This is a genomic window from Pirellulales bacterium, assembly GCA_036267355.1.
Taxonomy (GTDB): Bacteria; Planctomycetota; Planctomycetia; order Pirellulales; family DATAWG01; genus DATAWG01.
This window is the reverse complement of record DATAWG010000012.1, coordinates 1-40,987: the sequence shown is the minus strand read 5'-3', so window position 1 is coordinate 40,987 and position 40,987 is coordinate 1. Positions and strand designations below refer to the sequence as shown.

Annotated in this window: 29 protein-coding genes; 12 read left to right on the top strand and 17 right to left on the bottom strand. The window is 61.2% G+C overall.

Features of this window, described 5'->3' with window-relative positions; genetic code table 11:
• The 3 genes from VHX65_02640 to VHX65_02630 all read left to right on the top strand — a co-directional run.
• Positions 1-204: hypothetical protein (locus VHX65_02640; GenBank protein ID HEX3997427.1), on the top strand; the 204-nt coding region annotated here is incomplete at its 5' end.
• 98 nt (positions 205-302) lie between these two features.
• Positions 303-470 (top strand): hypothetical protein, encoded by a 168-nt coding sequence (locus VHX65_02635; GenBank protein HEX3997426.1) that lies wholly within the window; start codon positions 303-305, stop codon positions 468-470.
• A 111-nt stretch (positions 471-581) separates the two neighbouring features.
• Entirely contained in the window at positions 582-1,724 is a 1,143-nt protein-coding gene (locus tag VHX65_02630; GenBank protein HEX3997425.1) for a putative sulfate exporter family transporter, read from the top strand.
• A 44-nt stretch (positions 1,725-1,768) separates the two neighbouring features.
• Here VHX65_02630 and VHX65_02625 read toward each other — a convergent pair whose 3' ends face one another.
• The 12 genes from VHX65_02625 to VHX65_02570 all read right to left on the bottom strand — a co-directional run bounded on the left by VHX65_02625 (position 1,769) and on the right by VHX65_02570 (position 23,279).
• Entirely contained in the window at positions 1,769-3,427 is a 1,659-nt protein-coding gene (locus VHX65_02625) for a hypothetical protein (GenBank protein ID HEX3997424.1), read from the bottom strand.
• Positions 3,428-3,547: 120 nt separating this feature from the next.
• Positions 3,548-4,054: a hypothetical protein gene (locus tag VHX65_02620; protein HEX3997423.1), complete on the bottom strand. Its 507-nt coding sequence runs from the start codon at positions 4,052-4,054 to the stop codon at positions 3,548-3,550.
• A gap of 208 nt (positions 4,055-4,262) precedes the next feature.
• Positions 4,263-5,240, bottom strand: a complete 978-nt coding sequence (locus VHX65_02615) for a type I phosphomannose isomerase catalytic subunit (protein ID HEX3997422.1) — start codon at positions 5,238-5,240, stop codon at positions 4,263-4,265.
• Positions 5,241-5,716: 476 nt separating this feature from the next.
• Positions 5,717-8,659: a hypothetical protein gene (locus tag VHX65_02610; GenBank protein ID HEX3997421.1), complete on the bottom strand. Its 2,943-nt coding sequence runs from the start codon at positions 8,657-8,659 to the stop codon at positions 5,717-5,719.
• 346 nt (positions 8,660-9,005) lie between these two features.
• Entirely contained in the window at positions 9,006-9,932 is a 927-nt protein-coding gene (locus tag VHX65_02605) for a site-specific DNA-methyltransferase (GenBank protein ID HEX3997420.1), read from the bottom strand.
• A gap of 37 nt (positions 9,933-9,969) precedes the next feature.
• Complete coding sequence (locus VHX65_02600) at positions 9,970-10,737, bottom strand: PHB depolymerase family esterase (GenBank protein HEX3997419.1); 768 nt, start codon at positions 10,735-10,737, stop codon at positions 9,970-9,972.
• Positions 10,738-10,932: 195 nt separating this feature from the next.
• Entirely contained in the window at positions 10,933-12,180 is a 1,248-nt protein-coding gene (locus tag VHX65_02595; GenBank protein ID HEX3997418.1) for a hypothetical protein, read from the bottom strand.
• A 100-nt stretch (positions 12,181-12,280) separates the two neighbouring features.
• Positions 12,281-13,651 (bottom strand): Gfo/Idh/MocA family oxidoreductase, encoded by a 1,371-nt coding sequence (locus VHX65_02590; protein ID HEX3997417.1) that lies wholly within the window; start codon positions 13,649-13,651, stop codon positions 12,281-12,283.
• A gap of 241 nt (positions 13,652-13,892) precedes the next feature.
• The gene (locus tag VHX65_02585; protein ID HEX3997416.1) at positions 13,893-14,978 is read right to left on the bottom strand and encodes a hypothetical protein; all 1,086 of its coding nucleotides are present in this window, start codon (positions 14,976-14,978) and stop codon (positions 13,893-13,895) included.
• Between the two features lie 314 nt (positions 14,979-15,292).
• Complete coding sequence (locus tag VHX65_02580) at positions 15,293-18,007, bottom strand: hypothetical protein (GenBank protein ID HEX3997415.1); 2,715 nt, start codon at positions 18,005-18,007, stop codon at positions 15,293-15,295.
• The gene (locus VHX65_02575) at positions 18,004-19,422 is read right to left on the bottom strand and encodes a MotA/TolQ/ExbB proton channel family protein (GenBank protein ID HEX3997414.1); all 1,419 of its coding nucleotides are present in this window, start codon (positions 19,420-19,422) and stop codon (positions 18,004-18,006) included. The genes VHX65_02580 and VHX65_02575 overlap by 4 nt, the downstream gene beginning before the upstream one ends.
• Before the next feature lie 713 nt (positions 19,423-20,135).
• Positions 20,136-23,279, bottom strand: a complete 3,144-nt coding sequence (locus tag VHX65_02570; GenBank protein HEX3997413.1) for a vitamin B12-dependent ribonucleotide reductase — start codon at positions 23,277-23,279, stop codon at positions 20,136-20,138.
• Positions 23,280-23,947: 668 nt separating this feature from the next.
• On the opposite strand from VHX65_02570, the gene VHX65_02565 reads away from it, so the two are divergent.
• The 3 genes from VHX65_02565 to VHX65_02555 all read left to right on the top strand — a co-directional run bounded on the left by VHX65_02565 (position 23,948) and on the right by VHX65_02555 (position 26,665).
• Positions 23,948-24,781, top strand: coding sequence for a hypothetical protein (locus VHX65_02565; protein HEX3997412.1), 834 nt, complete (start codon positions 23,948-23,950; stop codon positions 24,779-24,781).
• Between the two features lie 365 nt (positions 24,782-25,146).
• Positions 25,147-26,022 carry a hypothetical protein gene (locus VHX65_02560; GenBank protein ID HEX3997411.1) on the top strand — a complete coding sequence of 292 codons (876 nt, stop codon included), beginning with the start codon at positions 25,147-25,149 and terminating at the stop codon, positions 26,020-26,022.
• Between the two features lie 241 nt (positions 26,023-26,263).
• On the top strand, positions 26,264-26,665 hold the full coding sequence (locus VHX65_02555; GenBank protein ID HEX3997410.1) for a response regulator transcription factor: 402 nt from the start codon (positions 26,264-26,266) through the stop codon (positions 26,663-26,665).
• Positions 26,666-26,746: 81 nt separating this feature from the next.
• On the opposite strand, the gene VHX65_02550 is transcribed toward VHX65_02555, so the two are convergent.
• From VHX65_02550 to lpxA, 4 genes are all read right to left on the bottom strand, one after another.
• The gene (locus tag VHX65_02550) at positions 26,747-27,181 is read right to left on the bottom strand and encodes a hypothetical protein (GenBank protein ID HEX3997409.1); all 435 of its coding nucleotides are present in this window, start codon (positions 27,179-27,181) and stop codon (positions 26,747-26,749) included.
• A gap of 26 nt (positions 27,182-27,207) precedes the next feature.
• Positions 27,208-28,239: a sialate O-acetylesterase gene (locus tag VHX65_02545; protein HEX3997408.1), complete on the bottom strand. Its 1,032-nt coding sequence runs from the start codon at positions 28,237-28,239 to the stop codon at positions 27,208-27,210.
• A 128-nt stretch (positions 28,240-28,367) separates the two neighbouring features.
• Positions 28,368-28,664, bottom strand: a complete 297-nt coding sequence (locus tag VHX65_02540) for a hypothetical protein (protein ID HEX3997407.1) — start codon at positions 28,662-28,664, stop codon at positions 28,368-28,370.
• Between the two features lie 689 nt (positions 28,665-29,353).
• Positions 29,354-30,226 carry an acyl-ACP--UDP-N-acetylglucosamine O-acyltransferase gene (lpxA, locus tag VHX65_02535; GenBank protein HEX3997406.1) on the bottom strand — a complete coding sequence of 291 codons (873 nt, stop codon included), beginning with the start codon at positions 30,224-30,226 and terminating at the stop codon, positions 29,354-29,356.
• Positions 30,227-30,655: 429 nt separating this feature from the next.
• Between lpxA and VHX65_02530 the strand changes: the two genes are divergently transcribed.
• The 3 genes from VHX65_02530 (at position 30,656) to VHX65_02520 (ending at position 35,955) form a co-directional block, all read left to right on the top strand.
• The gene (locus VHX65_02530; protein HEX3997405.1) at positions 30,656-30,976 is read left to right on the top strand and encodes a tetratricopeptide repeat protein; all 321 of its coding nucleotides are present in this window, start codon (positions 30,656-30,658) and stop codon (positions 30,974-30,976) included.
• Between the two features lie 1,056 nt (positions 30,977-32,032).
• Complete coding sequence (locus VHX65_02525) at positions 32,033-34,435, top strand: DUF1592 domain-containing protein (protein ID HEX3997404.1); 2,403 nt, start codon at positions 32,033-32,035, stop codon at positions 34,433-34,435.
• Between the two features lie 131 nt (positions 34,436-34,566).
• Positions 34,567-35,955, top strand: a complete 1,389-nt coding sequence (locus VHX65_02520; GenBank protein ID HEX3997403.1) for a DUF1552 domain-containing protein — start codon at positions 34,567-34,569, stop codon at positions 35,953-35,955.
• 20 nt (positions 35,956-35,975) lie between these two features.
• On the opposite strand, the gene VHX65_02515 is transcribed toward VHX65_02520, so the two are convergent.
• Entirely contained in the window at positions 35,976-36,911 is a 936-nt protein-coding gene (locus VHX65_02515; GenBank protein HEX3997402.1) for a hypothetical protein, read from the bottom strand.
• Between the two features lie 33 nt (positions 36,912-36,944).
• Here VHX65_02515 and VHX65_02510 point away from each other — a divergent pair, with 33 nt between their 5' ends.
• The 3 genes from VHX65_02510 (at position 36,945) to VHX65_02500 (ending at position 40,925) form a co-directional block, all read left to right on the top strand.
• On the top strand, positions 36,945-38,105 hold the full coding sequence (locus VHX65_02510) for a hypothetical protein (protein ID HEX3997401.1): 1,161 nt from the start codon (positions 36,945-36,947) through the stop codon (positions 38,103-38,105).
• A gap of 454 nt (positions 38,106-38,559) precedes the next feature.
• Positions 38,560-39,060 (top strand): translation initiation factor IF-3, encoded by a 501-nt coding sequence (gene infC, locus VHX65_02505; GenBank protein ID HEX3997400.1) that lies wholly within the window; start codon positions 38,560-38,562, stop codon positions 39,058-39,060.
• Positions 39,061-39,275: 215 nt separating this feature from the next.
• Positions 39,276-40,925, top strand: a complete 1,650-nt coding sequence (locus VHX65_02500) for a serine/threonine-protein kinase (protein HEX3997399.1) — start codon at positions 39,276-39,278, stop codon at positions 40,923-40,925.
• The last annotated feature ends 62 nt before the right edge of the window (positions 40,926-40,987 follow it).

Sequence of the window (40,987 nt, the reverse complement as noted above, 5' to 3'; positions counted from 1 at the left end):
GCGGTCGGCTTGCGGCGGCTGCAAGCCGGCGGCGGGGTCGATCACGAAGAGATCGTCGTCCACGAAATTCCGCTTGTGGAACTCAATTCGTGGCTCGATAATCGCACGGCCGAGGGCCTGATGATTGACCCCAAGATCTTCGCCGGACTGTGGATGGCCCGGAGTGGAATGACGAACGACCAAGCACGAACGTCTAAAGAATGACGAAGCACGAATGACGAATCGCCGAGCACGCTTGCGTCCATGTCGTAGTGACTTTGTATTTCAATCGTTTTAGCCCAAATTGTGTGAGGGAACCGCGTATGGCCGAGCGGAATGCGTCACCGTTTTCCGAGAGGTTCGATGCGGAAGAGCTCGAAAGCGTGAAGGCGACGCGAATGGGGATTTCGCTCGACTGGTGGTCCGTCATCATCGCGGTGGCGCTTGCCGCGTTGCTTCGGGCAAATATCTTGCCGCCAATCCCTTGGTAGCGCGCTAAACTCCGCCGCCAGCCAAAGTCGTCCTCCGCTTATGGGGACAAGGCCTCGGCAATTCCGTTTTCAAATTGTTTCAGTTCAGTTCCACGCACCCGGCGGAAATCGATGAACGATCCTAACGCGGCGGCACATGGAAATTCTGCAACGACATTCTCCTCGCGGCCCAATAGCCCGCTGCCGAGCCTCATCGCCGTAATCCCGGGCCTGGTGCTGCTGTTTGCGATCGGCTACGCGGGCAAATGGATCGAAGGGGCAATCAAGCAATACGGCGTCGCACACAAGATCGCCTTGCCAAATATCGAATACGTGCTGTGGGCGATCCTGATCGGAGTCGTCATCGGCAACACCCTCGGCGTCATGCGATGGTTCCGGGTTTTCGCGCCCGGCATCGAAACCTACGAATTCTGGTTGAAACTTGGCATCGTCTTGCTGGGCGTGCGATTCTTGCTGCGCGATGTCGCGAAGCTCGGCGGGCTGAGCTTGGGGTTGGTGGCGATCGAGATTCTTCTTTCGATCGCCATGATGATTTTGATCGGACGATTCTTTAAACTCACGCCGAAGCTGACCGCCTTGCTGGCGGTCGGTTCTTCGGTGTGCGGCGTATCGGCGATCATCGCCACGCAAGGGGCCATCGATGCCGACGAACGCGAAACATCGTATGCCATCGCCGCGATCTTAGCGCTCGGGGCGATCAGCCTGTTCACCTACCCGCTGATCTCGCGGCAACTGGGCATGACCGATCAGGCCTATGGCCTATGGGCCGGCTTGTCGGTCGACAACACCGCGGAAGCCACTGCCGCTGGCGCGCTGCGCAGCGAAGCATCGAAGCGGATCGCCGTGCTCACCAAGACCACGCGCAATGCCATGATCGGCTTCGTCGTGCTGGGAGCGGCCCTTTATTTCGCCAGCCGCGGCGGCCATCGCGTCGAAGGCTCGAAAGTGCTTTTCGTATGGCGGGCCTTTCCAAAATTCGTGCTCGGCTTCTTGCTATTCTCCGCCGCGGCAAGTCTCACGGGCGGCTGGACGATCTTCGAAGCGTCGCAGGTGAAAAGCCTGGAGAACCTGAGCCGCTGGGCGTTTCTGCTCACCTTTGCCGGAGTCGGCCTGCGGACGAACTTTCGCGAGCTAGGGCATCAAGGCTGGCGCCCCCTCATCGTCGGCGCACTCGGCGAAATTTTTATTGCAGCCCTGACCCTCGGCTTGGTGATGGCCGCCGACGCATGGTTCGGCCTGACATTCGCCGTTTGACGGATCGCGAATTCGTCATTCGAGCATTCGTCATTTGCCGCCGGTCATTCTTCCGTCCAGGCCCAGCCGGGGAGCATTTCGAGTTCGCGGCGGGCCATTTCGGCCCACGGCGTGCCTGGATGCTCGTTGATCACGCGATTCAAATACATCTGCGATTGCTTCGCCATCTTGTCGAGCGCGCTGCCGGCGGAGATCGAGTCGGATGGGTGCAGCACCCAGGTGTCGTGCTCCTTCGGGTCCTTAAACGCTTTGCCTTGCTTGATGACGGCAAGTTGCGCGTTGTAGCCATCGATGCGGGCCTTGGCGGCCAGAATGCGGCCCATGGCCAGGTCGAATTCGGCCTGCCAGCGCGGGCTGGTGATTTTCGCGCGATCGGCTTGCCCGCCAACCAGCGCTTCGTAAATGCGATCGACCTCGGGGCTCTTTTCCGCCGCCTTCATCTGTGCCTGGCTCACCTTTTTGGATAGCGCCGCTTCGCCTCCTTGCTTTTCGGTCGGACGGGTGAATCGCGAGGTCAGATAGGCGACCACTTGCTCGGCCCGGGGCAATTGGGCCGCATTGTGCAACGCCTGATAGGCCCGATTGCTGGAAAGCAGCGATTGATATTCCTGCGGCGAAACATAATCGGGAGCGTAGCGGTGGCGCATTTCCTGGCTGATCGTTCCGTCTCCTTCCAAAGCCCAGCCGGCGCTGGTCGAACCGTTGCGGAAGCGGAGATACGCGCCTTGCGTCTGGCGGCACAATCGCTCCAGTCCCCACGGACCGTAGCCCGAATCGTTCAAATCAGAGTCGCCTTGTCCTTCGGGCAAGGCCATATCGATCGATTCCAAGCCGCCCGATGCGAGGATCAGATTCGCCGGCGGCCCGCCGCCAAGCGGTTCGGCGTGCCACTGGCGATAGAACGGAACGGCATTGCCGATCCCGAACACGGGCACGGCTTTTCGGCGCAGTTTGGGAATCGCCGCATCCAGCCGTGCCCAATCCTTGCCCGTGCTGTTGGCGACGACTACGAACATCATTTCGTAGCCTTGGCTGCGGTAGGGCAAGAATTTGTCGGCCGCTTCATCGACCGCGGCAAACGTCTGCGGAAACGCTTCCGATTCCGAGGGGAGCGCGCCGGCCAGGCTTTCCGCTTGGGCCGGGTCGATGGGCTCGTTGTTCAAGAAATTGACGTTGCTGCCATAGGCCACGATGGCCATTGCCAGCGGGGCGGCTTTGCCGCTTTCGCTCGCCAATTTCGTCGCTTCGGCCGTGATCCGCGAGATTCTTCCGACCGCCCAATTCCGCACGTCGGCCGACATGTTCGTCTTGTCGATGATCCACACCACCAGCGTCTTGCGAAGCTTCAGCGCCTCCGCGATCTCGCCGGCAATCCGCTTGCGAGCGCGATACATGTCCGGATTCACCTGCGCGTCGGGATCATCGGCATCGGCGGCCGAGATGCCGGCAGACGTGTCGGCCGATGGCCGAAGGTTGTCGCTCGGCACGCCGACCGGCTTCGACGGTTCGACGCCATTGTTCATCACGACGGTTTTAGGCGGCGTGTGATTCTTGACCAAGGCCTGCAGCGACGGTTCGACATGGTTGTGTTGCACCGGTGGCCGCTTCACGACGGGCTGGCCTGACGACGATGTATCCGAGCAGCCGCAAACAAACATTAAAGCGACGCCGAGCAACGAGGCGCCGTAGCGAATCCGAGACATAGCACCACCCCGAGAGAAAGAAGAGCCTGGGAAAAGGATACCGGGTCATTTCATTCTAGCCATTTCCCGCGGAGCAAGAAACAACTCCGCGCGAAAACCAGCATCGAGCCCGGCAAGCCGCTACGGAATCACGTAGGGCGCCGGGGCCGGCCCCGGCACCGGCGATAGGCTCGGCGTCGCTCCGGGAGTCGGCATTGCGCCGGGATACGGCGCTGGCGACGCCGCCGGAAACGGGCTTGGCGAGAGTGCCGGATAGGGCGCATTCGACGGATAGGGAGCCGTCACGGTCGCCGGACCTGGGACCGGCGTCAATCCGGCCGAACCGGGTGCCGGCGTTACAATCACCGGAGCCGGCATCGGGCGAATCGGATATGGCTCTCTCGGCTGCTCGTAGCCAATCGGCCGTTCGCCCGGATCGACGTGCGACAAGGTCGGATCGGGGTACGGATCGAACCGCAGGGCCTCGTTCTGCTCGTAGGCCGTCTTTTCCTGGGGCGTCGCCCCCGGAACGAACAGATGTGGATAGGCGAAATGGGGATCGCTATAGCAGCCGGCAAACAATCCCGCGCAAACAACGCTGCACAGCCCGATCCACAAGAGCCACGCAATGGCGGTGTAGAGGCGCATCTGTGGAAAGGTGGGAGTGAGGGTTTGGTTGCCGCGGTCGAAAAGCGGTTCTGTTGGCGAATGCCGAAGGCGGTCGGAAAAAAACGGCCGACGAGCGCGGATTATACGGGCGATCGGCCCAGCGAAGAATATGAATTGCTAGGCCGAGCGATGCCCGAACTGCGCCTATCCCGCCAGACCACGCGGTTTTCCGCGCAATCGCCGAAATTTACGGCAGATAGACATCCAAGACCGATGCTTGCGGCGATAGCGGCGTAAGTTCGACGGCTCCGGTCGCGGCCGGCAGCAGGATCGTTTCGCCCCGCTTTAAGGGCTGGCTGCTCGGATCGCCTGCCAAAATGATTTCCCCATCCAGCAACAGCAGAATATGGCAGCGGCCTGCTTCGCCGACCGTGCGGCTTGCCGAAATTTCCAAACGATCGAGCACGAACTTGTCGCACGCCACGAGGCGCGTCGCCTCGGCCTCGTCCGCCGCCGCCGGGCGCACCGGTTCGACCGGGCCACGGTCAAAATCGATCACGTCGAGGGCCTGCTCGATATGCAGCCCGCGCGGACGGCCATCGGGGCCGACCCGATTCCAATCGAACAGGCGATAGGTCGTGTCGCTCGATTGCTGCACCTCGGCGATCAGCAATCCGGCCCCCAAAGCGTGAACGGTGCCGGCGGGAAGAAAAATGCAGTCGCCGACCTTCGGCTCAAACTGGTGCAGGCAAAGTTCGCAGGTGCCGCGGTTCAGTTCGCGCTCGAGCGCTCGGCGATCGAAGCCCTGCTTGAGGCCCGCGAATATGCGGCTCCCCCGTTCCGCCCCCAATACGATCCAGGCTTCGGTCTTGCCGAGATCGGGCACATCGAGCCGGGCGGCTTGCTCATCGTTCGGATGGACCTGTACCGACAGTTTTTGCTGCGCATCGAGCAGCTTCACCAACAGCGGGAACTGCGGCTGCGGATGATGCCGGCCCAAGAGCGCTTCGCCGCGCTGGCGAACCAGTTCGCCGAGCGTCGTTCCGGCGAGCGGCCCGAAGGCGACGCGGCTTTGGTCGGCCCCATGATCGACCACTTCCCAACTTTCCGCGTAGTCGGCCCCTTCGCCAATCGGCTTGCCGAGCACGCTTTTCAACCGCCGCCCGCCCCAAAGGTAGCGGCGAAACAGCGGCTCGAAGCGAAGTGGATAAAGCGGCTCAGCCATTCGACACCGCGAGAAGTCCCTGAAATTATTCCCTTAGGCCGCAATCCAGACGAACCGGCGTTTCCCTGCGAACCCGGCCGCGAAAGTATTCCGGGCACAACCTCGTCGGGCCAAATCTTGGCAGCCCCCAGCACCATTCCATCAGAAACCGCTGCACAAGAAAAGGTCTTGCGAACAGGTCGGCGACGAGCGACGTGTCGCAATCGAGACGGCAACAATCGCATTAAGCGTTAGCGAGGATGAGTATCGGTGGCTCCCTCGCTTGCGCTTCGGGCTCGTGTGGCGATAGGAATAATCCGGACTCGTGGCGCCAGGAGTTAGCAACAGGCCGCGAACTATTAACTACTAGCCCGAAGCGTTAGCGAGGATGAGTGTCGGGGGCTCCCTCGCTTGCGCTTCGGGCTCGTGTGGCGATAGGAATAATCCGGGCCGCTTGAGCCCTTCTCGCATCCTGCGGGGAAGTTCGGGGGAAGAAACTAATCGACCAGCGTCCAGCGGGCGCCGGCGCTGGGCTTTCGCTCCCAATAAGGGTGAAGCGAGAGGCCGTTGGTTTTGGTCACGGCCTTGTCGGCCCCAAAATCGACGTTAGGGCCATCGTTGTTCCCGGCGCGCAGCACGATCCCGACGGTCGTGCCGGCCTCGAGCTTCAAGTCGCCCAATTCCTCACGCGGGATCGCGGCTTCGTAGATGTACACATTGCCTTCGCGCTTGACGACATGCTTCGCTCCGGCAACCGGGCCGGTCGTTTTCCGGCCGCGGGGCTGGCGGGGCCAATCGTGCATCCTCGGAACGCCCGGCGCCAACATTCGCCACAACTCGCTCTTGCCATCGGTGGTCGCATACAAGGCGTATTCATAATCGGTGTCCGGCACCGCGTGGAAGCCTGCGGTCACCCGATCGGTATCCGGTTTCAGGTCATGCCATCCCGGCGTCACATCCAGTCCGATTTGGAGCCGGTCGCGGCGGAAGGGGATCGCCGGCAGCGAAGGATCGGCGGGCTTTTCTGGATTATTGCAATAGACGTACGGTACTTCGGAAAAACTCTTCCCGGGATATGCTTTGAGAAATTCTTTGTACGGAGAGCGCCGATCGGAGGCGGATGTGTGGAAGTATTTGTTCTCGTCGCGCGTGGCCATCGGCGCCAGCCCGCTGATTTGCGGGGACGGGTCATTGACGCGCGCGGCGATGTAGAGAAACTTCTCGTCCCAGGCCAGCTTGAATTCCGCATAGTTGCCATTCGGTTTCTGGGCCTTCAGATCAAGCCACGGACGGCGCATCATCTCGGCAACCTCGGCCTCCTGTTTGCCGGCGACGACCGTCACACCGGGAACATCCTTCCAATCGTCCAGGTTGCCGTCGATGATGCGCGTGCCTTTCTTCACGACGAGCACGTTCATCGTTTGAGCATACGACGCGGCGCCGGCATCGCTGCGGAAGTCGAACGCGCAGGGATAGGCGTTTGCCGCGGAAATCGTGGCTGCCGCAATCTCGAATGCCACCGGCGCCGTCTCGCCGGCTTTGAGTTGCACGCGTTGCGCGGCGTTTTTGAGCGTGAGCCCGGGAGGTGTCTTCACCGCCAATACGCCGGCGATGGCGCGGTTCAAGCAATTGTGCAATTCGACCGTGAGCGGCACGCCGGCCGCAAGCTGCTTGGAAAAATCGTGCGGAAGGATTTCGACCGGCCGTTTCCCGTCGATCTGGGCAGTTCGGATTCGTTCGGCGGCAACCAGCGGACCCTTTTCGCAGGTGATGTAGCTGGGGAAGATATTCATCGGCAATCGCACCGACGCCTGGCCGACATACGCCGGATTGCCCGCGAGATCGAAGAATTTCAGTAGTCCATCGGCATTGTCGATCGTCATGGTGCCGCCGGCGGCGGAATCGACTTGCGCCCAGGGCCGATCGCGAGGGTTTTCGCCGGCCACGGTCAGCAGTTGCCCGAAAACCACCAATAGCGCTTCGTTGTCGTCGTCTTTGCCGAACTGGAACACCCAAGGAAGATGTTGCCGGAACACGATTTTTTCGAATGCTTTGCCGGTGACCAGCGCATTGAAGGCGGCCGTGGCAGCGACGACCGGCGTGGGAGCCACGTAAGGATCGTCGATGCCGGGCAAGGCGTCGTAAAGCGAACTGGGATGCCAAGGCGCCAATCGCGCTTGTCCGGCGGCCATGAATTGCGCGGCCGCTTGGGGCAGCAGATATTCCGAGTTCACGAACCATGTTTCTGTCTCCATCGACTGCTTGCCGTGCGCCCGCGCGACCAAAGGTCCATAGCACATCGATGGGGCGACATAGTGATCGGTGAAGATGTCGACATAGGCGTCGAATTCCTTGCTGCCGTCGGAATAAAATTTGTCCTCGGTGTTCATGATCGAGCAGGCCGCCAGCAGCTTGATGTCGGGCGAAACTTTTCGGGTGGAAGTGGCGATCAGTTTTTGCAGGGCCCGATATTGGATCATGTCGCGTGCCCAGCCGCTGATTCCGCCCCCTTCCCACGGTTCGTTGTAGTTTTCGATCCCCCACAGGCCTCCCTTGCCATCTTTCCAGTAACGTTGACAAAACGCCGTGATCCAGCGGCCGTAGCGCGCATAGAGCTTCGGATCGGCCAACCAATCGCCCGTGGCCGAGTAACCGCCGGTTTTAGGAGTCCAACCGACGGCGGGCGTGGGCACCTTGAAGGGCCGCGTCCAATCGGGGTGTGCGCCCAGCGTGACCATGATCTTGCAACCTGCCTTTTCGGCGGCTGCGAAGAGGGCGTCGTAGCGCGACCAGTCGTATTGCCCCTGCTCATTTTCCGACCAACTCAACTCCGATCGCCAGCCGCGCACGCCCATCCGCGCATACGTTTTCGCGCGCTCCGCATTGCGATCGGGCCGATCGATGAACTGGCCTTCGCCAAAAATCGGAGTATTCATGATGGTCCCATGCTCGCGGGGTTTGGGAACACGGCAAACGGTGGTGAGAAATTGCCGCTTTCCATTCCGGATCAGCACAAGGGCGTATGTTCCGAATCGCTCCGGCAGCGGAAGATTGCTCACTTCGACGGTCGCTTGCGGCTTGTCGCCGAACGTCGCTTGGAAGGGGTGCAGCCGAGGCCGGCCTTGCAGCGCGATTAACGGCGCGTGGCCGGCCGTGTCGCTGAAGCCTTTATCTCCCTCGATTTTTCTTTCGGGATCGCGAGTGGTGATTTCCTGGATTTCCAGGGCCAAATCCGTCGTCCCATGATCCGCTTGCTTGGAAAGCAGGAGGACGATATCGACCGGCTCGCCAGGCAAAAACACCTGCCCCGGCACGTTGCTGTGGTCGAAGCGATTCGCCGTCCCGGGAAGCTTGGCGTGGAGCACTTGCATATTCGCTTCGAGCACCAACGAGCCCGCCGCGAACGCAGGCAATCCGCAGGCGAAAAAAACAAGTTGCACGGTCGCGAAACATCGTAGCCGCATTACATGTTCCCTTCTCGGTGTCGTTCAAAACGGCCTGGGGGCGTGCTCGGAGTCGCCCGCGTCGGATCGCGTGGCGTGTCAGTATAGTTGCCCTTGTGACGAATTGCAGATCAACGTGGCGTTCGGCGATCGCTCGAAGGATTTCGAGCGTCGCTTCTTCCCCGTGTACACTTCGAAGCAATACGAATGGCATCCCTTGTTGCCGCCAGCAGCGAAACGCTGACAAAGAGGCAGCAGTCGCTGCTCGCCGCGATCGCCGCAGCAATCGACGGCTCGGCGCAACATCAGGAATCTGAGGCCGGAAAGCGCGACCGCATCGCCACTAGAGCGAAATCTCGCGCTGCCCCGGCGCGCGGCCTTTCCGCAGCTTTTTATCGAGCGTCTTTCCATTGGCCGTCGACGGAGCGCTCACCGTCGGCTCTGGCGCTCCGTTTAGCGGATCGCCGACCCTAATCGCTGCCAGTCGCTGCGTGCCGCGAGCGACGTAGTCTGCCGAAAGGTCGAAACCCAGATAATTGCGGCCGAGCTTCTTGGCCACGGCCAACGTCGTCGCGCTGCCGCTAAACGGGTCGAGCACGAGATCGCCCGAACGGGAGCAGAGGCGAATGATGCGGCCCAAAAGCTGCTCGGGCATTTGGCAGCCGTGGAAGCCGGCCCGCTCCTTGAACGTGCCGGCCACGCGCGGAAAATACCACGTGTCTTCGGCCGACGAGAAGCAATCGGACAGGTCTTGCGGGCGGAGCACCCAAGTGTCGTCGGCCAATCGCCCGGCAGGATTGGCACGGCGATCGGCGTAGACCAATTGGCGGGCCGAGGGGATGCGGTTTTCCGGCGCGTCGGCCAAAAACGTAAACTGCTCTTCGTCTTTCACGAAATAGAACAGATGAGCGTGCGAACGGCTGAATTTGTTTTTGCAGTTCACGCCGAATGTGTAATACCAGACGACCCAACTCCGGCAGCAGAAGCCGATCTCCTGACTGGCAATCTTCAACTCCGCGGCATATTCATCACCGATCGCCAGCCAAAATGAGCCCGAGGGCTTCAGTGCCCGATATACGGCCGAAATCCAGGAGCGCGACCAATTCAAATAATCGCGTGCGGCTTTGCGGTCGTCGTAAACGTCGTAGTCATAGCCGATGTTGAACGGCGGATCGGCGAATGCCAGATCGACGCAACCCGCGGGAAGCGAGTTCAACTTTTCGACGCAGTCGCCGTGCTCGATCGCATTCAGCCGGTTTTCGGTCAACATTTCGACGCTGCCTCCTTGCGCACGTTTGGATTCCAGTTTATTTTTTGACCTGTTCGAACATCCACGGCACGATTCCGTCGGGATCGTGATACGCGCGGGTCCAACTATCGTGGCCGACGCCGGGAAGCTCGGTATATTTCGGATTCCCGCCCGCTTTCCGGATCGCGGCGATCATCTGCCGCGAGCGCTGGACGGGCACGGCCGGATCGGCGTCGCCATGATAGCAGAACGTGGGGATATGGACGAGCAGGTCGGCCTTCGTCACATCGCCGCCGCCGCAGCAGGGGGCGATTGCCGCGAAGCGCTCCGGCATCCGCATCGCCAGGTCCCAGGTGCCGTAGCCGCCCATCGACAGGCCGGTGAGATAAATGCGATGCTCGTCGACCGGCTCGCTCTTGATGATCTCGTCCATCATGCCAATGGCGTGCTGCATCGATGCCGAGGGATTTTTCGGCAGCGGCTGCGAAGTGCTTTTGTCCCAGGGAACATCGACCCACTTTTCGTTGTTCGGGCACTGCGGCGCGAGGATGAAGCATGGGTATTTGGCGCGCATCGCGGGGGCGGCCATCCATTCGGGAAAATATTTCAGTTGCGATTTGTTGTCGTCGCCGCGTTCGCCGGCGCCATGCAAGAAAAGCACGAGCGGATATCTTTTTCCCGGCTCGATCTTTTCCGGCGAAAGCAGGCGATACTCCACGACATGGCTCGCGACATCGGCGGACGCATCCTTGTAGTCGCGCGCCTGATACAAATCCGTCACCGCTCCAACCTCCAACGCCATAAGGGCCAACAAGATCGCATGCATGATGGGATGAGCTCCGGTGCGCCGAATCGATGGTTGCGGCGATTATAGAACGGCAGCGCGGCGGATGCGAACGGTTTTTCCAACGAGCGACAACGTGTCGTTAGCGGCAAGGCGCCAGCCGCCGGTCGTCTGCTGCGCGGCGGCTGAAAACCGGCGGCTAGCGCCTTGCCGCTAACCACGCACACCGCCCGAGCGTTACCGCACGATCTTCGCTTTCGGCAGCGCCGCTTTCAGCTCCGCCGCTTTGGCGTCGCTGATTTTCGTGAAGCTGAGGTCCAGGTCGGTGAGCGACTTGAGCGTCTTGAGATCGTCCACCGCGGCATCGGTCACCTGCGTCTGCTTGAGGCTCAGCGTGCCGAGATGCTTCAGCCCCAACAGCGACTTGACGCCGGCATCGGTGATGCCCGTGGCTTCCAAGTCGAGTTTGGAAAGTTTCTTGAGGTGCTTCAGATAGGCGACGCCGGCGTCGGTCACGCGTGTATTCCACAGGTTCAGCGATTCCAAATTGGTCAGCGATTGCAGGTATTGCATGCCAGTGTCTTCCAACGGCGTTTCCGACATGTCGAGAATTTTCAAATTGGTCATCGGCTTGAGATGAACCAGGCCCGGGCCGGTAAGCGCGATATTGCGCAGCTCGAGATGCTTCATGCGCGTCATGCCTTCCAGATCGGCGAGGCCCTCGTCGCTGACGTTGGTGCGCATCAGATCGAGCTCTTCCATGTCGGTCATGTTCTTGATGACTTTCATCGATGCATCGGTGGCTTGCGTATCTTCCAGAGCCAGCGTTTTCAGCTTGGTCATGTGCTCGAGCGCGGCGATGCCGGCATCGGTGACCGAGGCATTGCGGAGCTTGAGCCGTTCGAGATTGGTGAGGCCTTTGAGATAGCCGATGCCTTCGTCGCCGACGCGCGAGCAACCGCGCAGGTCGAGCAGTTTCAAATGCGAGAGCGATTGGAGATGCTTGACTCCGTCGTCGGAAATTGCGGTGTAGAGCAACAGCAATTGTTCGAGGTGCGGCAGCTCGGCCAGATGCAGCAAGCCATCGTCGGTCACCGCGGCACAGCGCCGCAGGCTGAGCACGCGCAGGCCCGGCAGCAGCTTGAGCTGGGCCATCGCGGCATCGGTGATCGCCGTGTTTTCCAGGCTCAGATCGTCCAGTCCGCTGAGCGGGGCGAGCTGCTCCATCACCGCATCGCCGACGCCGGTGTCGGCGAGAACCAAGCGGTGCAGATGCGGCAGGCCCTGCAAATGAACCAAATCGGAATCGGCCACGGCGATGCCCGTCAGATCGACCGCCACGACGTCGCCATCGGGGGCGCGTTCGAGTTTCGCGCCGAGCTTCTTTAGCGCCGCGGCATCGGCCGGCCGGTCGGCGGCCTGCAATGCCCCGTTCGAACCAATCGCCATCGCCAACGCGGCCAGGCCGAAAATCAATCGCTTCATAGCGGCAACAACTCCACGAAAACGGGGTGACAAAAAGAGCGAGCGCCGGCCGGTTTGCCGGCCGGCGCTCGGAAATCAACTTGCGAATCGCCAGTGCAAACTAGCCTTCGAGCGAATAGCCTTCGCGATACCGCGGATGGATCATCGGCTCGAGGTCGGGCAGGTTCGTGGCCTTGAGGGCCTTCGGATCCCATTCGACCTTGGTGCCGGCCCAGACGGCCAGGTTGCCCAACAGAATCGTCTTGGTCAGGCGGCTGGCGTAGTTGGGGAAATTCGACATGGCCGGCTCGCCTCCCTTGATCGCCCGCACCCATTCGTCGAAATGGCCCGGCGAATGCGGGAATTCGATCTTGGGTTCGGTGGCGCCGCCGAGAGCCTGGTGGCCCTGCCCGCCATAGTCGCCGGGGCAGTAGTAACTTCCCTTATCGCCGACGACCAGACAGCCGCTGCTGTCGATGCGTTTCTTGCCCGAGGCAATGTCCTTGTCCGCGGCGAACAATTCCTTGCTGGGCATTTTCTTGCCGTCGTACCAAGTCAGGCTCAACGGGGCTCGGCCTTGATACGAGGGGAACTCGAATTTGATGACCGACCAGTTGGGATACATCTCCTTGTTGTTGCCCGACGTTTCGGCTTCGACCGAAATCGGATCGAACAAGTCGAGCGCCATGAACGGCAGGTTCACCGTGTGGCAGGCCATGTCGCCCAAGGCGCCGGTGCCGAAATCCCAGAACCCACGCCACGAGAACGGATGATAGCCGTTGGCATACGGGCGGAACTTCGCCGGACCGATCCATTGTTCCCAATGCAAATTCTTGGGCACCGGAGCGTCGGCCGGGCGGCCCTTGCCTTGCGGCCAGATCGGGCGGTTGGTCCAAACGTGAACTTCCTTCACCGTGCCGCACGCGCCGGCGCGAATCTTGGCGGCCGATTCGCGCAGCGAGTCGCTGGCGGTGCCTTGATTGCCCATCTGCGTGGCCACCTTCTTCTCCGCGGCCACCTTGCCGACCAGATCGGCTTCGTAAATGTAGTGGGTCATCGGCTTCTGGCAGAAGCAATGCTTGCCGGCCCGCATGTAAAGCAGCGAAGCCGCGGCGTGGTTGTGATCGGGAATGCTGACGGTCACCGCGTCGATGCTCTTGCCCATTTCATCGAGCATCTTGCGGAAGTCGTGGAAGATTTTGACGCCCTTGAGCCCGGCGGCCTTCTTGCGGGCGGTGTTGTCGTCGACATCGCAGATCGCGACGATATCGCCGGTGCGATGGGCGTCGTTCGAGTCGCTGTCTCCCTTGCCGCCGACGCCGATACAGGCGAACTGCACGCGCTCGTTCGCTGATTTCGACTTAAGATCATCCGCCAGCGCAGAGCCGGCAACCCAAAAACCGACGCCGGCCGCGGCCGTCGTCTGCACGAATTCTCGACGTGAAACGCTCTTGCGCTGCGCATTATCGCGCTTTACACTCTTACGCTGCATGGAACGAATCTCCTGCTGGGAGGGTGGGCGAAGGATGGTGGGCTGGCCCCGTGAAACTTCGATTCTAACTTACGGCAAATCGAGTTGCACGTAGCGCCGAGATTTTTTTTGCAGCATTCGGCCGCAAGATAATCCCCGCCGGCGCGCGAAACCGCAAGCGCCGCCCACGACCAAACGGCATGGAAGCTCGCTTGCCGTTTCGCGCGTGAAAACACACCGAAGGCCGCAGCCAATTCAGCCGCTATTGCGCCGACGAGTGCGAACCGTGGTTCGATACGCCGACCGGAATTCCCACCGGCATCGGCCGGGCCGCCACCGCGAACCCGAGACGATAGAGGTCGTCGTTGATCCGCCGAAAATCGGGGAAACTCTCGGGATAAACCCAGATCGTGATCGTCGTCAACTGGTGATCCAGGGCATTGATCCGGCGGCGAAACTCCGAGTCCGGGCGGAGAGCATCGTCGGTGGTCTCGCCGACCTGGCCCGGAGTCGGCAGAAAATTCGCTTGCTGCAACGAAAGCCGGTATTCGCCCCGGTCGGGACCCGGCTCCATGGCCATCGTGAATTCCATGTTGAAGCCGCCGTAGGGGCCGACCACGTGCACCTGGTCGGTAATATCGGATGGAGAGCTGCCGCCCGCGCCGCGCAGCTCGCTCTTTGCCCGCTCGAGCAACTCGTCCATCGGCAAATAGGCGATGCGATGCTCGCTGAGCCGGAAGTGAACTTCCTGGCCGAAAACGGTGCGGCTGATCGGCGTCATGTAGTGGCGCAATTCGGCCACCGGCGGCGGCGCGGCTCGAGCCCGCTGCAATTCGGCCTGGCTGATCTGCACATCGCTTTCCAACTGGTCGGCCACGTGCTTGAGATCGACTTCCTTCTGAGCCGCGCCGTCGAGTTTCGATCGCCGCGCGCCGATCTCGTGTTCGGCCGCGGCAATCAGCGTGGCGACTTGCTGCCGCTCGAGGGCCCGGGCGGCGAGTTCCCGGTCGACCACGGCGATTTGCACGCCCACCTGCCGCACGTCGTGTTCGACGCTGTCGGCGATGGCTTGCAGTTTGGCAAGGTCGTCTTTCGCGGCTTTGGCGGCCGTGGCTTTGGCGGCCGCGGCTTTGACTTCGGCCGCCGACTTCGCGTCGTCGGCCAGTTTGGCGGCGGAATCCGCCGAGCCAAGTCTGGCTTCGGCCGATTGGCTCAATCGCCACGCCGGCTTCACGCGCACGCCGACGATCAGCACCAACACGATCAGGATGCCGACGAGGTTGGTGACCACGTCGACAAACGAATCTTGTCCGCCGGCTTCGATCGGTTCGGGAGGTTGGCGACGCATGGGGGGAAGGCCGTGAGGGTTGAGGCTGTGAGGCTTTGAGGTTTAGGGGCGCCATGTCCACGGCGTTGCGTGGGCATGCGGCATTGTTAGGTCGGTTAGCTTGGATTTTTCGTATTGCGACGATAGCCCGAAGCGTTAGCGAGGAAGCCGCTGGAGCCCAACCGCGCTGACGCTTCGGGCTCGTGTTTGTTTGGCTTGATGCTTCCTCGCTGACGCTTCGGGCTCGTGTTTGCTTGGCTTGATGCTTCCTCGCTAACGCTTCGGGCTCGTGTATTGGAGCCCGCCTAGATTTCTGGCACCACGAAAAAATCGGGTTATCGGACTTGTGTGTTTGAACCGGCGGCGGCCATCGTGTCTTTGCGGGTTATTTCCAGGCCGCTGTTGGCCATCAGGGCTTGCAGTTCGCTGTAGCGGCCTTCGCCGCTGAGGCCGAGTTCGAGCTCTAGCCGCGGCTTCCAATACATCTGCCGCCCGGCGATGCCCCAGCCCTTGGTGTAATCCCACACGGCGGCGACGAGCTTATCGACCGAGTCGGCCGTGCGCGGGCCGAACGGGATCACGCGCGGCTGCGGATTGCCGAAATCAGGCTTGAGGATCAGGCAATCGCCGCGGCATTCGACATGGATGACGCGCGACACGGGGGTCGACAATTTCGCCGTCGAGGGCAAGCTCCAATTGCGGCCGCGTTTCTCGGCCAGGCTGTCGTGCGATTGGGCCGGGTCGCTATGCGGTTTCGGTTTGTCGGGAGTGGATTGCGGCGGCGGGGTGTCGACATACTCGCCCGGATGCGGACCCTGCTGGTTCGAGGACAACGGATACGGCGTGGAAAGCGTGTTGTAGACGTCGGAATCTGGTTTCTGCTTCTGCGAGGGGTTTTGCATCATCAGCGACATGCCGCTGGGGGCGGCGTCTCCCTCGGTGTTGCCGGATGCATTCGGCGAACCGCTTTGACCGCCCGCTTGAGCGAGCGTGATATTGCTATTGGGCAGGTTTGGCGAGTTCGGATCGGCCGCGGCCGAATTGTTGCCGTTGGCCGGTGCGCCCGCGGCAGGGTACGAACTGTTTTGGCCGGAGTTTGAACCGGGTTGACCGGGATAGGAATTGCTTTGGCTGGAGAACGAGCCGGTTTGGCCGGCATACGAGCCGGCTTGGCCGGTGGGCGATCCCGTGCCGGCGTTCGGCCCATAGCCGGAGTTCGAACCGCTTCCGGATCCCGCGCCGACTCCACTGCCGCCGACTCCGCTGCCGCTGGCTCCGCTGCCATAGCCCGCGCCGGGGGCGCCGCTACCGGCCAAGCCGATATAGCCCGTGCCCGGCCCGGGAGCCGACCCGCCAACAGAGCCGCTTCCCGCGCCCGAACCTGGCGGTCCATTCGCTACGCCGGCGTAACCTGTTCCGCCAGCCTCATAACCACTCGTTCCCGGTCCACCGCTGCCGGTACGGCCACTGCTGGGTCCGCTCCCCGACAAACCAATATAGTTGCTGCCTGGCACATAGGGTTGGCCGCCGGTTGAGTTGCCCCCGCCGGGGACGCCGCTGCCGGCAACTGCACCGTTGCCGGCGCCATTACCGGGGAAGCCATTTCCGTTGCCCGGGCCGCTTCCTGGCGGCCCAAGTCCGCTGCCGTCGCCGCCCGCGGCGTTGCCGGTTCCATTGCCGAGGCGATAACCTGTTCCGCCGCTCCCCGGCCCGCCAGGGGCGCCGGGCCCATTGCCACCGTAACCGTATCCGGCGGCTGTGTATTGGCTCGGGCCGAGCCCGTTGCCACCGGCTCCGTTTCCAGCGGCTCCATTGCCGCCGTAACCGAAACCGCTTCCGCCGTTGCCGCCGCTGCCGTTGCCGCCGCTGCCATTTCCGGCGGCGCCATTGCCACCTGCGCCATTTCCACCGTTGCCGTTCGACGCGCCGCCGAAAGCGCTGCCGGTTCCCTGGCCGTCGGCGTCGGCGAGCGTGGCTTGGCCTTCAGGGCGGATGCCGCCCGTCGGCGATGCGCGAAACACTTGCCTGTGTCGCGGCTCGTCTTGCTCCTTGCCGGTGTCGGTCGTGGCGAACCAAGCCCAGCGGGCCCGAGCGTCGGTCAGCGCGGCCTGCTCGATCGCGGCGAGCTGGGGCAAGGGCTGCTGGTAGACGATCTTGCGATCGGCCTCGATCAGTTCATAACCGAAATCGGAACCCCACGAGGCCATCGCGGCGCGGGCCATGTAAAAAGCTTCGATCCCATCCGAGCGCACGATGAGCAGCGGATAAGGCTCGCGGCCCGGCGTCGGAGCCGTTCCTCCGGCGAGGTAGTCGCGGGCGGCACGGATCGTCGAAGCCAGCGGATTGCCGGCCCCTTTCGGGCCTTTGACATCCTTCGCCGTGAGCACGATTCCTTCCGGTTGCAACACGATCGCATCGCTGCGGCACTCGATGTAAATCGGTTGCCGGCGCGTGCCGCTCCGGCCATCGTAGGGAACGATGGCATACGCCGGGGCCTGTTGGCGGGCCGCGTCGATCGCTTTGCCGATCGCCTCATGCGTGGCGGCGAGAAGCGATTTGAGCCGCTCGATCGCGGCGGCGATTTCTTGCGTGTCGTGGTCTTTGGTTTTGTCGGCTTGCTCGATATGGCCGGCCATTTTTTTCACGCGATCCCATTGATCGCGCAGCTCGCGCATGCCATCTTCGACAGTCGAAAGCCGCAGGCGTTCGTTTTGCAAATCGCCCAGCGTTTTTTCCCGCGCGATGTCGAGTTGCGAGATGCGCCAATCGAGCAATTGGCGATTGGATTCGAGCATCTCATCGTCGGCCGCAGCGGATTTCGCGTTGGCGTCGGCCATGCCTCCATTTCCCGCGGCCAGCGAGGCGGCGGAGCCTTTTCCGCCTTCTTCGAACACGGCATCCTCGGGCGGCGTGGAATCATCGAGCGCGGCGGCGCCGGGGCGGTTGATGATCACCAACAACAGCATCATCACCCCCATCGTGCAGATCAGCACTGCAAGAAAGGGGAAGAGCGACACGCCCGGATTGTGCGCCGCAGTGCCGCGTCTCATGCCGCTTTATCCGTTCGCCGTGGTTTGATCGTGGGGGCGGCCGGAGAGGGGCTAGGGGCAAGCGGAGAGGGGCTAGGGGCGAGGGGCGAGGGGCGAGTGTTCGCGGCCGGTGCCGAGGAGCCCATTGCGCTTGCCGAAAGATTCACCATCCGCTGGTCGCCCGCCGCTTGGCCCAACCGAGCGCTGAGCAGTTGCACCGCGGCCGAAAGGGCCACGAGCGTTTCGTCGAAGCTGCGGGCGGTGGATAGCGCGGTGAGATTGCGATTCAACGTTTGCTCCAGGCCGGCGATCTGACCGGTGGCCTCGACCACTTTCAGCAATAGCTCCGATTGCCGGGCCATTTCGGAATGCTGCCGGGCCGTGGCCTCGGCCGTTTGCACGAGCGCCTGTTGCACGCCGGCCCATTGGCGATGGTTTTGTTCGGACAACTGCCGTTCGCCGGCCACGACCGTGGTGGCATGGGTTTTCAACGTCTGCTCGAGGGCGCCAGCCAGCGCGCTTTCGAGTTGCTTTCCGCTGGTGGTCGTCAATTGGCGATGCCGTTCTTCCGCCACGTCGATCGTGCCGCGCCAGATTTCCGCCTGCCGGGATACGAGCCGCTCGGTCGCCTGCACAACCGTTTCCACCAGCCGGCGCATCGGTCCAAGCTGCGGATCGCTGCCGACGTCATCGCTTTGAAATCGGCCCACCAACTCGGAGTTCACTCGGGCATCGACCTCGGCCAGCAATGCCTGCTCGGTGCGATCGACGAAGTATTGCCCAAACATCAACATCATCGACATCGCCAGGGCCAGGCCCGTGGTGTCGAACGCCACCTGCAAGCCGCTCAGAACCATCGGCAGCGAAGCGTCGAAATGCTTGATGTCCAAATGCGCGAACACCGACGTGATGCCGATCACGGTGCCCAAGAGCCCCAAAATTGGAATCGCCCAGATGATCACGCGCACAAACGCATAGCCATGCTGGGCGCGCATCGCGTCGATGTCGGCCAGGTATTTGATTTCGGCGTCGAGCGTTTCGGGTTTGCCGGTGCGGTGGACGTGTTCCAATAGGTCGCGCAGCCGGCGGACCAAAAAGCCCTTTTGCAAGTGCTGCGGCGTGTCGGCCAAGAGCGGCAAGAGATCGGGCACGTCGTCGATCGTCTGCCCGCCTTGCGGCACGGAGCCCAGCAGCGGTAGCTCGGGCATGCGCCGCTGGCTGCCGACTTCGATCGCTTTGAGCACCAGCGCGGCGGAGCCGATGAAGAAGAACGAGGTGACAATATATTCGACCGAATGCCCAGCCGTGAAACGGAGCAGCATCGCCGAATTCAAGATGCCGGCGGAGATGGCGCCGTAGTAGAGCGCGGTGATCGCCCCGCCCCACAAGAGCGGCGAGCGGAGCAGACGTGCGAACCAACCGTTGAGCTTGTTCATGCTCACATCCCTTCGGGCGAATTTTTATTCTTGACTGGCAAAGGCGGATCGGCGGCGCCACCGCGCGGTGCGGTTTGCGAAAATGGCCGCCGCTGGGGAAAATCGCAGACCAAAAAGCCGGAGGGGTATCCGTTTCAGGGCCGTAGGTCAATCGCGAACACAAGCTGCTGCTTCGCAGCGCTTCCTAGCCAGCGCAGTTTGCCAATTAACGCGCGCATGGAACCTCGCCGTGGTACCGTGCGGCATAAACTCTGATCGTCGCGAGCTGCTGCCGGCATGAACCGAAAATGCGGAGCGTTCCGCCCAGTCGGAGAATCGATCGCAATCGGCAAAGATTGCCAAAGTGATACGGCAGAAGCCGCCGATACCTTTACTCGTCGGATGTAATGGAAACGCCTATCGCAAAGAAGAACGGCAAAGTCAGTGCTCGCGACGCCGAGCCGCGTATCGCATATTCCCGGGGGGGACATTCAGTCCGGCGCCGGCCCAACTGGGCCGCCCGGGCTGTTTTTGTTTCTGCGCCAGCGCATCCTTCGCGGAGCGGCGGCCTACAGAGCCCCGCGACGCCATTGTGGAAGCCGGCGATTGGCAAGTGCCCGCGAAGCTCGCGGTGCAAAAAAAAGACCCGGGGGACCGTTGTCCCCGGGTCTTTTGCCGTCTGCTCTTTTCCTTAACCCGTCACCCTAACCCGTCACCCTCACCCTACCGCTTCCTCAAGAGCATCCCATGCTATTGCCGCAGTTGTAGCAGAGGTAGCAGTTGCCGTTGCGGACGGTGATCGCGCCGCAATTGTCGCAACTGGGAGCATCGAGCTGGAACTGGGCGAACTGCTCGCTCGACGGGGATTGGCCGCCATTGAGGTCGACTTTCACGGCCATGCCGGCCCGTTCGAGCTGAGCCCTGTTGGCCGCAGCCGAGACGGCTGTATTGGCTGCAGCCGAGAGGGCGGACGCCGGCTTGCCGTTGGGTTTCGCGTTCAGAGGTTTCGCGGCCGGCGTGTTCGCAGCCGCAGCCAGCGAACCATTCGCCGCCTTGGAAGCCGATGTTCCACTCGATGCTGGCTGTGCCGCCCCCGGCTTGTGGCCATTGGTCGCTGCTTCTGGCGCCGCGGCTGCGAGCCCGGCTGCCGGCCGGCCGTTCGTCTGGCCATTCGGTTTTGCGCCGTTCGCGGTCGCGGCGGGTCGTTCGTCGATCGCCGCGGCTTCGTCGACGATGCCGCGGTTCGCCTCGCGGAAGCCGGGAATAAACGTGATTCCCAGCCAGCGGAAGATATAGTCGACGATGCTCTTGGCGATTCGGATGTCGGGATTCTTGGTGTGTCCCATCGGCTCGAATCGCGTGTGGGAAAACTTGCCGACATACACCTCGAGCGGCACTCCGTATTGCAGGCTCATCGACACCGCGGTGCCGAAGCAATCCATCAGCCCGCCGATGGTGCTCCCTTCCTTGGCCATCGTGATGAACAATTCGCCCGGCCGGCCGTCGTCGTACAAGCCGACGGTGATGTAGCCCTCGTGCCCGGCGATGCTGAACTTATGGGTGATCGATCGCCGCGTGTCGGGCAGTCGCTCGCGGCGCGGGATGGCCACTTGCCGGGCGGCCGCCTTTTCGGTTTCCGTGCTCGTGGAAAGGGGCTGGCTTTCCTTCGAGCCGTCGCGATAGATGGCGAGGGCTTTGAGGCCCAATTGCCAGCCTTCGAGATAGGCGTCGGCGATGTCGGCTGGCGTCGATTCGCGCGGCATGTTCACCGTTTTCGAAATCGCCCCGGACAAGAACGGCTGGGCCGCCGCCATCATCCGCACATGCGCCTGCCAGGCAATCGACCGCACGCCGTTGCGCGGCTTGAACGCGCAATCGAACACCGATAGATGCTCGTCTTGCAGCCCCGGCGCGCCCTCGATCGTGTCGTTGTCGGCGATGTAGGCCAGGATGGCCTCGATCTGCGGCTGATCGTAGCCGAGCGTGTCGAGCGCCAAGCCGACCATATTGTTGACGATCTTCAGCATGCCGCCGCCGGCAAGCTGCTTGTATTTCACCAGCGCGATGTCGGGCTCGATGCCCGTGGTGTCGCAATCCATCAGGAAGCTGATGGTGCCGGTGGGGGCCAGAACGGTGGCTTGCGCGTTGCGGAAGCCCCACTCCTGCCCGGCCGCGAGCACTTCGTCCCACACTTCGCGGGCCGCCTGTTTCAAATCTTCCGGGCAAGCATCGTCGATCGCCTCGACGGCGTCGCGGTGCATCTGCATGACGGCCAGCATCGGCTCGCGATTTTCGACAAAGCCGTCGAACGGCCCGACCGCGGCAGCCAATTCGGCGCTGGTGCGATTGGCGGCTCCGTGCAAGAGGGCCGTCATCGCGCCGCACAATCCGCGGGCTGCCGGCGAATCGTAGGCCAAGCCGCTGGCCATGATCAGGCTGCCGAGGTTCGAATAGCCGAGCCCCAGCGGGCGGAAGCGATGGCTATTGCCCGCGATCCGCTCGGTCGGATAGCTGGCGTGATCGACCAAGATTTCCTGGGCGATGAAGAAGATGCGGCAAGCATGGGCAAACCGATCGACGTCGAACGTGCCGTCCGCATTGCGAAATTTCATCAGGTTGATGCTCGCCAGATTGCAGGCCGTGTCGTCGAGAAACATATACTCGCTGCACGGATTCGAGGCGTTGATCCGGCCGGAGCGCGGGCAGGTGTTCCAGCGGTTGATCGTCGTGTCGTATTGCACGCCCGGATCGCCGCAACCCCACGCGCATTCGGCCATCTTGCCCAGCACTTCGCGGGCCGGCCACGATGGACCGCCGCGGGTCGGCTCGGTGACCCAATGGGTCGACCAGGTTTTGTCGTCGAGGACTGCTTGCATGAAATCATCGGTGACGCGGACCGACAGGTTCGCATTCTGAAACATGATCGAGCTATAGGCTTCGCCGTTGAAATTGGCGTCGTAGCCCCCTTTTTCGATCAGGATGCGGGCCTTGCGTTCTTCCTTCGACTTGCACTCGATGAACTCCATGATGTCGGGATGCCAGACCTTGAGCGATTGCATCTTGGCGGCGCGGCGTGTTTTGCCGCCGCTTTTCACGACCGCCGCGATCTGGTCGTAGACGCGCATGAACGACAGTGGGCCCGAGGGCCGGCCGCCCCCCGAAAGCTTTTCGCGATGCGAGCGGAGCGTCGAAAGATCGGTGCCGGTGCCGCTGCCGAATTTGAAGAGCATCGCCTCGCTGCGCGCCAGCGACATGATGTCTTCCATGTCGTCGTCGACGCTCTGAATGAAGCAGGCCGAGCCCTGCGGATATTCATACGGGTTTTCGGGCTGCTTGACCGCTTCGGCCTCGGCATCCCAATGCCAATTGCACTGCGAGCCCTTCACGCCGTATTGATGAAACAGTCCGACGTTGAACCACACCGGGCTGTTGAACGCTCCGTGCTGATGCAGGGCCAGCCACGTCAGATCGCGATAGAAGCGCTCGCCGTCGGCGGCGGTGGCGAAGTAGCCATCCGCGATGCCCCAATCCGCGATCGTGCGGCTCACGCGGTGGATCAATTGCCGCACGCTGTTTTCGCGCTGCGGCGTGTTGATCTCGCCGTAGAAATACTTGCTCACCACGACATTCGTGGCCAATTGGCTCCACGATTTGGGCAGTTCGCAATCGGTCTGCTCGAAGAGCACCTCGCCCGATTCCCCTTTGATGGCGGCCGTGCGCAGGTCCCATTCGACGGTGTCGAACGGATCGGCGGCATCCTGCGGGCAGAAGATCGGGTCGACGGCCAGCCCGGCCGGACGGCGGCGGAGCGTGGAGTGCTTGCCCGAGAGCGATTTCGCCGGGTGCGATTTAACGGCGCTTAATTCGGATTTGGCCATGAAAATCAGCTCCTTCTGAATGAAGAATCGGGGCATCCGTTCTTAGTATACTTGCGTATACTGATTCCGTATACGTTTCGGCACTCTTGCCAGCAAATTATAAGGCTCTTATGGGGAAGAAAAGGACCAGAGCGAAACGGTCACCCCCCGCAAGACTGGAAATGTGCTTGCAATGCCAGCAACACCTATATGTAGTGGTGGACGCCTGGAAAACCACTGCATATAGGCATCGGTGGTGAGTGTAACGACTTTTTGCGGCCCGTCAACGGCCTCGCAAGCGGCATTCGTAAGACGTTGTGGGGGTGCGGGTTGAAGGCGGTTTTATGGCTTGAGCCCGCGCACTTCGCTGTAGCGCCGCTCGCCGGCCACTGGCGATTTTTCGCTGCGTTTCCCGGCCATTTTTTAGCGAACCTGCAACGGGCTCACACGATGCTGACTGGGCAAAACTTTTTTGCAAATTTTTTACCCGCGGAATGGCCGCCGAGTGGGGCGATGCGACACTCGCCGCCTCATCCTGCGACGGGGTCGCGGATTACGGCACTACAGCTTCCCGGCGCTTGGCTTGCTGGAGCGGTTTCCAATTTCCTTTGGTTGCTTGCCGCATGGCCTTGCGGTAGATTGGCGATTGATCCAGGGGATGGATTTTCGGAGAGGAAAGAGGTGCGGCCATGTCTCGATGCCGGTTGCTCGTCTGCGGTGCGGCGATGGGCTTGGCGGTGTTTTCGACGAAATTTGTCCGCGCGGCCGATGTGACGCGCTTGCCTTCGACTTCTTTTGCCGCGAGCGCGCAGTCCGTAGCGAATTCGCCGGCAGTCGCCACGGTTCCTGCGGCCCGCTCGGCAAAAGAATTGCGCGATGCCGTTGTGGAATCTTTGCGGCGTGCCAATTCGGCCAAGGGAAATCGTCTCGGCGCGGCCGTGCAATCGCTTATTGATCTTTATGGCGAGCTTGGCCGGGATGTGTGGCTGCCGATCAAAGAACGTGTGCGGCTTGGCGTGCAGGTGCGCGTGCGGCTCGAGCGATTTGCCAGTCAGTTTCGCTATGAAACGGCCCATAACAATTCGCGCAGCACTTCCGTCGCGGTCGTGCAATCCGTAGCCGGTTCGGCTGGACCCCCTGCCACGCAGGGCCTGAACGATATGGTGGAGCTGATCCAAACCACCATCGGCCAGCCCGACGATTGGGTGGCCGCCCAACAACGGGCCATTCAACCGGGTGGCAACGCTCAGGCGATGGCCGGCGGAATCGGGGCCGGAATCGGAGGGGCGGGCGCGGCACATGGCGGCGCCTTCGGCGGCAACGATGAACTGCAAAAAGCGGCTGCCGCCAGTGGCGCCGATTTGGTCGATCTGATCCAAAAGACAATCGATCCGCCGTCGTGGGAAATCAACGGCGGGATTGGAACGATCATGTATTTCAACAATATGCACGTGTTGGTGATTCGCCAAACCGGCGAAGCGCAAGACGACGTTGGCGGACTGCTGGGCGGGTTGAGGAAGTAAGCCGGGCCGGGAAGGCCCATGTTCCACCAATTCTCCGCGAATCCCCTCTCCCCCTTGCGGGAGAGGGCAGGTGAGGGGCCTGAAGAAGCGGAAGTTTTATTTCGGTCGAGCCTCAACCGGCATATCTGGATAGCGGCGCGATAAACTGTGACTTAGAGTTTTGGCGAAGGAATGCGGGATTTGCCGCGAAACTTTGTCGGCCGGCCGGGGTTGATTAGGTGTCGAACCAACATTAGCCGAATTCACGATGATGCGAGTTCGCCAGGTGGGGGCCTTTCAGTCCGTTTCCTATGGGCGGATTTCCAGCGAAATCTGCTGCCGACTTGCTCTTCTGGCCAAGAACATATTTTTTTAGGGGGATCATCATGTTGCGTTTGCGAACCGTTTGTTTGGTGGCCGTCGCTTTGGCGGCGGGCGGGTTTTTCGTGGGCCGGATGCTCGTGGCTCAAGACAAGGCGGAAAAGTCGGGTCGTGATCGCGGCGGGTTCCGCGGCGCCAATAACTATGGCCTGGGCAAGCTCACACTTTTGCAAAACAAAGACGTGCAAAAGGACCTCGAGCTGACCGACGAGCAGAAAACCACGCTCGATAAGTTCGCCGAAGACATGCACAGCGAAATGCGCACGCAGCTCGAAGGCCTTCGCGATTTGTCGCGCGAAGAACGCCAGGCCAAGATCGCCGAACTAGCCCCCAAGTTGAAAGAGCGAGAAAAAGAAGTTGAAAAAAAGCTTGAAGAAGTGCTGAAAACCGAGCAGCGCGATCGGCTCGGCCAGATCGAGTTGCAGGCCCGGCGGGTCGGCGTGTTCGGCCAGAAGGAAGTTGCCGAGGCGCTGGACTTGACCGATGAGGAAAAGCAGAAAATCAAGGATCTCCGCGACAAGATGGGATCGGAAATGCGCGAGATGTTCCAGGCGGGACGTGGCGCGGGCACCCCGGGCGCTGGCGGTCCGAGCGAGGAAGTTCGCGAAAAAATCAAGAAGCTGAACGACGAAACGATGGACAAAGCCAAGGAAGTGCTCTCCAGCGAACAGCGCGAAAAGCTCGACAAGATGCTCGGCAAGAAATTCGAAGGCGATTTGCCGCAGATGGGCTTTGGCGGGCCGGGCGGACGTGGTGGCCGTCGCGGACGTGGCGCCGGCGCTCCGCCGGGTAGCACGCCGGAAAAATCGGCCGCGAAGCCAGCCGATAAATCGACCGACAAGCCGGCCGAAAAGACCGACGCCGCTCCGTCGTCGAAATAGTGCGACTGGCGGACCGGGCGGACCGGGCGATCCGATTCGTTGTCAAAAAAAACCCTCGGCGTTGGCCAACAGCCTCCGCCGAGGGATGCTTTTTTATGCAGCGAGGTTCTACAACGCTGTTTTCGCACATGCCGGCTTGCAATCGTCGCTCGGCTTCGCATACTGTGGTGATGGGATGTGCGTCGCGCTGAAGCGCACACGGGGCGGCGAACCCAGCTCGTTTTTCAAAGTGCAGGCGATCATGGCAGAAGAGCCGCAAAAAAAGACTGCAAAGCCGCTCAGCAAGCGGATCCTGTTGGTCGACGACGATATCGAAATCATCGAGTCGATCAAAATCGCGCTGCAGGCCAAAGGATACGAGGTGCTGATCGCACGCGACGGCAATCAAGGCCTGGCGATGGCCGAGCGCGATAATCCGTCGCTGGTGATCCTGGATATGATGATGCCGAAGCGCAGCGGCTTCATCGTGTTGGAAACGCTCCGCCGCAAGCAAAAGGTGCCGATGCGCGTGATCATGATCACGGCAAACGAAGGGAGCCGGCACAAGGCGTATGCCGAAATGCTCGGCGTGGATGATTATCTCCGCAAGCCCTTCGCGATGGACCGCCTTCTGGAAAGCGTCGAACGCCTGCTGGCGGGCTGACGAAGCAGCTCACGCGAGCCGCGGCCGGGGGGGTGCTGAGAAACAGCGGCCGAAGCGCCTGCTGTGGGTCGCGACGTCAGCCTACACGCTTGCCATCGATTGATCTTCGCTTGGCGACTTCTTGCGCCGGCAATATTCCACCGCGGCGCCGATGCCCATAATGACCGCGCCAATAATAGATGCCCAAGCGACGGTGACCGCCATGCCACCAATGCAATTACCGACGAACCAGAGCCAAGAATGGCCCGTCCAAATGGTGTTTGCGGCCTCGTGCCCGCGCACGTACCAAACCAGCACGTAGGCAGCGAACATGGCCAGAAAGAGCAGAAACAGTATTCCGGATAAGAGTAGCCCCATGATCTTGCCGCCGAACCGCGCCCCGCGCAAGATGCCGAACCAAATCGCTTGGCGGAGGGAAGTGGGCACACGCTTTGGCCGCTTGGATTCCTTCCGCGGCATCTGCGGCGGAGCGTAGGGATTTCGATCCGCGGTTTGCTGGTCGATAGCCCGTCGCACGATTTCCGATTCCGCCGCCGGCCCGCTCATTGCTTCTCCCCGCGCAGTTCGAGCATCGACTTGCCGAATGCTTCGCCGATCTGGATCATCGTTTTCACGCTGCCCAGATAATGGTACGGGAACTCGCTGCCGACTTTGTTCCATTCATCCTTGTGCTCGCGCCAGCCTTTCTTGAACACGGCCGCGGCTTCGGTGTCCCAGAATCGATCGGTCTTCACCAGTGCTACGTTCCCTTGAAACTCGGGCACATCCATCACCGCCGCTTGGGCCAGCTTGAATTTTGTTTCGTTTGCATTGGCCTCCGCGCCATCGACGCCGAATTGGCCGACGACCACCGGCAGCTTCGGGTTGTTCAGATCCGCGCGCACATCGCGGATCAAGTGCGTCAGGTTCGAGGTGTATTCGGCGGTGGCTTCGGGATTGATCATGTCGTTCCAGCCCTGAAACCAGACGAATCCGTCGATCTGGTATCCCTGGTCCGCATATTCAGGAAACAGGCCTTTCAGGTTGGCGAGCGTGTCGCGAATTTCTTCGAGCATCGCGCGGTATGAGGCGCCGAACGGTTTTTTGATATCGTCGATCGTCGTGCCCGGCTTGTGCTTGCGGGCATCAGCAAGCATTTTGTCGAGCACTTTTTCCGACGGCAGGCCTGCGCTCGGCGGCCGGAAATCGCGATATAAGCTCCGCCCACCCCAGGCCGTCTTGATGAGCAGCACCGGCGAATGGTAATGATCTCCCACGACGGCGCCGAATCCCAATTCAGGGCCGATGCACCCATGCACGCCGTAGCCGACCGTTAGCTTGCCGTGCCGGTCCAAAAACTTGATCCAGACATCGTCGCGTTCGATCCACCGGTTGTCTTTTCGAAACGGGGCGAAAAGAGCGCTATTGGCCGGCAGGGTCGCCTGATAATCGAGCAGTTTCACGCTGGCATGGCCTTCCATGTTCGACTGGCCGGCGAGAATGAACACATGCAGCGGCCGCTTTGCCGAATCCGCGGCGCGCAACGGCGGCGAAAGCAACAGCAACGCGGTTAGACCCAAAAGCAATCGTTTCATGCAGAGAAGCCTTTCCTCGAAACAACCTCGACGACTGCCACAGATGAATGCCATGTCTACGCAAAGCCGACTCAGGGCACTGGGCATGGCACCCAGGGCGTTCCACGTTTTACCGCGGCAATTCGATCTCAGCCGAGGCGGACGTGTTCCACCCGGTTGGCGACCATCCAACGCAGCCACGCTTCCTGTTCGTCGCTCAATTCAATTTCGGTGCGATTCAGCCCATCGAGCGGCGAGACGACCGACAGCACCCCGTCGTCGAGCCAGCGGCGCGCGTCGTCTAAGCGAACCCAATATTCGCCGGCCGGCATTTTTGCGACGCCCGACTCTCCCGCAGGCGTGATGAAATAGGCGATATCGGTGCGAAACCGATCCGGCATTTCAAACGGCGGCAACTCAGGCCGTTCGGCGGCATTGATCAACATTTCACCGCATTTCGCTTTCTGGTTTCGAAGTCGGACGAGCGAGCGTGACTCAACTCAGGGCGAACGGCTGCACGGCGCGCGAGCGGAAAATTGCTTCCCGACCGTGCGATCAAGTGTTCAAGTATTATAGGGAGGCCGAGCCGGCTTTCTCCACACAAAACCGTAAACCTATCGACACGAAAATCGAACGCCGTTCCCACCCCAAGACCGCCGGTAAAGGTGTGTTGCCGGGACCGTACTTCGAGCCTAACTGCAGCGTTCCGCGGGTTGGCGTGCCATCGCCGTTGTGCCAGAGCCGTCGACGTTCGCGCTGGCCGGCTTCGGATTGCTGGGCGGAATCCTGGCGCTGCGTCGCCGCGAGCGAGCGGCGTAATTCAGCAATTTGCTGGCGTGAGCCGCCTAGACTGCGGATGGTTGCGCGCCCGAACCCCAAAGGGCTTCCGTCCCCTAGCCCGAGTCTTGCTTGCCGCAGGAGAGCTTGCTTGGCCCGGATGATTCATGGCGCCACACTAGCCCGAAGCGAAAGCGAGGGGGCCACCGAGGCTTATGCTCGCTAACGCATCGGGCTGCCATTTTGCAGCGCGTAGCGAATTCCCGGCGCCATGAATAATCCGGGTTAGGGCCGGCATAGGGGCGGGGAAAACCAATGCAATTCTGGCCGAGCGGGCTTCGGCTTGATCGGCTCCGAATCAGCCCGCTTTTGCACGCCGCTGTGCCGGCCGATCGGCTCCTTCCGACGCATTCTCTTCGACCACCGGGCGGAGCTTGATCGTGGCCCCGGGCGGCATGCGGCGTTCCTGAACGAAACCACGCGTGCCGCCGCGAAGGAACTCGTTGAACAGGGCGGCTGGCCCGTTGGTAAATGTCGTCTGGAGCTGCTCGAGCATCTCGGTCCATCGCAAACCGCGGCGATAAATCATGCGATAGGCGGCTTTGAGCTGGTTGATTTCTTCGGTCGAAAAGCCGTTTCGCCGCAGGCCGACAAGATTCAATCCCACGACCGAGTTGCCCGTGCTGTCGACCGTCATATAGGGCGGCACGTCTTGCACGAGTCGGGCATGGCCGCCGATCATCGCCAAATTTCCGACGCGGCAGAATTGGTGCACCCCGACGCCGCCGGAAAGAAAGGCCCGATCGCCGACCGTCACATGGCCGGCCAAGAGGGACGTGTTGGCCATGATGATGTTGTTGCCGAGCTTGCAATCGTGGGCGACGTGCGAATTGACCATGAGGAAATTGTTGTCGCCGAGCACCGTGGCCGCGCCCTCCTTCATCGCCCGATGCAGTGTGACCTGCTCGCGGATCGTGTTGCCGCTGCCCAAGATGAGCAGGCCCAGATGGGCGGGCTTGTGGACATGTTGCGGCATGCCGCCGAGCACGGCGGCTTCGCAAATTTCGTTGTCGGGGCCCATCCGAGTGCCGTCTTTCACGACAACATGGCTGGCGAGCCGGCAGCGGTCGCCGATCACCACGTCGGATTCAATCACCGCGAAAGGGCCGATTTCCACGTCCCGGCCAAGCTGGGCTTCCGGGCTCACGATCGCCAAAGGATGAATATTCACCGTTCGCAGACCTCACAGGGTGCCGGCACCCGATCGACAGGCCGTCGTCTGGCAGAGTCCATGCGGCCGGTGGGCCGCTGAGGGTTTTATCGGCTGTGCCACGTGTATCAATTGACCGAGTTGTGCCGGCGATGGCAGTTGCGAGGATTTTCCGATTAGGCAAGATCGATTGTGCCCTGCCCGGGGGGTCTGGCTCATTTTTCGGCTCGCTGCGGATTGCAGCCCCGCGTCGCTATCGCCGAAAAATGTGCCTGACCCCTTGGCACGGCGAATCGGGCCGACAGCCCTTGCCCGCCGTTGGCCGCGAGCAATGCCTGCCCACATCAAGCAAACCGCCGCAAAACCGGGTAAGATGCGGCGACAGCGACCGCGAATGTGCCATCGCCGCAAATTCATCGTGTCTAAATAAAGATTGGAGAGCTTCGACCGATGCCCACCCATGAGGAAATGTACGACGCCGCTATCAGCATGAAGGACGAAGGAAAACTCGACGAAGCTGTGGCCAAGCTCGAAGAACTGCTGCGACAAGCCCCCGAGTATGCGCTGGCCCATTCGGCGCTGGCGGTGCTCTTCACGAAGCTCAAGCGGCACGATGAAGCGATCGCCCATGCGCAGCGTGTTTGCCAGATCGAGCCGAACGACGCCTTCAGCTTCACCGCCTTGAGCGTCACGTTGCAGCGCGCCGGAAAAATTCCGGAAGCCGAAGACGCCATGGCCCGCGCCCGCACGCTCCAAGGCCACGCGCATTGAGATTCGCGCGGCGGCGACTGCTGGCTTGTCCAGGCCCGTCCAGCAGTGCTGGCCCGCGAATGGACGATCCACACGGGGGAGTCGCCGGATGCCGATCGCTCCGACCCGCGAACGATTTCCGAATTGGAAAGGCAGCGCATGCCGCTCTCGCGCCGCACCGTTCTCAATTTCGGTTCGCGCACCGCGTGTTCGCCTTTCGCGCCGGTCTGTGGAGAAGTTATTTTTCGGCCGAGCCTTAGTGTCAACGGTGTGCCTATGTCGTCAAGTGAAAATCGGCTCCAGACGTGGCTCCAAGCAATCGCGATCGGAATTGCAACTTCCCTTGTTCTGGGAACCATTTTGGGAGTGGCGGTGACGTTCGTATTTCCCGAAGCGAACGACGATCCATTTCGATCAAACGCGATCGGCGTTTGCATTTGTGCGATCGCGGCGGGAGTCGGCGCTTGGCAGACGCATAAGTACAGGCCGAAGCGTCCGGTTTCAAAAATCGCAACGGGCACGGGAGCTCGACACCCATCTCCACGCTGCTAGTAACCGGGCCGCTTGGTTTCCGCCGCGTCATTCCATTCCGGAACCAAGGCGTGAACGCACGCGGCAAGCTGCCGTTCAAAGGCCCGGCTGGCCGCTCTCCAGAATAACTGCCCGATCCGGAGCCGACCGCCAATAATGCAAACGCTTCCCATGCACATAGACCCGGTTGAAAACTCGATGCTATAATCGCGGCCGGGGCCAACTGCATCGTTTCCGGATCCGGCCCGTATGAAAAATGCCGGTGTGGCGAGAGCTCCGGTTCTCGTCCAGACATAAATCCTTGCGGCGATCCCGCGGTTGGATTTCAAGCCGAAGCGCAAACCTACCTGACAAATTATAGACGTCGCCCATCTGGTCGCCACGAGCGAGCGCTCGAGGCTGACCAGCCCTGCCTTGACGGGCGTCCTGCTCGAAAAACTTCCTGAACCGACCGTTGGATCGCGCATGCATCCGTCGTGCTCCGCTTGGCCGGAACTTGTTGGCATGACTTTGAATCGCAGGATTATTCGCTGTCTTGTTTTGTGCGTGAGCTGGACGGCACTGATTTGCCTTTCCGGCGCCGATTGCCAAGCGAGCGAATCGGGCGAATTTTCCGCGCGGGTGCAGCCGTTTCTAAAGCAGCATTGCGTCAAATGTCACGGCGAGAAGAAGCAGGCGGGCGATCTGCGGCTGGATGTATTGCAGACCGATTTTGGCAATTCCCGCGTCGCCGGGCATTGGTCCGACATCATGGATCGGCTCAATGCCGGCGAGATGCCGCCGAAAAAAGAGCCGCGTCCGAAGCCGGAAGATGTCGTGCGGATCGCGGAATGGATTGCCCAGCAACTGACGGAAGCCGATGCCGCGCGAGTGGCTGCGTCGCGGGAAAAAGTCGCGTTTCATCGGCTGTCGCGCGAGGAATATCGCAACACGATTCGCGATCTGCTGGGCGTGACGTACGACGCGACCGATCCCGCCGGCTTGCCCGCGGACCCCGATTGGCAAGGCTTCGAACGGATCGGTTCGGTGCTGACCCTCTCGCCGACCCATGTGGAAAAGTATCTCGCGGCCGCAGAAGCGGTTTTGAACGAGGCCTTGGCATTGGGCCCGCAACCGAAATCGGACACGATCCGGTGGACCGCCGCGGATTTGCGGGTGCCCGGCGACGTGGCGGAAAAGCTGGCCGCGCGCGGAATTCTCGATAGGGTGCGAGCCGACATCGTGCCGAACAACGGGGCGCTCGATGCCAGGGAGCTCACGATCACGACCGCGGGCGAATATCGGGTGCGGGTCAAGCTGAGCGGCTTGCGGCCCGCGAACGGTCGCGCCGCCCGATTGCGGCTCTATGCGACCGACATCGGCCGAACGCTTTTCGAGCAGGATGTCGAAGCGCCCGAGGATCAGCCGGTGACGCTGGAATTCCAGACGCATCTTCCCGTGGGCACGCATCTCATTCGCATCGTCAACGCGGTGCCAGGACCGAATCCCGAGGAACGCGCCTCGCGCCCCCTGGGAACGAAGCCGTTCTTTCTCATGAAGGCGCGGCAGCCCTGGCAAATCAAGCTCACGGACGACGACTTCAAGCCGATCTGGCCGACGATCTTGCTCGACTGGATCGAGTGGCAAGGGCCGGTGCAGAAGTCGTGGCCGCCGCCGGCGCATCGAGCGATCTTTTTCGCGGGCGACAGGGCGACGAAAAACCTCGGCTATGCCCGCGAGATCTTGTCGCGGTTTGCCACGCGGGCGTATCGTCGTCCGGTGCGGCCGGCGGAGGTCGATCGGCTGTTGAAGCTCGTCGAACAATCGCAGCAGTTGGGCGACGACTTCGAAAACTCGGTAAAGACGGGGTTGCTGGCGGTGTTGTGCTCGAACAACTTCATCTATTTGGTCGAAGGGTCGGCGACGGCTCCTTCGCCGCATCTGACCGATTGGGAACTCGCCTCGCGGCTTTCGTATTTCCTCTGGAGTTCGATGCCCGATGATCGGCTCATCGAGCTCGCCCGGGAGGGAAAGCTTCATGAACCGGCGACGCTGCGCGTTGAGGTGCGGCGGATGATGCGCGACCCGAAGATTTTGGCATTCGCCGATTCGTTTCCGCGGCAATGGCTGCAGTTGCGCCGCGTCGGCATGTTCGAGCCCGACAAGAAGATCTATCCCGAGTACGACGAATATTTGGAGAAGAGCATGGTGGCCGAATCCACCTCGTTCTTCCGCGCGGTATTGGAACGGCATCTCACGTTGCGCGAGTTTTTGGATTCCGATTGGACGATGCTCAACGAGCGGCTTGCCGCTCATTATGGAATCGAAGGCGTGAAGGGAGAGGCGCTCACGCGTGTGGCGCTTCGGCCGGCGGATCATCGCGGCGGAGTGCTTACCCAGGCGGCAATTCTGGAACTGACCTCCGACGGCACTCGACATCGCCCGGTCCATCGCGGTAAATGGATCTTGGAGTCGATCTATGGCAACCCGCCGCCCCCGCCGCCGCCGAACGTGACCGCGATCAAGCCGACGCCGCCGAACCAGCCGAAAACCTCGCTACGGGCCAAGCTCGAAGCCCACCGCAGCAACGCGAATTGCTTTGCCTGCCATAGAAAGATCGACCCGCTCGGCTTGGCCTTCGACCATTACGATGCGATCGGCCATTGGCGGAATGAGGAAAATGTTCTCGACGGCGCGGGCGCCAACCCGAAGATCGACGCGAGCGGCGAACTCCCCGATGGCCGCAAATTCACCGGCGCCGCGGAATTGAAACAGTTAATGGTGGCCGACCTCGACAAGTTCGCGCTTGCCTTTAGCGGCAAGCTGGCCACCTATGCACTGCGGCGGCAGATGACGTTCGACGATCGAAAATCGCTCGCTGCGATCGCCGATACAAGTAAAGCGAACCACTACGAGTTGGCCGGGCTGGTTGAGGACTTGGTGCTTAGCGATCTTTTTCAAAAGCGTTGATCTGGGCCGAAAAATAACTTCTCCGCAGCCCCTCTCCCCTTGCGGGAGAGGGCAGGGTGAGGGGTTCGAAAAGCGGAAGTTGTTTTTCGGCCGAGCCTTAATCTCTAGCGAAACAAGGAATCGTGCAGCCTATGAGTAATTTCCTAGCTCAGCGCTGGTTGCTTCCGCGTCGCCACTTCCTGCGTGGCTTGGGAACTTGCCTGGCGCTCCCCTTGCTCGATGCCATGACGCCGCTCCATGCCGCGACCGCGGTTTCGAAGCCGCGCCGCAGCGTATTCGTCTATATTCCCAATGGCGTCAATGGCATGACCTGGCAGGTGACAAAGTCGGGTCGCGATTTCGACCTTTCGCAGGCCTTGCGCCCCCTCGAACCGCATCGCGCGGATTTCACGATCTTCAGCGGGCTGTTCCACCCAAACGGCCTCGGGCAGGCACACGTCTGCGCCGACACGTGGCTGACCGGCGCAAAAATCGATGCTCAAAGCGCGCGGCAATATCATAACACCGTTTCTTGCGACCAATTGATGGCCGAGGTGACCTCGCAGCACACCCGATTTGCGTCGCTTGAATTATCGATCAGTTCGGGCACCGGGCAGCCGAATAATTCGACTACCTTGGCCTTCTCTCGCGATGGCGTGCCGTTGCCGGCAGACGATAACCCGCGCAATGTCTTCGATCGATTGTTTGGCGAAGAAACCGGCGGCGTGCAAGCGCAGCGCAAGAATCTCAAGAAGCGCACCAGCGTGCTCGATTCGGTTCTGGATGAGGCAAACAGCTTGCGCCGCGATCTTGGCAAGGACGATCGCTGCAAGCTCGATGAGTATCTCCATTCCGTGCGCGACGTCGAGCAGCGCACCACGCGGCTCGATTCTTGGCTCGACACTCCGAAGCCGAAGGTCGACGGCGCGCCGTTCCATCGCAATGTTTCCAAGGAACAGGCCGGCGAATACTATCGCACGATGTTCGATCTGATCGTGCTCGCGCTGCGCACGGATATGACCCGTGTTGTCACGTATATGAACGGCAGCGAGGGGAACGGCTTGGCGATTCCGGAAATCGGCATCACGCAATCGCGCCACCAGTTGTCGCATCATGGCGGCGATCCTGAAGTGCTCGGGCGGCTCGCCAAAAGCGATGCCTTCATCATGCAGCAATTCGGCTATTTCCTCGAAAAACTCAAAATCTCGCGCGAAGACGGCGAACCTCTGCTGGATCGCACGATGGTGCTGTTCGGCAGCGGAATGAGCTATGGACATAGCCACTCGAATAGCAATCTGCCCATTCTGCTCGCCGGCGGGCGCGGGCTCGGCCTGAAGCATGGCCAACACATCGACTACAACCGGCCCCCCGGCGCCAAATACAAGCTCGACTATGACGAATGGCTCGACCTCTGCGGACGTCCGAAGAACGACAAAGCGCGGTTGAGCAATTTGATGCTGACGATGCTGCAAAAAATGGAAGTCAACAGCGAGCGGTTCGTCGATAGTTTGGGTCCCGTCTCGGAGATTTTGGCATCATGAAGGTTTGGCCGGCGCTGTTGCTATTGGTTGGCGCTCGGGCGGCGATTGCGGCGGCGCCCTCGACGCCGAATGCGAATCTTCCGTACCGCACCGATTCTGCCAACGACCGGCTCCCTTGGTATCGGTTGAAGCCCGGCGAGTTTCCTCCACGAGGCTCGGAGCATCGCAGCAGCGGAGAATTGCTCGAAGCCGATTTCGTTCATCGAACCGGGCAATTCCGAAGCAGCACCACCGGAGAACTCGTCGATTTCAGATTGCTCCCCTACGCCGTGATCAAATACCGGGGCGCGGAGGCCGACCTGCGGGATTTGCCGCTGGGAACCTGCTTCGAATTCTCTCTCTACCAAGATCAGAACGGCGCCTTCAGCCAGGTTGCGCTCATGGCGGATGAATACTCGCGGCTCGCCGCCGCGGGAATTACCTATCGCCTCGACAAAATAAATCTCGCGGGCGCAAGCAACGACCAGGGCATGCTCGAAGTTGTTCGGCAGTGCCTTTCCCACGACGAGAGCGATTCGGGTCATGAAGAATTGCTCGTGAATAGCCGAACTCGCGTCTGGAAGGGCGATAAACAGATCCCCTTGCGAGACATCGCCGTTGGCGATTCGTTGCTGCTCGACCTTGCAGCCGCCCCGGCGGAGCACCACCTCTGCAGCGACCTCTGGGTCGGCGCGGAAACGCAAAAACTCGCAACCGAACGCCAACGCACCCTGCACAAGGATTTTCTGAAGGCGCGTGGCCTGCCCGCTTGGATCGATCGCGTCGATGGCAAACAGCTCACCGTCACGCTCTTCGGCGATCCCGCCGGACTGGCTGCCTTGTTCAAGGACGAAGGCATCGCTCCGCAACGGTGGGCCGCGGAACACCGCTACATCCACACGGTCGTAGCCAACGCCGAACTCCGCACCTACAACCCTCCGGTGGACGGCGAACGCTCGATGGTCGTGAAGTTTCAAAGCGTTCCGACCGATTGCCATGGCACGAGCGGCGTGCGCTGGGTCATCCAGCCCGCATTGCTGCTCGAAGGTTTTCGCAAAGGCCGCATCGTGCGTCTGTTCGCGAGCCCCGCGTGGCCCGTCAAGGACATGGCCTTTGGGGAGAGCCTGTATTCCGAAGCGCCCGGTGTCAGCGCCGGCATGGAGGAGCCTGCGCAGTATCCTTACCGCACCGATTTCGCGAACGAGCCACTGCCGTGGTATCAATTGAAGCCCGGGTTGTTTCCTCCGTTCGGCTCGCATCACCTGGTCGAGGGCGAACTGCTGACGGTCGACGCGATTCGTCGATCGGGTCAGTTCCGCACGGATCGCACCGGCGAGTTGGTCAATTTCACGATGACGCCCTATGGTTCCATTCGCTATCTCGACTCGGCAGCCGATTTGGGCGATCTACCGCTAAAAACCCGCTACCACTTCTACCTCTATCAAGATGCGCTGGGGGCGTTCACAAGAGCCGTCGTCATCATGGACGACTTTAGTCGGTTGGTGCGCGACCGACGCACCTATCGGCTTGAGCATGCACTCCTCGCGGACAACAAACTCATCTTGGCAAGCCAACAAGGGCTCATCAAAAACCAAAAAGACGCGCTGTATCGGCCGCCGGACCTCGGGCGCGGCGAATTTCCAATGAACGACAAATCCCGCGTCTGGAAAAACGATCGCCGCGTCGCGCTCAGTGATCTCGCCGTCGGCGACGAGCTGCTCGTCAACCTGACGGGCCGCTCGGCCAGCGACCGTAGCAGTTGTACTGAAATTTGGATCGGGACCAAGACGCACGAACTCGTCACATCTCAGCAACGCGCGAAATATCATGATTCCACCCTGCTTCACGGTCTCGCCGGATGGATCGAGAATATCGCAGGTCGGGATCTCACCATCGTATTCTTTGTTGGTCCCGGCGATGAATTTCAAACGCTCTTTCACGATGGACCAGTCGGTAGAAAACTGCGAATTTGCCTGGCCAACGAAGATTTAGTCGCCGAGCAGGCCACGACGGAAACCATGAATTTCAAAAGCAGCGTTTTGTCCGGTATTCATCCCGGAACCTATGGCTGTCGGGGAACTCGCTGGATTACCGAATCGGAGCGACCACCCAAGACCTATCGTCCGGGTCAGGTCGTCCGCGTTTTCGATCCAGCCTGGCTTAAAAAGTAAACGCGAGCGACTGCACGCTCTCTTACGCGCGCTCACTTACGCGCGGTCACATCGCGCCGGGCAAATGGGCTTGATCCATCCGCTTGAACGCAGCAGATTGCCGGCATCTAGGGATTTGAGGCAGCATTCGACCTCAGCCTGCCTACGAAATGCAATGGCGGAGGCCAAATTTCCGCAACAAAGCCAGTGTTTATCATCACAATTATCAAATTAGTGATGATTGTGCGGTTTCGTGTCGTCTCTCAAGCAATCCGAATATATAGGGCCGAATGTATTTGATCCTTTGGAGCGTCTGCGGAGAGGTCGCTGGCCCCCCCGTTGACTCCGGTGGCGGGAATTGCCAATACTCATGTATAGTTTTGTACGGCCCGACGCCGCGCGGTCATTGGTTTGACGAACATCCCGGCTGCCGGGCTGCAGGCACGTTTCACGGTTTTTTTAAGGAGTCGCGAGCATCGAACGGTCACATCGGCTCAATGAGCAAATCCGGATCACGCCCGTACGCGTAATCTCGGCCGAAGGCGCCCAACTGGGAGTAATACCAACCGAACAGGCACTGCAACTCGCCCACGAGGCGGACTTGGACTTGGTCGAGGTGGCCCCCAACGAGCGGCCTCCAGTTTGCCGGATCATGGACTTTGGCAAGTTCAAGTATCAACAGAAGAAAAAGCAGCACAAAGCCCACATCCACCACAGCAAGATCAAGGAAATTCGCGTCCGCCCCAAAACCGGCGAACACGACATCGAATTCAAGGTCAACCAGGCCCGCGGGTTTCTCGAGCACAAAGACAAGGTGATCGTGTCGGTGGTGTTTCGCGGCCGCGAGATCGCCCACATCGAAGAAGGTCAGCGTGTGATTCGTCAGATCATTCAGCAGTTGGAGGAGATCGGCAAGGTGGAAGCGGTGCCGCAGCAGCAGGGGAAGCGGATCACGTGCACCTTGGCCCCAAAATAGCCTGGGGTCGGCCGAAAAATTCCTTTCGTTTTTCGAACCCTCCCCCGCCCTCTTCGGCAAGGGAAAGGGGGCTTGCGGGCAAGTTATTGTGGGCCGAGCTCCCAGCCAGCCGTGTGGCATGCCGGCGGTGCTGCGTGGGCCAGGTCTTGCCGGCGGCGGTTTCACCACATGCTGATTCAAGGAAGTGGGCATGGCACCCTAGCGGTTGAGTCGCCATGATTTTGCCCGTGCATTTTTCGCCGAAGGATCAAACGCTCGACGCCCCTTCGCACGGCGACACGCCGTCGCGGCCGAGTTCCGATTCGCCCCACGGTTGCGTCGCGCTCGTCGAAGGCAGCAAGCCCGAGCTGAGCCGCGAAACGCAAGCCCTGCTGCAATCGCGGTTGCGGGCCGCGGCGCTCGTGTTGGCGCTCGGCTTCTTCTTGTTCCTGATCGAGGACACGTTTCTCGTCCAATGGAACGACATGCGCCGCGTCGGGCTCTACATTTTCCACGCCGTGCTGACGGGTGTTTTGGCGCTGGTGGGCACGCGGCTTTGCCAGCGCTGCCCGGCGACGGTGCGGCTGTTGCGGCCGATGGAGCTCGTGATTTTCGGCGCCACGGCGTTGTTTTTCGTGGCGATGCAGTCGCTCGAGGTGTTTTGTTGGTATCCCGAGGGACAGCGGCACTACATCGAAAGCCCGACCGCTCCTTGGATCATGCTGATTTTCATTTATGCGCTTTTCATACCGAACACATGGCGGCGCGCAGCAGTGGCGACGAGCCTGATGGCGCTTGCTCCGATCGTGCTGTATCTTGTGGCGTGGTTCTCGGTGCCGGCGATTCACGAGGCGATTTCCGTCTCGCGGCTCGTGGCCATCGTGTTGATGGTGTGCCTTGCGGCGGTGAGCGGATCGTGGGGCGTGTATACGATCGGCCGGCTGCGGCGCGAGGCGTTCGAGGCCCGGCAATTCGGCCAGTATCGGCTGAAAAAACTGCTCGGCGCCGGCGGCATGGGCGAAGTTTATCTGGCCGAGCACCAGTTGCTGAAGCGGCCCTGCGCGATCAAGGTGATTCGAGCGAACAAGGCCGCCGATCCGCATGCGCTGGCGCGTTTTCACGCCGAAGTCCGCGCGACCGCGAAGTTGACCCATTGGAACACCGTCGAAATCTTCGACTACGGCAGCACGACCGATGGCACGTTTTACTACGTGATGGAATATCTGCCCGGGCTGAGCCTTTCCGACCTGGTCGAGCGGTTCGGACCACTGCCGGCCGAGCGCGTGATCCACTTGCTCGAACAAACGTGCGACGCACTGGCCGAGGCCCATTCGGCCGGCTTGATCCACCGCGACATCAAGCCGGGCAACATCTTCGCCGCCCAACGCGGCGGCATCTACGATGTGGCCAAGCTGCTCGATTTCGGGCTGGTGAAGCCGATCGTTCCCCTCGACGGAGCGAATCTCACCGTTGCGGGCACGATCACCGGTTCGCCGCTTTACATGGCTCCCGAACAAGCCGGCAACGATCACAAACCCGACGCGCGCAGCGATATCTATTCGCTAGGCGCGGTGGCGTATTACTTGTTGGCGGGCCAACCGCCCTTCGATTCGAAAAACGCGATCAAGGTTCTCGCGGCCCACCTGCATGAACCGGTGGTTCCTCCATCGCATCACCGCGCCGAGGTGCCGGCCGATCTGGAAGCCGTCGTAATGCGTTGCCTGGCGAAAGATCCCGATCATCGCTTTAGCAGCGCGGGGGCATTGGCTCGCGCGCTGGCCGACTGCGAAGCCGCCGGCCGCTGGACGCGAGACATGGCCCGCGAATGGTGGCAAAACATCGACCACCACGAATCGCGGAAAGAGGCGCCCGTCGCGGCAGGATGAGGCTACAGGCTGAAGGCTAATGCCGCAAAGTGTGGCTCGATGATGAATTTCGAATGAAGGCG

Coding starts and splice junctions, on each gene's coding strand:
- VHX65_02625 (HEX3997424.1), bottom strand. CDS start 3,427: ATGTCTCGGATTCGCTACGGCGCCTCGTTGCTCGGCGTCGCTTTAATG.
- VHX65_02585 (HEX3997416.1), bottom strand. CDS start 14,978: ATGCGTCGCCAACCTCCCGAACCGATCGAAGCCGGCGGACAAGATTCG.
- VHX65_02560 (HEX3997411.1), top strand. CDS start 25,147: ATGTTGCGTTTGCGAACCGTTTGTTTGGTGGCCGTCGCTTTGGCGGCG.
- VHX65_02600 (HEX3997419.1), bottom strand. CDS start 10,737: ATGCATGCGATCTTGTTGGCCCTTATGGCGTTGGAGGTTGGAGCGGTG.
- VHX65_02565 (HEX3997412.1), top strand. CDS start 23,948: ATGTCTCGATGCCGGTTGCTCGTCTGCGGTGCGGCGATGGGCTTGGCG.
- VHX65_02635 (HEX3997426.1), top strand. CDS start 303: ATGGCCGAGCGGAATGCGTCACCGTTTTCCGAGAGGTTCGATGCGGAA.
- VHX65_02630 (HEX3997425.1), top strand. CDS start 582: ATGAACGATCCTAACGCGGCGGCACATGGAAATTCTGCAACGACATTC.
- VHX65_02540 (HEX3997407.1), bottom strand. CDS start 28,664: ATGTTGATCAATGCCGCCGAACGGCCTGAGTTGCCGCCGTTTGAAATG.
- VHX65_02575 (HEX3997414.1), bottom strand. CDS start 19,422: ATGAACAAGCTCAACGGTTGGTTCGCACGTCTGCTCCGCTCGCCGCTC.
- VHX65_02500 (HEX3997399.1), top strand. CDS start 39,276: ATGATTTTGCCCGTGCATTTTTCGCCGAAGGATCAAACGCTCGACGCC.
- VHX65_02615 (HEX3997422.1), bottom strand. CDS start 5,240: ATGGCTGAGCCGCTTTATCCACTTCGCTTCGAGCCGCTGTTTCGCCGC.
- VHX65_02595 (HEX3997418.1), bottom strand. CDS start 12,180: ATGAAGCGATTGATTTTCGGCCTGGCCGCGTTGGCGATGGCGATTGGT.
- VHX65_02605 (HEX3997420.1), bottom strand. CDS start 9,932: ATGTTGACCGAAAACCGGCTGAATGCGATCGAGCACGGCGACTGCGTC.
- VHX65_02520 (HEX3997403.1), top strand. CDS start 34,567: ATGAGTAATTTCCTAGCTCAGCGCTGGTTGCTTCCGCGTCGCCACTTC.
- VHX65_02580 (HEX3997415.1), bottom strand. CDS start 18,007: ATGAGACGCGGCACTGCGGCGCACAATCCGGGCGTGTCGCTCTTCCCC.
- VHX65_02620 (HEX3997423.1), bottom strand. CDS start 4,054: ATGCGCCTCTACACCGCCATTGCGTGGCTCTTGTGGATCGGGCTGTGC.
- VHX65_02555 (HEX3997410.1), top strand. CDS start 26,264: ATGGCAGAAGAGCCGCAAAAAAAGACTGCAAAGCCGCTCAGCAAGCGG.
- VHX65_02530 (HEX3997405.1), top strand. CDS start 30,656: ATGCCCACCCATGAGGAAATGTACGACGCCGCTATCAGCATGAAGGAC.
- VHX65_02570 (HEX3997413.1), bottom strand. CDS start 23,279: ATGGCCAAATCCGAATTAAGCGCCGTTAAATCGCACCCGGCGAAATCG.
- VHX65_02590 (HEX3997417.1), bottom strand. CDS start 13,651: ATGCAGCGTAAGAGTGTAAAGCGCGATAATGCGCAGCGCAAGAGCGTT.
- VHX65_02545 (HEX3997408.1), bottom strand. CDS start 28,239: ATGAAACGATTGCTTTTGGGTCTAACCGCGTTGCTGTTGCTTTCGCCG.